Raw genomic sequence first — 56355 nt, forward strand, 5'->3', positions numbered from 1 at the left:
AGAAACGATTAAACGGCTTGAGTCCTTTAGAATTCAGAGCTCAAGCCGCTTAATACATTTTTTATTATTTCCACTGTCTACTTGACGGGGTGCAGTTCAAACTTCTCGATGGCTTTTGTCTACAATCTGAAATGCCAAGTCCTAGATGGACTTGGCATTTTTCGTGAAATGTATAGAATATCCTTTTTTTACACGTTTCCATAAGACAAGTGTATAGACAAAAAGCACCAAAATAATAAGATAACCACTTAGTGTAGAACTTTCTATATTCCCCATAAAGTTAAAGAAATTATTAAAGCCATGGAAAAGAATGGTGATGATAATTGATTGACCATCTAAAATAAGTAAGGAAAGGACAAGGCCCACTAAAAGGGCATAGATGATTTGAATAACAGTATCTTCTAGAGATTGCCCCCCTAGTAATTGTAAAGCATGTGTGACGCCAAACAGTACACTAGTAATCAATACCGCCGTAAATGCTCCTTTTGCAAGAAGCACCCTCAGCATAATCCCTCTAAATACTGTCTCTTCTATAAATGCTACAATCAGCACTTGCATCAAAAACATAAAAATGAGATCGCTAATAGATGTGACATTTAAACCTTGTGTACTTACAAAGATGATACATAAAACGAAAAATAGCGGTAAAATAGTGAAGAAATGATTCTTTTTAATGCGATGAAAGAAATACATTTGCCAGCTTTTTTTCATCGCAATATAAATGAAGAGCCCCAATGCCAGTGGAATTAACAATGCGAACTGTAACAAAGGGTTTGACGGTTGTTTAATGGAAACGAATGCTCCGTTAATAACATAGAAAAATATAATAAGAAACTCTAAACCGATTATTTTCATAATCACTTTTTGGTTCATACTGTTCATTTCCTCCTATTCATGTTTATACGGGATTTACAGAAACCCTTCTCATGCTAGCGGTAATCAATAAATAGAGGAAGACACTAAAAACTAGAACGCTTCCGAAAATCACTATTATGGACGAATGAGCTAAAAATTCAAACAGGGGAGAATACCATTCGAAGATGACCATTACGATAGGTACCAATGCAAACAGTCCGATTAAAGAATAACCACCTAATATACCTAAGCGATAAAAAACAACATTCAAGAGAAGACCAGAACAAAGACAAAAGAAAAGTAAGATAGTATCCATTGCGACTGTTTGTAAAAATGAATGGGAACTATTGAAAAATAAAATAGGATGAATGATGATAATATCTTTGACATTCAACAAAGTAGATACATACGAAATCATTTTATGTGCGCTTGCAATAATCAATGCACCAGCTAGACTCCAACTAATGAAAAAGAGTCCGACATGTAACATATATTGCTGACGACTTAATCCTAGCTTTAAAAAATAAGGTAAGGTTCTATTTAAGATCTTTGTCGCCATGGAGCTGTAAAAAATATAGACGGGGATTGAAATAGTAATGGCAAAAGAAATATATTGACCAAAGAATGCATCTAAGAAAAATGACAGTAGCACGATTGAAAATAAGATGCTCCAAAAAACTATGTTGTGCTTCTTGTAACTTTGAAATAAAATATAAAAACTACCTTTCATAGTATTCATTTACCAGACCCCACCTTCTGTTTACTTAAATAGACGAGCATATCTTGGAGTGAAATCGATTCAAGTGCTAGATTGTGCCCTTTTATAGATTGCCCGTTTGCAAAGACAACTGCTGTCATTTCTTGCATAAACATATGCTGATAGATCACTTTTAAGTCCCCAATGGCTGATGTAACATCTGTGGCACTTCCTTTTACAGCTACAATATGCTCACGCCACTCATCAACAGTTTTTTGAAGTAGAACCTCTCCCTCATGGAGAATGAAAATTTCCTCAAATAGTTCGCTAGCTTCGTCAATTAAATGCGTGGATAAAATAAATATTCGTGGATGTTCAGTTTGTTGCTCGATTAATAGATCATAAAATGTATGACGGGCTGCGACATCTAAACCAATGTAGGGTTCATCAAAGATTGTAATGGCAGCTTGGCTCGCAAAGCCTGTAATAATCCCAAGTGCAGAAACCATTCCTTTTGAAAGACTACGTACTTTATCTTTAGGATTTAATGCAAATACTTGTAGCAGTTCCTGTGCAAGCTTTTCATCCCATTTAGGGTAAAAGAAGCTATTGGCCTTTAATGTTTGAGCAATGGTCATTTCATCTTGAAAATTGCCACTTTCTGCAATAAAACAAATATCACGCAACGTAGCAGGGGCATTAAAGACATTTTCGCAGTTGACTAAAATAGTACCACTAGTAGTAGCGATAAGGCCTGATAATAAATTTAAAAAGGTCGTTTTACCAGCTCCGTTATGACCTAAAAAACCAATGATTTTGGAACCTTCTATGGTGAAAGTGACATTTTTTAACGCGTATTTATCTTTATAAGATTTTGTGACATTGTTCACTTGAATTTTCATACATTATCCTCCTTGTAATAATTTTTGTAATTCCTCATCTGTGATGCCTAATCGTCTAGCTTCTTTCTTCAATGGTTCAATATGTTGTTGAAAAAAATTCTCTTTACGCTCTGTAATTAAAATATTTCTAGCATTCGGATGAACAAACATCCCAACACCTCTTTTTTTATAAATGACACCCTTATCCACTAATTCATTCACGCCTTTCCCGGCAGTTGCTGGATTAATTTGGTACTCTTTAGCGAATTCATTGGTAGATGGAATACGATCTTCAGGCAATAGCTTTTCATCCAGAATGGCATCTTCTATCCTTTCGCGAATTTGCTGAAAAATTGGTTTTTCATTATTTAAAGAATGAATCACGATCCACCTCGCTTGTTAGTTGGTTAATTACTTGTGTAACTAACCATATAACGCAGTGGGTGTTTTGTCAATCATTTGGAAGGAATAAATTTCTATAATTAAGTGGTTTTTTCATGTTAAAAAGCCATCTCATAATTGAGAAGGCTTTTTTTGGTGAGATTTTCCGATTAAATAAGCACTAAAAGGGACAAAGGAAATGATTTTTATGAGTAACATACAGACGAGTAAACTAGCAAAAAAAAGTGAAGTGACTTGTAGCGAGGTAGTTGGAAGTAATGCGCTATATGGTGCTAAATATTCTTGAATGAGCCAGTGAATTAAAAAGATACCAAAGGAATAGCGGCTTATAATATGGATGAAGGAAAGTTTAGGCAAAATTTGAGCAAACGCTAAAATACAAATTGCTATAGCTAGCACAAATAGTATCATATCAATCCTTCTCGATGTAATTTGTTGAGCGCCTAAATAATAATTTATATATAATATGGTCGTTGCAAGAATGGCAGATAAGACTGTGAAAAATTTGTATTTAACGAAATAATAAGCGAATCTTTCATAATGACTACCAATGAGGTAAGCGAATACAAAATAAGGAAGCCAGCCCACAAAGAGCAAACGCATAAAATGATCATTCTGTATGAAATAATCTAAATTTAAATTTGCTAGTGTCATATAGACAATCCCCAGTAAGAATAGAATAGGGATAAACCATATAATGGAAATTTTATATTTTTTCACAATAAAAAAGAGTATATAGAGCTGAAAAATGGTCATGACAAACCATCCAGAAAAATCACCTAAAACAATGTGGCGATACAGGGCATCCCAAAAATTTTCGTTATAATGAAAAGCAGCATTAGCGGCATATATAATACCAGCAGCTACAAATGGTATGAAAATAAACTGAAAACGATGCCATAAAAATTGGGAAGGAAGCTGATGTTGGTAGCGGTTAGCTAATATTAAAATGGATAATAGAATGAAAGTCGGTGTGGCGAAACATAGCAATAATCTGAAAAATTGATAGTATGGCTGATCAATAAAGCCATTGATAATTTCAATATTAGTCGTAGCATGTAATAACACAATACTTAAACAAGCAATAGCCCTCAATGCATTCCACTCATACACCATTTTAATCACCCTCATTTTCAAATTGGTAGGCATCTCCTGACAGGATGTAACCTAACTAAATATATGAGCTTGGCTTTATGGATACAACCTGTCTAGCTTTCCACTGGAAAATAGTTTAGTTCGCAAAAAAATATTAAAATTCCGTAGTAAACTTTTCAAGGGCTCCATTTTTGCATATGTGTCACATAACCACTATGCATATACTGTGGCAAGAGGGGGGGAGGTGAGCTTTTATGAGAATTAACTGGAAGGTTCGTCTTCAACATATACCATTTTTACTGGGGCTATTTTCATTGTTACTCCTACTTGCACAGCAAGTAGCATCGATTTTTGGCTTTGATTTGACTGGTGCGATGAGTGACCAAATTGCATCTGTTTTAAATACTGTTCTATCGATTCTTGTATTAATGGGTGTCATTGTAGATCCAACGACTCGAGGTACAAGTGATAGTGAAAAGGCATTAATGTATCGGAGACCAAGATAAAATAAACAAAAAGTGTAATTTTACAATAAGAATAAATGTGTTATAATGTTAGAAAATTGATAAAGTGGGGAGGATGATTGAATGTCCCTTGAAATGGAACAAAGAATGGCTAGGCTTGAGAAGGAAATGGCAGGTTTACGTCAGGAGTTAAATGAATTAAAGCGAACACAAAGCAATGAAAAAATAAATACTCTTGATGCTAGACAGACAATGATCGAGCAATCAGTTCCAATAAAACCAACACCAATACCGAAGCTGGAGTCGAAGTCTACCCCAGTCAAAAAAGAACAAAAAGAGGTGCAACCACAGCCATCGATGGAGGAACGTGTTATGTGGGCACTTCCAAAAGTATTCATGGTTATTTTAGTTATGGGGGTACTTTGGGGTCTCAAACTTGTCAGTGACTATGGTTATTTATCGAATGGCGTGAAAATCATCCTTGCCTATATATTATCGGTGGGATTGGCGGCTATCGCCTATATACTGGAACGTAGAAAAGTTGGCTCACCCGCAATTACAATCTCATTATATGGTGGAGCATTTATTGTTGGTATTTTAACGACTGCAGCTAGTGCCATTTTATACGAAATCATCCATCTCACACCAGCGCTTGGCATTACGATTCTTTATATTGGCTATGGCATTGCGATAAGTTATTTTAAGAAAAATGAGGCACTAACGGTTTTTGTTGCCTTTACCTCATTATTACTACCTTATTTATTAGAATATATGGATTTTAGTGCCGTCATTATTTTACTATTTGTTATCGTATTATTTGCTATGCTGCAATTGGTCATCCAGCAACACAAGCAAAAGCTAGCCCTCTATATAGCCACCTTTTTCTCAGTGCTGGCAGTTAGTGTTGTAGCGTTTATGAATCATGATAAGCAAATTGTCTTTGGGTTTGGTTTACTTATTATTCTAGCAATCTTTTACGTAAGTTGGTGTCGATTATATAGTGCACAATCAAAATGGAAACCTCTTCATATCGGCCTCCAATTTTCCTTAGGCTCATTTAGTTTATTACTGATGAATCTTATCATTCGTTCACTCGAATATGGGGAAGCGTTGCTACTTATCTTGATTGGTTTATTTGCAGCAGTAGCATTGTATAGCTATCGACAAAAATGGCAGGAAGTATTTGATAGTGCTTTAACACTCGCATTTATTACCCTATGTAATACGATACTTATTATGAATATACCTAATAAAGTGGATGATTTACTGTATCCATTGATCGCATTTGCAGGCGTAATGATTAGCTTACGATTACGTGCAAGTATGATGAAAGTGGTCACTTCGTTTTTCTTTGTGATAACACTGTTGCTAAACTTCATCGTCCATGAACCGACACCATTTATTAGCATTGATCATTTAAGCTTGTTTATGCCAATTATTTATTTTGTAGTAATTTACATGTATGCTAGACGTCCAAAAGAAACACTATCACCTTTTGAAAAAATCATGAAGGATTTATATGTTATTGATATTTTAGCAGTGATCACCACAGGCTATTTTTTAGCTTATATTGGTAAATTAGATACCACATATTTTGCAGCATCAAATGACATACAGTATATGAGTTGTATCGCATTAGCTGCATTGTTTGCGGGATCCCTGCTAGTATCAGAGCAATTCAAAGGGCGCGCTTTAACGCCAGTCCTAGGTGTATTTTTCGTAGTATTCTCCTTAATGATAAGCACAAAACCATCTATGATGGAAAGCTTGAATATCGTGACAAGATCGGTTTATATAGCAGTCATAGTGGCCATTATCGTAGACGTACTTGTAAAGGGCCGTATCTATCGGTTGTATGAGGAACGGATGGTGAAATATGTAGACGCTATTGTTAGCTCAGGCATCGTACTCACAATGATCTCGATTTGGGGACTTGTCCATCAATTTACCTATAGTCATCTACTTGATTGGAAGCTAAGCATAGCTCTAACAACGATTACATTATTCCTTACAGCGAGCATTTCTCTATGGCTTAGTTCCATACAGCATTTAAAAACGCTTCGTACCACAGGTTTTGTTATCTTAATCATTGCGTTTATCAAGCTTATTTTCTTTGACTTGTCTGCCCTTGATTTATTAATTAGAGCTGTTCTGTTTATTACAATCGGTGGTATTGGGATGTTGTTGTCGGGTAGGTTGTTGAGGAACAGGGAATAAAAAAGAGGAGATGGTTGTCAGTAAAAGGAGCCATGAAAAATGTCAAAGCGTGATAAACGGCGCTTTGACATTTTTACTATTCAAATCTAATAAAAAGAAGGATTCAAAAGAACAATTGATTTTAAAACAAGTACTGACGAAAAAAATAAAAGCCTTATGAATTAAGAAAGATGAAAAACAGCCAAACGAAAATTCTCATTAGCTGTTTTGGTTTATACATTAATTTTCAATCATACTTGTTTCCTCAGTGGAGAAAAGATTATCATTTACATTTGGAGTAGGGTAATCTGTTATTTCTTTGTCAATGGGTACAAGGGGCTCACCGAAAATGATTTCACTGCCACCCCCTTGAACAGTGATTGTTTCAGCCATGACAATTCCTTTTATTTTTCCTGAACCTGAAACTGCTACTTCTCCATTAGGAAGGATAACATACATTCCATTTGCCGAGGCATCTCCGCCGTGTACCGTGATTTTTTTACCAGTTGAAATAATATTTCCAAAAAGTTTAGGACTTCCTTGTAGTCTTATATTAGCACTTTTATTATAAACCGAACCTTCAAGTATAAATGTTCCACCGATAGATAACTCTTTGTTACCACCGTACCATAAATTTAAAGAGGAAGTCTGTTTATCCCTGATTTTTATACTACTACTTCCATCAAGAGTTGAAATATTATTAGAAATGATATTGAGTGTTCCAGTGCCTTTTATTGATATTTGTACTTCCCCTAAATTTATAGTATCAATATATAAATTCTTTTCTCCGCTAGTGTTTCCTAAATCAATAGTTAAACTTGTGCCACCAATAGCTGATAATTTCCGCAGTTTAGTATCTTGTTCAGTTAGCAAAAGAGTGTGATTACGCTCATTGTAACCTAGATTGATTTCACCATTCTGACCTAATGTTGTATTTGCACCTGTAGGACTTAATGCGGGATAGGAAAGTAAATATGGAATATTCCCTGGGATATTAAATTTATCTCCAAAGGATTTTGGTACATAATCAACCAGATTAATATTTATTGGGGAGACAATTTGACTCACAGTATTCTTCCCACCAGATGCTTGTATATTTTCAATCTTATCAGGACTAGTAACACCTATAGTGCCATTTTCCACCCATGAAGTCCAACCATAAATAAGTTTTCCGTTTGTGGACACATTTCCTGTTATTTTTCCACTGCCAGTTAGATTGATATTTCCAGTTGAGATTGCTGAATATCCTTCTAATGGAGTTTGTACATTATTATGTTCACCATCGCCATCTCCACTGTCATCGTCTTCTGGAAACGGAAGACGAGGTTCGATTTTGATTTCTTGTGTTACTTCACGTTCTTTTGCCCCATCGATGTTGCCCTTTGAAACAATATTAATTCGATAAAGTAATGGTGTCCCATCTGCCGGTAAACTAGTGTCTACTGTAATGGTTGCCTCTTTTCCTGACGAAATGGCATGTGATTCGAGCACAGGCGGAGCATTTTTAAACGTTGTGAATTCACTATTTAGAATCATTCTGTATGCAGCCTCAGCCTCAGCCTTTGTTAAACGAAGAAGTTGAGGTTGAGCACTTTTTCTTCTCGTATTTTCATTAGTAATCCATTCAGTAATTTGCTGATAGGACCTACTTTGAATTTCAGTTAATTCTTTTTTTACTTCTAATTTCGCTAAACTCATCCCTGCCTCAGCAATATAAAACACCGCTTGATCTTTTCGCTCATAGTCTACTTGTTTTAGACTGTTAGAAGAGATACTGAGTAAAGTAATACCAAGGATTGAGATAATCACAACTAAAAATAACGCTAGCGCAAGCGCTGAACCTTGTTGATTTTTAATTTTTTTACTCATTATTTTCCTCTCCTTTGAGTAATATCTGTTGTAGCTGTTTGACCATCTTCACTTATAATTTCAATTTTGCCTCCGCGGATTGTAAAGTCGGAAATTTTATAAGCTATGACTTCTTCACTACCGTTTGAATTTCGAATAATTTGATTATTTTCCAAGCGATAAATTGATACAATTTCCTCACCTAAAAGTAATGTATGTAAATCAGTAGGAGGGATTTTTGTCTCATCAGATTCAGTGATAAGGTTATCACTCTTCCTGAAATCCTTTGTAATTACTTTTAATGCAAAGGATAAATCCTTAATTTCGCGGTTATGTGTACTTTGCTGGAGTTGTTGCTTTGTAGCAGATGTTACAATACTAATACTCAACATTGATACGATGGCAAGAATTACAACGACTGTAAGTACTTCGAATAATGTAAGACCTTTGCTATTTCGGAGCCATTTCATATTATTTTGCCCTCCCCAGAATATACACATTTTCCATTGTTGCTTTGCTATTTGTACTGTTTTCAATAACTTCTAGATGTACATAAACCGCATTTTTATAAGTGTCATCTTCAAGAAATGTTTCTACTATTAAATAGTAAGTAAAACGATCTTCTTCATGTGGTAAATATTTATAAACTTGGTTAGTCGGTAGAGAAGACAGGGACGTTCCAGGATTCTCTTCATCCAATGTAAAGCCCCCTGCTATTTCTTCATATGAAGCAGCCCCACTAGACGCATTATAAATCTCCTCCATCTTTATCTGTGCTGCATAAGTAGCATCCATAATATCATTTGACTTATGCGTTGTTTTATTTGACTGAACGAGCAAACCAAAAAATGAAATTAACACAATTCCTATTATTAAAAGAGCAGCGACAACTTCGATCAAAGACAAGCCTTTATCGTTTTTAAGGTATTTTATCAATCTAAATCCCCCTATATAAATATATTGATATATCAATAGTTTGAAATTCTGCGTGTCATCCTCATGTTTAACAACTCGTAGCAAAGGTTTAGCAGCCGTTTGAAGACTGGGAAACTCCTCCATCATTTAATGTCCGTAAAATAAATATCTTTTTACCAGGTATGTAAAATCTTCTGAATATCATAATTTTTAGTGATAAACATTTAGTTCACTTCACTTTATTCAACAAGCTATAAATTAATTATTTTGACCTAAGCAAATACTTCAATATTAGGTGGTGACTTTAAGCTAATTGATTAAGGCCTATTATAACAAATCATAGTTATATATCGAATGGAATTGAGGTTAATTATAGTATTTTATAACTAATTATTGAATTATTTCTGAACTTTTATTTAGTTTATTTAATTAAAACCGGGATAATGTTGATTTTTTGGTAGTGTTAAATTACTATGTAAGTAGCATTATTTGTATATAAATTGAAAATCAATAATCAAATAAAGGATGGTGCGAATGAAAACATACATAAAAATAATTAGCTTGTTTTTGATGATTGTTCTATTTGTAGGATTTTTTGTTCCATCATTTGTGCTAAACGGCACAGTTTTTGCTAAAGGGAGTCCTGGTTCTTCAACAATTGGTGGTATTCCAGTAGAAGGCTTTGATTCAGAAAATGTTATACAAGTTATCCGTGAGGCTGTGGAAAAATGGCAAGAAACATCTCTCATTGTGAGTGGCGGTAGCACAGAACAGGAGATTAATGCACATGATTTACAGTTTGAAATAGAACAGGTGGTTGCTCAATATATAAACCTGTCTAAAAAGCCATGGTATGCGTTTTGGCAAAAAGAAAAAGTTATACATCTCCCCATTCCGGTATTGGTAAATGATTCGGTTATCCAGGATCTTGATGCAGTAGGTATTTGGGATACCGAAAAAACATTGGAAAAATTAACTATACAAGCAAGCTATTTGAAAGAGCATGAGGTTGAAGCGGTTGTCAACGATGAAATGTTACAAGTAGACGAAAGAATTGCCTTTCAGATTGCTAATTTACCAACAGATGGTCGAGGGGTTGGAAAAATAATTCCGTTATTAAATGATGTCAACATTGTTCCAAACCAATCGATCTCCTTGCTTTCACTTTTAGGAGAACAAGCTGGTGTTGTAAATGATGCAGGTTTAGATTTTATAGCATCCGTGCTATACAGTGTAATCCTTCAAACAGATTATGAAATTCTAGAAAGACATTCTCAGCAGAGAAATCCAAGTTATTTACAACAAGGAGTAGAAGTCGATATCAATGCGTCATTAGCAAAAGACTTGCAGTTTATTAATCGATCAAATCAGCTTGGTAAATTGAAAGCGACGATTGAAGGCAATCAAGTAAAAATAGAAGTCTATGCGGCAGTAAAAGACAAGGACATCACAGTTCGTGTCAGCAAGGATAAAATCGTTATGCCGCGAATTATTTATCGCTATTCAGAAGATTTAAAGGCTGGCCAAGAACGAGTGGATCAAGAGGGGAAAGAGGGGGTACGTGTAGAAGTTTATCGTTCAATTGTAAAGAATGGGGCAACGGAAGAACAGTTAATCAGTAGAGATTACTATGCACCTCAAAATCGAATCGTTACCCGTTCGTCGCAGGAGCCTGTAACCGTTACTACGCCAACTCAACAAGCAGGAGCAGATACAGCGGACTCTGATTTGGCAATTGATTTAGACGGAAATGGCTTACCTGATGTAAAACCTTCACCACAAGAGGAAACAAAGAAAGATGATGGACCAGAAATTGTCTACGGCTACTATGATAAGGGTGGTAATTTTGTACAAACAAGCCCATAACGATTGGAGGTATGTTTATGGCAATAAAACCAGGTAGAAAACGTTTAGGTGATTTACTTGTTGAATCTGGGGTTATCACAATCGAACAGTTAGAGTACGCATTAACTACGAAGTTAAAAAATGAGAAACTGGGAGATTTCCTTATTAAAGAAAACTTCTTAACGGAACAGCAGCTCATTGAAGTACTTGAATTTCAGCTGGGTATCCCACATATTAGCCTAAATCAATTTTCAATTAGTCCCGATTTATTGCAATTAATTCCTGCCGAACTTGCTAAGCGAACCAATATTATGCCAATACGCAAAGAGAAAAATAAATTATTTATCGCCATGGAAGACCCGATGGATTATTTTGCGATTGAAGAAGTTCGTATGACGACAGGCTGTCAAATCGAGACAAGTATTGCAGCAAAAGATGATTTATATCGCACTATTACTAAATACTATGATTTGCAGGAGTCGATGGATGCTGCGATGTTAGATTTAGCAGCGACGAGCACTGAAACGCAAGAGGAGATTGAGAATGACGACTCACCTATTGTGCGTTTAGTGAATCAAATCATTGCCAATGGTGTAGCACAAAGAGCGAGTGATATTCATTTCGACCCGCAAGAAACAGAGCTACGTGTACGTTATCGGGTCGATGGAGTACTTCGCACTGAGCGATCTTTACCGAAGCATATGCAAAATGTTGTACTAGCTCGTATTAAAATTATGGGCAACTTAAATATTACTGAAAATCGTATCCCTCAAGATGGTCGTATTAAAACGAATGTTCATTTCAGACCTGTTGATATACGTTTAGCGACATTACCGACTGTCTATGGTGAAAAGGTTGTTATGAGACTTTTAGATTTAACCAATTCAGCAAATGATATTGATAAATTGGGCTTTAATAGAAGAAATGAAGCGCTCTTTAGAAAAATGATTGCCCATCCAAATGGAATCATGCTTATAACGGGACCAACAGGCTCAGGTAAATCCTCTACGTTATATGCGGCACTCTCTCATTTAAATGAAGAAGGTGTCAATATCATAACGGTTGAGGATCCTGTTGAATATCAGTTAGATGGCATCAATCAGATTCAAGTAAAGGAAGAGGTTGGCTTAACGTTTGCCCTAGGGTTACGTTCCATTTTACGACAAGATCCTGACATTGTGATGGTGGGGGAAATTCGAGATCTTGAAACAGCACAAATAGCTATTCGTGCTTCCCTAACAGGCCATTTAGTGTTGAGTACGCTCCATACAAATAGTGCAGTAGAATCTATCTCGCGTTTACATGATATGGGTATTGAACCATTTCTACTATCCTCATCACTTGTAGGTATTATGGCTCAAAGACTTGTCCGTAAAGTATGCCGTGATTGTGCTGAACCTTATGAATTTACAACTCGTGAACTTGAAATACTAGAGGAAAATGGTGTGGAGGGTGTGACGCATGGTAAAAAAGGGCGTGGCTGTCCTGCCTGTAGTAACACTGGCTATAGAGGACGTATGGCTATCCATGAAATTCTTCCTGTTGATAGACAAGTGAAGGATATGATTTTAAATCGTGTAGGTGACTTAGCGCTACGGGATTATATGAAGGAAAAAGGCTATCACACCTTATTAATAGATGGATTATTAAAGGTTGTAGCTGGTCAAACAACAACATCAGAAATATTACGTGTCGCAAGTGCAGATTAGGGGTGACAGAAATGACAGCATATTCAATTGTTGAATTATTAACACGTGCATTTGAAAAAAAGGCATCAGATCTTCATTTAACAAAAGGCATTCCACCAGTATATCGTATCCATGGGCAGCTGGAACAATATGGTGCAGACCCATTGGAAACCGAAGATTTAAAAGAAATGGTGAAAATCATTCTTCCTGTCCATAAACAGCAGGAATTTGAAGAAAGAGGAGAAACAGACTTTAACTTTTCATTGCCCGGGAAATGTCGATTTCGTGTAAATGCGTATCATCAGCGTAATGAAGTGACGATTGCAGCGCGTTTAATCGAGGCAAAAATTCCTTCTATTGAAGCGCTTAATATGCCACAAGTGTTATATAAACTTGCGGAGAAACCACAAGGCTTAATTTTAGTTACTGGTCCAACTGGCTCTGGTAAATCAACTACTTTAGCGGCAATGATTGATTATATCAACGAAACACGGTCGAAACATATTATTACGTTAGAGGATCCTATTGAATATTTGCATACGCATAAGAAATCGATTATCAATCAACGTGAAGTTGGAGTCGATACCAAGAGTTTCGCTAATGGTTTACGTGCTTCATTACGTCAGGATCCCGACATTATTTTAGTAGGGGAAATGCGAGATTATGAAACGATTTCTACGGCTATCACAGCAGCTGAAACAGGACATTTGGTGATGGCAACACTTCATACAAGTAGTGCACCTACGACGATTGACCGTATTATTGATGTCTTTCCGCCACATCAGCAAGGTCAAATTAGAGTACAGCTTGCAAATGTTTTGCAAGGCATTATTTCTCAACGTTTATTTGTACGTAAAGATGTTGAAGGGCGCATTGCTGCAACAGAAATATTAGTACAGGCATCTGCTATTTCGAATTTAATTCGTAATGAAAAAATACACCAAATTCCAAGTGTGATGCAGACAAGTAAAGCTTTAGGCATGCACACTTTAGAATCTTCGATGCAGCATTTGATTGCTACTGGCAAGATTTCGCTAGAGGATGCTCGTCCATATATGAATGCTGGTGATTATAGTTGACGGTATTTCGGTATAGTGGTCGTACTAAAACAGGTGCGCCTAAAAAAGGAATTATGGAGGCACCGAATAAAAAGGTTGCCATGGAAAAGCTTCGTGCACAGGGAATTAATGCGCGAGAACTGCAAGAATCAAATAGCATTTTACATAAAGATATTGCCTTTGGAACAAAAGTAAAGCACCAAGAGTTTGTCATTTATTGTCGGCAATATGCAACATTAATTCGTGCTGGTGTTTCTGTTGTAGAAGCGACCCATATTTTGTGTGAGCAGACACGCAGTAAGCCATTAAAGCGAGCTTTGATGCAAGTTGAAGAGGATATTCGAAGTGGGATGGCCTTTTCGGATGCAACTGGGAAGCACCCCAAAGTATTTCCATTGCTATTTGTCAATATGATGCGCGCAGGAGAGGCCACAGGTAACGTCGACGACACGCTAGATCGACTGGCAGGTACGCTTGAAAAGCAGTACAACATCAAGAAAAAAATACAATCGGCCATGACGTACCCGGCGATACTATCTCTTTTAACATTGGTGGTGGGCATGTTTTTAATGGTTTTTATTGTGCCAACCTTCATGGATGCGTTTAAAGAGATGGATTTAGAAATGCCATTAATTACAGTGATTGTCGTAGGTATCAGTGATTGGTTGATTCGATTTTGGTATGTTGTGGTTTTAGCCTTAGTAGTGCTAGTAGTGGGCGCACACTTTTTCTATAAAAATAATAAAGAATTTCATTATACAGTAAACGTTTTTTTACTTCGTATGCCAATCTTCGGCCAACTTTTGCAAAAGGATGTCATTGCCAGAATGACAAGAACATTATCAACCCTTTTCAGTAGTTCTGTCCCGATTTTACAAGCTTTAACGATTGTCGAAAAAGTTGGTGGAAATCCGGTTCTTGGAAAAGTGGTATTGGAGGCTCGGGATAATTTAGAAAAGGGTGGTACTTTATCAGAGCCGCTTGAAAAAAGCTGGCTATTTCCGCCACTTGTTACACAAATGACATCTATAGGTGAAAAAACCGGATCATTGGATTATATGCTTGAAAAGATTGCTGATTTTTATGAAGAAGAAGTAAATCGTGCCGTCGATACCATGAAATCACTTATTGAGCCTTTAATGATCGTGGTACTTGCTCTAGTTGTAGGGGTTATTGTAGCGGCGATATTTTTACCAATGTTCCAATTATATGAAAATATGTGATAGAAATTAATGTCTGTCTTCCGCTTTATGGAAATTATCTACTTGGAAGATGCTAATAATAAGAGTGGAAAGTAGGTAGCTATTCATGGTTAGGGATTAAAGGAGAGACCGGACATGGGGAATGTGCTAAAGAACGAAAAAGGCTTGACATCAATCGAACTTTTAGCAGTCATTGTTATTCTTGCTGTAGTTGCAGCAATAGCAGTTCCAGCAATAAGTAATACCATTGATAATTCACGTTATAAGGCATTAAAGGCGGATACACTCCATGTTATTCATGGCGCACAATTTTATTTTATGGAACATCAAACCGCCGATCAATGGCAAATAGTCTATGTGAAAGACTTAGTATCGGAAGGTTATTTAGATAGTGCAGGTAAAATATTGGAGGCAGACAAAGAAGGTCAGAATGCCAATGTCCAATTTATCGATGGCAACTACTATTTTAATGCACATGCAATTTATTATAACAATGGAAAGTATATTAATTTTGATAATGCAACCATCGAGCATATTGCAGATGATAATCGCAAAGGCAATCAAGGATATGGTGGCATATGTATTGGGCGAGATTGTGTAGATTCGCCGTAATTTTCAGAAGCTCGTGTTAACACACTTCATATAAAACTATTGAGGAGGAAACACTATGTTTAAAAAATGGAAAAATAATAAACTATTGAAAAATGAAAAAGGTTTAACATTGGTGGAACTATTAGCTGTCATTGTTATCCTGGCAATTATTGCAGCCATTGCTGTACCAGCAATTGGGAATATTATTAATAAGTCGAAGGACCGTGCGATTTTAGCTGAAGCGTCAAATATCCTTGCTGGGGCGAAGATTGCTTATATTGATGGGGCTTGTGGAGAAAGTGATAATGTATGTAGTGCTGAGGAATTAAAAGATTTTGTAGATGGCATTGAGTTAGCGACTAACGATCAAGTAGAGTATAACGAAAAAGAATGGAAAATAACGTACTCCAGATTAGGTGCCATAAAATTAGATGATTTTAAAGATAATATTACTTCCAATACTATTACAGAAGCTAATTTAAATAAAAACCTAACAAAAGCAGGCGGTACACCAAAGACAAATCCAACAACGCCATAATCGGTCCTCCCAACTTAAACAGAAACGCATAATTTCTTGCGTTTCTGTTTGGGAAATGGATGACTAATTATCATTTGTACTGAATAGCAAAAGGAGGTCTTTTCACATGTTTAAGAGAAAGAGAAAGTCGCATGTTTCGATTGAACTAAAGGATTATGTGCTGCGTGCGATTGTGGCGAAAGGACCGGAACCTCATCAGTGGCAAGGTTATGAATATCCTTTAGCAGCTGGCATCGTTGAAAATGGAACAATTGTAGATGAAGTTGCTCTTTTTGAGATCATAAAGGAGCAAGTTGTGAGATGGACAGGGAAGAAACAGCCTGTCCGTATGTTTGTGCCAGATACGACTGTGTTATTAAAAAATTTTGAGCATCCTAAAGATGTGAAGCCTCAGGAATTACGTGGATATGCAGAAATGGAGCTTGGCCACTCCATACATTTACCATTTCAGGATCCGCTAATTGATGTTTATGATGCCGATGAGGAGGATGGCAAGGCAATATTATTTGCTGCCCCTTCTGAGGAAATTACGAAAATGGTAGGTATGCTGTTAGATGTTTCGTTAGATCCTGAAGCGGCTGATATTCGTGCATTATGCAATATTCGGTTATTGGAGTACATGTCGTTATTAATGCCCGATAAAACGTATCTAATAGCCGAATGGTCCATCAACGAACTCTCGATTAGTATTTTTTCCAATGGGCAAATTGAGTTTTTACGTTACCAATCAATTGAAACAGATATGACACAATGGCATGGCAGAAAAGATGATGAGTTTAGCTATCAGTTTATCTATGAGGGTGAAACAGAAGTTTATCAAATGGTTGTTATGGATCAAGTTTTAGAGATTGATCGCATGATGAATTTCTTTAAATTTTCTTTACATAAAGGAGAAAAGACAGTGGATGAAATCATCATGCTTGGTGATAATCCATTGCTGAAATCAATAGGGACCTTGATAGCCTCTAATTTAGAAACACCGTTAATGGTTGTCGATAGCACAAAAATCGAAAAGTCCTTTCCTAATTTTAAGAAAGACTATTCAACATTGCTCGGCTTAGCGTTAAAGGAGGTTCATTAATGGTTCCGGATATAAACCTCTTACCACAACTTGAGAAGAAAACAGCCTCTCCTAAGCTTTTTTATAGTTTGTTGATGGTCCTAGTTGCTCTTATTGTGGCTTACTTACTTTTTTTATTTTTTACTTCAAAAAGTAATTTGACACATTTAGCCGCAGAGGAACAAACATTAACGACACAGCTTGAACAATTGCAGCAGGAATTAGATACAAGACAAACTATCGATCAAGGGTCAATAGAGAAATCTGTGTCCTTTATTCAAAGTGTGTCCTACCCAGTAACACCATTGATTGATGAAAGCAAAACTTTACTACCTACTAATGCTTATTTACGTAGCTATATTTTCGGCGAAAATACGGTGAATATTGAAGCGGATTTTGAAACAATGGCTGATATTTCAAAATATGTGGAGCGACTTTTAATGAGCAGTTATTTTACAGATGCACAAATTAATACTGTATCTAATTTTGATATAGAACTGGGTGTACAAAGGGAGTTAACGCCTGAACAAAAGTTTAAAGAAGTACCACGCTATTCAGTGTCCATTACAGCGACCATTGATTTTATGTATTTAGCTGGAGGGCGGCGCTCATGAATAAATTAACGAGTAGTAAAAATTCTTCTATTATCCTATTAATTGCATTGATAACGGCTGTTTTATTTGCCCTCTATTATTATTTATTATTACCAAAATTGGATGAAGTTAAAGCGAAAGAAAACCATATATCACAAGTGCAGCAAGAGGTTACTCGTATAAACGAAAAACTTGCTCAATTAGACAAAGAACAGGGGCAGCCTACTATTAATATTTTATCATTACGGCAAAAGCTACCTGCCACAAGAGCAGTTGAAAAAATTCTTTTAGATTTAGCAGAGATCGAGGAAGTAGCAGGCACACGCATAGAGAGTTTAACTGTACAAAATGATGAGGCAGCTGTTAGGCAATCAGAAGAACTTAATATGGTGGAACAAGCTGAAGCTGAGGTCAATGGTGGACAAGATACCGATAAACCTAGCACACCTATTTCTTCTCTTTCAAAAGATTCTTTACCAGCGAATTTAAAGCTCATTACGTTTATATTAGAAGTTGGTGCCCTTGATTTCAATTCTCTTGAAAGTTTTTTACAAGAGCTAGAGCAATTAGAACGTGTGATGAAGACAGATGCAATCGAAATTAAGTTACCTGGGGAACAGGATCAACTAGAAAAGAATGCGGATCTTACTTTAATGGCTACCGTTCAAGTAACGACGTTCTATTACGAAGAAGAACAATAATTACATGAATAGGCGCTCCATACTTATTGTATGGGCGCCTATTGGTTTAGGAGGACATGAATATGGAAATGGCTTATACAATTATCATTTTTCTATTTGGGCTTGTCTTTGGCTCTTTTTATAATGTGGTTGGATTACGCGTGCCGCGGAAAGAGTCTATTGTACACCCGCCTTCACATTGTACCAACTGTCAGAGGCGATTAACGGTACTTGATTTAGTGCCGGTACTGTCTTATCTATTTTTAAGAGGAAAATGTCGGGGCTGTGGTTTTAAAATTTCTTGGGTTTATCCCGCAATAGAATTATTGACGGGTTTATTATTTGCCTTTGCTTATTGGGAGCTAGGCTGGAGCATAGAATATATAGTAGCTTTATTGTTCATCTCATTATTGGTCATTATAGTTGTTTCAGATTTTGCTTATATGTTGATTCCAAATAAGATTCTTCTATTCTTTTTGCCTCTTTTCGTCATAGGACGAGTACTATCACCATTAACGCCTTGGTGGGACAGTCTTGTGGGTGCACTTGTTGGTTTTGGCATATTATATAGTATTGCAGTTTTATCGAAAGGTGGTATGGGTGGAGGCGATATTAAATTATTTTTTTTAATTGGTCTCGTTCTCGGTACTATTCATACGCTGTTAACGTTATTTTTAGCGGCTGTTATTGGCATGATTGTTGGAATGATTGTCTTGTCTAAACGTAAGCAGGGTCGAAAAACACCCATACCCTTTGGTCCATCCATTGCATTAGCCGCTATTATTGTTTATTTCTATGGTGATCCGCTCATCAATTGGTATTTAGGTTTTTGGTAATTGTTTAATCTTCAATTATGTGGAGGGAATCAAGTGAAGCCGATTATTGGAATTACAGCCTTTGTAGAAGATGATTTGTCAGCTCATTTAAATGCTGCTTACAGCAAAAGTATCATTGAGGCGGGAGGGATCCCACTCATTATTCCGTTAGGTGTAGAGGAAGACGCTGCACAAATATTAGCCCTTACAGATGGTTTATTGTTATCGGGAGGCTACGATGTCCATCCTTTTCTATTTGGGGCAGAGCCTTCACCAAAGCTTGGAAAGATTCATCCTGCTAGGGATACCGTTGAGTTAGCATTAATTGAAGCCGCTTTTGTACGGAAAATGCCTCTTTTCGGAATTTGTCGGGGAATTCAAATATTAAATGTTGCGTTAGGTGGTACGTTATATCAAGATATTGATAGTGATCATTATAGTACGAAGTTGATCAAACATATGCAACAATCTAGCAGGTCTGTAACTACCCATTATGTACAGATTATTGCTGAGAATTTATTAGCCATTATTCTGGAACAAGAGAAGATTGCCGTAAATTCTTTTCATCATCAGTCGGTGAATGTGTTAGCGGAGAAATTAAAAGTAGTAGCTAAATCAAGTGATGGCATTATCGAAGCAGTGGTTCATGAAGAATTGCCATTCTGCTTGGCTGTTCAGTGGCATCCTGAGGAATTAGCTATAGCGGGAGATCCACATGCACAAAAGCTATTTGCAGCCTTTATTGAAGCGAGCTTGAAATTTAAGAAAGAGGTTTAGAGAGGTCATTGTACAAAGAATCCAATAGTTTGTGGATTCTTTTTTTGCGTAAAAAAGAGGATATATGCTCAGTAAGGAACACAATCCTCAAACTCTCATTTAATGATTAATGCACACGGCGATAAAGACCTACAACTTGTCCTAATATGGAAACTTGATCGACGATAATAGGTTCCATTGATGAATTTTCAGGCTGTAAACGGAAATGACTTTTTTCCTTAAAGAAGCGTTTTACAGTTGCTTCATCTTCAGCTGTCATGGCTACAACAATATCCCCATTATTGGCCGTTGACTTTTGCTTCACGATGACTAAATCCCCATCTAAAATGCCTGCTTCAATCATAGATTCACCCATAATTTCTAACATGAATAGTTGATCCTCGCTTGTGCCATATGTATCTGGCAGTGGGAAATATTCTTCAATGTTTTCAATGGCTGTAATAGGAGAACCAGCTGTTACTTTCCCTACAAGTGGTACATGGATGACATGTTGCTTTTGGATGGATTCTTCAGGCTCTAGAATTTCAATTGCACGTGGTTTTGTAGGATCTCGACGAATAAAGCCCTTTTGTTCTAATCGAGCCAAATGACCATGAACAGTTGAACTTGAAGCAAGTCCAACTGCTTCCCCGATTTCACGTACTGATGGTGGATATCCTTTAGCCCGCACCTCTTCCTTAATGAACGCTAAAATGTCCTCTTGTCTTTTCGATACTTTTTTCATGATTGCTCACCTCTTTTTTCTAATATCATTCATCTTATTTGATAGTATAACAGAATGCGAACACGTATGCAAACATAGGTTCGAAAAGTGTTTGACAAAAACGTTTGTTCGCTTTATTATGAGAACATACATTCCGAACAAACATTCTAAAAAGGGGTTATAACTATGACATGGTTAAAGAAAAATACACATATCACTATTTTATTAGGAGCTTGTCTACTATTCGCAGGTTACCTTTACATCACTGATCCAGGGGATGTTAATTACGCTGAAATTCAAATCGAACATGGGGATAGCTTGTGGTCGTTAGCAGAACAATACCGTGGTAAAATGAGTAAAGATGATTGGATTAAGCTGGTCAAATCAGAAAATGAATTAGCAGATATTAAAATCGTGGCTGGAAAATCTCTAGTTATTCCAGTTTTGAGTGATCAAGCCAATCCCATCAAAACCATTGAAGTTGCGAGATATGAACAATGAAAAATAACCAATTGACGGCTGTTGTCTATTGCCGTGTAAGTACTGAAAAAGAAACGCAAAGCTCCTCATTAGAGCGCCAACAAGAAGAGTTAGTGCGCTATGCTAGCGAGCAAGGCTATGAAGTAAAGGGTGTTTTTAAAGATAAGCATAGCGGTTATGACGTAGAACGCGATGGCTTACTGGAAATGCTTGATTTTATCAAAGAGAAGGGAATAAAAGCCCTTTTCGTACAAGATGAAACTCGTTTAGGACGTGGAAACGCAAGGATGGCTGTTTTGCACTTATTACAAAAATCAGCAACAGATGTTTTTTCAATGCGTGATGCAGGGCCAGTCCAATTAAATGAAATGGACACGATGCTGCTTGAGATTTTAGCGATTGTAGAGGAATATCAGCGTAGAATCCATAATGCAAAAATCCGCCGAGGTATGCGACGTGCTGTTGAAAATGGCTATCGTCCTGAAAATAACTTATCGAATCGCGGTAATCCGCTTGGGCAGGAACGGAAGGAATTGCCTGTAGATGAAATCGTGAAGCTACGCAATCGGGGTTTTACCTTTGAAGAGATTTCCATTACGCTTAGAGGGTTAGGATTTGAAGTAAGTAAGGCGACTGTTCATCGCCGATTCCAAGAACATCAAGAAAGATTGGCAGGCAAATAAAGGAGCCCGCTAATCTTTTTCTTTTTTAAAAGTAGCTTTCGATGACAACATTATTTGGTAATTGAAAAGGGTTATCTTTATTAATTCTGTCATAAAACATAATCCCATTTAAATGATCGATTTCATGTTGTACTACGATAGAACCATAACCTTTTAATGGCACAACAAATTCTTGTCCATCTAAATCATTGGCTTTTACTTTAATTCGTTCATATCTCGGTACAAAACCATGAACAGGTCGATTTACAGATAGACAACCTTCTCCCTCAGGCAAATAGATCATATTTAAAGAATGACTGATGATTTTAGGATTGATGAAAACCATTTCTTTTCTCTGCTCATGATCCTCAAAAAGTACAGCAAACATTCTTTTATCTACGCCAATTTGATTTGCAGATAAACCACTACCAGGCCGAAGCTTATATTTTTTTGCTAGATTCGGATCTTGGCTGTTCTTCAAATATTGAAGCATAGATAATAATGTATGTTGGTCCTCTAAGGAAACTGGTATGGCAACTTCTTGCGTTTGTTTTCGTAATAAAATCGAGTGCTCCTTTACAAAATCTTTCATGGTAATCGTATAATCAGGATGAAACTTAGCCATAGGTATACCCCTCATCAAAAAGACTATTTAGAGCTTTGTAGATGATAAAAGTAAATTCAAGGGTCGGATCATAGTTATTATTTTCTATATAATGGATCGTCTGTCTAACAACATAACATTCCTTAGCAAGTGCTGCTTGAGTTATCCCTAACTTATTCATATTATTTTGATCATGTTTTTCAGTATTTACCCCTTTGTTTTGCCCAAAAGGTAATAAACATTATTTAATGATCTTTCATAGAAATCATATTCGCTAAATTGGGGGTAAAGTGATAATGCTGTTTTCTTCATTCTACTTTTGTCTCACTTTTCTGATATAAATTGTTCCAATCCTCCTGTAAGACTGCATAATAGTATTCGTCCCACCATTCTTCTCCATGCGGTATACACTTTTTAAAAAAACCTTCACGTCGCATTCCGATCTTTTCCATGACTCTATATGAAGCAATATTTTCGGGCTGACAAGTTGCAATAATTCGATGAAGCTTCTTTTCCCGAAATCCATAGTCTAGTACAGCACGAGCAGCTTCAGAAGCAAAGCCCTGATTTTGATATATTGGATTCAACACCCAACCGATTTCATAAGTATGCTCACCGAAATAAGGATGGAAAACAATATGGCCAATCACTTGTTGGTGACTATTTAAAACTATTGCGAAATGTTTAGCTTTATCATCGCTATTTTCTGTAATAAACTTTTTCACCTGCTCTTCATTGAAAACACCCTCAGGCATATAATGCATGACTTCTTTATCTGATGTATAGCTATAAACAGCTTGCCAGTCCTGCTCTTGAAATTTTCGTATGAGTAATCGCTTGGTTGTCACTTTCACATTTACTTCCTCCCACAGATAGTTAAATTTTCCCTTCTATATAATACTTATACACTTCAAACATCTGGAAGTCATGTGTTTTTTCTATTTCAAAAGCCTGAATAAGGGTTGGTATAACTGCATTTAATGGGAAACCGTGCTATACTTTGCATACTGTAGTATAAGATAGGTACTGAAAGGTGTGTAACAATGTTATCAAAAGAAAAAATTAACCGTATAAATGAACTTTCTGCTAAAGCAAAAAGCGGACAACTAACAGGTGAAGAGGCGAAGGAGCGAACAGCGCTTCGCAAGGAGTACTTAGATACATTTAGAGCAACGATGCGTGATACGATTGAAAACGTAAAAGTGGTAGATGCAGAAGGTAATGATGTAACGCCAGAGAAGGTAAGACAAGCGAAAAAAAATAAATTTCTAAATTAATGTGACACAATTCAATTAAGTATGTATGAAATTGCAAATAGTATAACAAAAGCATTGTTTTCTAAAGCAATGTTGACTAAACTGTAGAAGAACAATTATAGGACGAGAAAGGATGTCACAATATAATGACTCAACATGCGGATCTATTAGCAATTAATGCTATCCGAACTTTGTCAATCGATGCTATTGAAAAAGCAAATTCTGGTCACCCAGGTTTACCAATGGGGGCAGCGCCAATGGCCTATACGCTTTGGACAAAACAATTACGCCATAATCCAGCAAATCCTAAATGGTATAATCGTGATCGTTTTGTATTATCAGCTGGTCATGGTTCCATGCTTCTATACAGCCTACTTCATCTTGGAGGCTATGGTTTACCAATGGAAGAAATTCAAAACTTCCGCCAATGGGATTCATTAACACCAGGACATCCTGAATATGGTCATACTGTAGGTGTAGAGGCAACAACTGGTCCTTTAGGACAAGGTATTGCCATGACTGTAGGTATGGCAATGGCTGAGCGCCATTTAGCAGCTACCTACAATAAACAAGGTCATGACATCGTTGACCACTATACATTTGCGCTATGTGGTGATGGTGACTTAATGGAAGGCGTAGCAGCAGAGGCTATTTCATTAGCTGGTCACTTAAAACTTGAAAAATTAATCGTACTCTACGATTCAAATGATATTTCTTTAGATGGTGACTTAGAAAAGTCATTCTCAGAAAACGTTCAAAAACGTTTCGAATCTTATGGTTGGAACTATTTAAAAGTTGCAGCTGGTACAGATGTTGATGAGATTAATGCAGCTATTGAAGAAGCGAAAAAATCAACTGGCAAGCCAACATTAATTGAAGTGAAAACAGTGATTGGTTTCGGTTCTCCAAATAAATCTGGTAAAGCAGATTCTCATGGTGCGCCACTTGGTACTGATGAAGTGGTATTAACGAAAGCTTCTTATGAGTGGGCACACGAGCCATTCCAAATTCCATCTGAAGTATACGATACTTTTAATGCTGCCGCAGAAGTGCAAGGAGCACAGTCTGAAGAAGCTTGGAATGCGAAATTTATTGCTTATAAGCAAGAATTCCCAGAGTTAGCTGCTCAATTTGAAAAAGCTATGAATGGTGAATTACCTGCGGACTTCGCTTCTGAATTGCCAGTATATGAGTCAGGTAAATCTGTTGCAACTCGTTCTTCTTCTGGTGATGCTATTAATGCCATTGCTAAGAAAACACCATCATTCTTCGGTGGTTCAGCTGACCTTGCTGGCTCCAATAAAACAACGATGAAGGGTGCAGGTGATTTCTCTGCAGACGATTATGCTGGTCGCAACATCTGGTTTGGTGTTCGTGAATTTGCAATGGGTGCTGCTTTGAATGGTATGGCTCTTCACGGTGGTTTAAATGTATTTGGTGGTACATTCTTTGTATTCTCAGATTATGTACGTCCAGCAGTTCGTCTTTCAGCATTAATGGGTCTTCCTGTAACGTATGTATTTACACATGACTCTATTGCAGTAGGGGAAGATGGTCCAACACATGAACCAATCGAACACCTAGCATCATTACGTGCAATGCCAAACTTATCTGTTGTACGTCCTGCAGATGCAAATGAATCAGCAGTTGCATGGGAGCTTGCCGTTTCATCAGAAAAAACGCCAACAGTATTAGTTTTATCTCGTCAAAACTTACCTGTTCTTGACGCTTCTATTGAAACAGTGCGTGAGGGCGTAACAAAGGGTGCTTATACAGTATCTCCTGCTACAAAAGAAATAGCAGATGCTATTTTAATTGCAACAGGGTCTGAGGTTTCACTTGCTGTTGAAGCACAAAAGGCTTTAAAAGCAGAAGGTTTGGATGTAGCTGTAGTTTCAATGCCATCTATGGACCGCTTTGAAAAACAAGACGCTGCTTACAAAGAATCAGTGCTACCAAAAGCTGTGACAAAGCGTCTAGCGATTGAAATGGGTGCATCATTCGGCTGGCATAAATACACTGGCTTTGAAGGTGATGTGCTTGCAATCGATAAGTTCGGCGCATCAGCACCGGGTGAAGTAGTAATGGAAAAATACGGATTCACAGTAGAAAATGTAGTCGCAAAAGTGAAAGCACTTTAAGTTGATTAATAAAATACCGCAACACTCTGCTTACTTATCAAGTTGCTGAGCGTTGCGGTACTTTTTTATAGTTTTTCATAATAACCATCCATAATGTTAAGCATTGGATAATACATATAACAATAAAAAGAATGAAATCCTTTGCACTACCTCCCAGATTTAGTTCATCAGCAATAATGCCTGAGAACCAGAGAAGCTGAGCAGATACAATTACTGTTAAGCTTGAAAAAAGGGCACACAACCAAATGGGTATCTTTTTGATAAAGATCATAATAAATAGAAAAATAGAGAACAAGAGCAGTACGAAAAAAATAGGATCAAGTAAGGAAAAAACATTATTTGTGACAAAGTGTTGATAAGTAAAACGATTGTTCATGTAAGATCTCCTTTTTACAATTATTAACGTATATAATAAAAAAAGGTTCTTTTTCAATCGTATAAAAGAATGGTGAGTATATAAAGAACTATAGCGTTGTGTTGTTTGATTTGGATGGAACACTATCTGACCCGAAAATAGGCATAACGAAATCAGTACATTACGCATTGCAAAAGGCTGGCATCATAGAGAGTGAATTAAATGAGCTTGAGACTTTAGGACCGCCGTTAGCAGTATCTTTTCGTGAAATTTATGGCTTTAATGATGCACAGATAGAGCAAGCAATAATAGATTATCGGGAACGTTTCACAGAAAAAGTGATGTTTGAAAATAAACTGTACCACCATATTCCAGCGTTGTTAGCAAATTTAAGGCAAAGGGGATACTTACTTGCCATTGCCACATCAAAGCCAACAGTATTTGCTGAACAAATATTGCAATACTTTCAGATAGAAACATTTTTCGACCTAGTAGTAGGCAGTCATTTAGATGGTTCCCGTTCTGCTAAAGGGAAGATTATGAAGAAATGCACTGCATTTTTTTATCCAAGAACATTTGAACCTGACTTTCACCTTTTGCGACATCCAGAACTACAACTGGATTCATAAATTATCTCCTCCTTATAAAGTGGATTGACCAGTAACCTCTATCTACCTTGTCATTCATATCTTCGCCTGTTATACGCCAACCAGCCTAATCATGTGTTAACAAGTAGAGGGCGAACAGTTTAGTTGGCGGGATCAAGTCCCACGGGCAGGTCCGTTCTACTCCGGATACTATCAATCTATAAATTGAATAAAAAATAGTCAACCAGATTTTCCGGTTGACCTTTTAAAACGACGGCGCAGGATAGTTGAAGAATAAAATGTAATTTACATTAATTATACGAAGTCAAATCAAGTGGGAGATGTCGAATTTAAACTTAATAACACCTATAATTTATGATGTAATTATAACTATTAACTATTTAGAAAGGAGAAGTTAAAATTGATCTAAAATACAACGACCAGCTGGCATGAAATAAAGCTTTACCGTCATTATGTTTCCACCTCTCCATTTAGTTTCGAATAAAACAATACGAAAGTTTTCATTGTTTCAACGATTCACTGCGGAGATGGCCATTACGGCCATCTCCAGACGTACGAATCCAATAGCCTCTGCAGATGCATACGCTATTCTTGCCATACGCTCATAGGGTCCCATGGCTTGATTCGATCTCCATATTTCTCGGATAAAAAAGCTTTCATGTCTTCCAGTTTTGTAGGAACCTCATTCCAATTTGGAAGAGATGGCAACCCCCGTTTGCTTTTTAAGAGGATATCCACCGTAATATACAAACGTTCTGGCTGAATCCAATGAAGGAAGCGAGAAATATTGATTTCCTTAGTCAAGGACAAGGAATCAATCTCGTCATTGTAATGCTTGTTGAACTCACTGATCAAGTTCAGGAGGTAGTCTCTCTGTTCCTTCACGAAGTCCAGGCCGCATATGGCGCCATGTCCTGGAACAACGATTTCAGGTTTAATGTCATCGATAATGCGATCAAGTACTTTAATCCAGTTGAGGGTTCCTTCTTCACTGTATGCCGTACAACCGTTAAACACGACATCGCCGGCGAACAGCACTTTTTCTTTTGGCATCCACAACAGCAAGTCACTGTCAGAGTGGGCCGGAGCCACATTGTAAATCATAACTTCAGTTTCGCCAAGACGTATGTTGATATCGTCCTTTATCTCAATATTCGGATGCACCCATTCTACGCCCTCCAGGTCGAATCCTTCAAATTCCGCTGCAAAAAACTTCTCGCCTTGAGTCGATTCCGGAGAATTCTTCCCTCTTTTGATGACGCTATCCATCCATGCGATATTTTCGGTAAGACGCTCCCTGGCCGCTTGCTTGTGCATAATAATACAGGCTTCTTCAAACACTTTGTTCCCCCAGGTATGGTCGCTGTTATAGTGCGAGTTCACCACATAGGCGGGAGAGCCGCCATTGCTTACTTCCTTAAAAGCATCTCGCATTTCTCGCGCATGGAACAAATCGAAGAACGTGTCATACACCAGACCTTCACCTTTGTTGATAAACCCGGCATTGGCCCAACTGATACCACGATACGGCGAAATACCGGCAAAGACGCCATCTGCGACTTCAAAAAATTTAACCCGAGGTTTTTGGATAATACTTCTATACTTCATAATAATTCTCCTTTGCGTATATGTTTTTTTGTTAGTCACACTGACTACATCTTTATTATAGAGAATGGAAAATAAAAAGCAAGCGAGCACTTGCGTGCATTCACTCTGTGTAATATGATAATAACTGAACAACATCACACTACATGGATGGAGGCGCTATAAACATGAAACTGGTAACCTTTCACATCAAAACTTCGAAGGAACCTTTGTTTGGGCTTGTCATTAACGAGATATTTGTCGTGTCTTTTGCCGCAATCATGAAAAAGCAGGGGACATTCGTTGACAGTCTACAAAGTATGGACAGCTATTTACAACATTTGCCGGCAAGCCATGCTGCCGCTAAGGAACAGATGCAATATGCTGTTAGACAGCCGCATCAATTCAATGAAAATGAAATCTGTCCAATTGCAGCGGTAAAACTGTTGCCGCCGATTCTGAACCCGGCTGCGCTTATTGATTTCGGGTTGACGCCAAGACATCTGAGAAATGCTGGCGTAAATCTGCTGCAAAGAGAATACACAGGGGCGGAAAGAGAAGAGTTCAAACGAAAAATTGCCTAAAAATTTCAGCAGGAACCGAATAAAGTAACTTTCAGTTATTACAAGTGTAACCATAATGCATTGATTGGCGATGGGGCTACAATTCATTGGCCATCGTACTCTTCTTACCTGGATATCGAACCGGAGCTGGCCTTTGTTACAGGGAAAGGGAACTGCATTGCTGGTTATGTTATTTTTAACGACAGTACTGCTCGCGATGTGCAGTGGCCTGATTTTCAGGCGTTGACCGGACCAACGCGGTGCAAAGATTTTGATTACAGCAAAGGAATAGGACCATTTCTGGTTACACCGGATGAAATTGATAACCCGCTGGCACTGGATGTGGATGTACGCATCGGAGAGAGACTGCACTGGAAGGGAAGCACATCCGAGTATTCCGCGCACCCTGCAAAAGTGATGGAGGAGGTTCTCAAAGTTTTCACGCCGCTCCCAGGTACGATTAAAGGAATGGGGACGATACAAGATTGCTGCGCAATGGAGACCGAACAATGGCTGTTACCCGCTGACCGAATCCAGATTACGTTGGATAAATTAGGAACGCTCACGCAATTGGTGCCTGATCATGTCAAGATTACGGAAGCAAGTCGCTGGGAAAAAAGAAGCGATTTACCTTAAATAAACGTTTACGAAGATGATGAATCCCGAACCCTATTGCATATGTATAACTTGTAGTATAATAGGTTTAACATATGCAAAAGGAGTAATACAATGCATACTTCAGACAGAATCATTGAAGCCGCGACACGGCTCATAAAAAAGAATGGCTATCGGGGAGTAAGCACCAAAGCCATTGCAGCGGAAGCTACAGTCAATGAATCTACTATTTTCCGGCATTTTGGAAGCAAGCAAGGCATACTAGAAGCCATCATTGAAAGGCATTCGGATATCCCGCAATTTGAGAAGCTGTTAATGGAGGAAGCGACCGATAATCCGGAAGTTGATCTGCTGAATGTAAGCCAGCAGTACCGCTTGTTTTTCCATAAAAATGCGGATATTATTTTGATTGGCATCCGCGAAAAAGGAATATTTCCTGAATTAGACAGAGTGCTGGCCGAGCCGCCGGTGAAGCTGCACTCTTTGCTGGTTGAATATTTTGAACGATTGCAGAAGAAAAAAATCATAGCCAGACAGGATGCGCGTCTTGCCGCCATGTCTTTTCTCTCGACGTGCTACGGCTTTCAGATGAGCGAGCTGATTCACCAGCAATATCAGTCCCAACTCGTCACCGAGGAAGAGTTCTACAAGTACATTGTCTCATCGTTTGTTAAAGGAATATTGTCTCAGTCATAAAAAGCCTGTAGTCTGCAAACATTGCCGATGCAGGCTTTTTCAGCATATGAACAACGATGCAGTCGCATTCAATAATGCTCTACGAGCCAGCGGTGGTGGCGCAATCTTAGTATTGAAGAAAAAAGAACTGCACTGTATAAGTATATTAATAGCCAAGAGTATCCACAGCTTAAATTAAGTGATGTAACTAAACAAATTGGATTTAAAAGCAATGAATCATTAAGATCGGTTTTTCCAGATGAATGTCGATTAATAAGCGCCAGATATAAAGTGTATAAAACAAAAGAAAAATTAGAACAAGTAAAAAAAGTAAAACAGCAAATTAGTGATTGTGTTTTTAAAGCTTTTGAAGAAGGAAAAGTCCTTAATAAGGGTTACATTCAAAGCAAAGTTAAAATAGGGAGGCAATTAATGAATCCTGAAATTAGGGATTACGTAAAGAAAATTCTAGAAGTTAGTCATAAAGACTTTCAATAAAAATATTAAAAAAATGTATAATGGTACCGGTTTTGATGCGAATTATTCTTAGTAAATCACTTGTGGGATATATACCGAAAGGAAAGCGAACTCTAAAACCTGAAAGAATAGAACAATTAGCACAAATAATGAACACAACTACTAAAAAACTTATGCAACCAGAAGTTGTAAAGAAAGATAAACTAACAGTAAATATAAGAGGGGAATTAACTAATCGTCGCTCTCGTAGAGAGCTCGATTCTTTACTGTTTGCAATTAATGATTACACTGGACTAAAAGTGCAGATGAGAGAACGTGGACAGAAAGAACGCAGTAGAATTAATAGCTGAAGCATTTACTACGGGAACATCCTACATATATAGTTGATCATGTAAATGATCTTCTAAAATATCTCTAAAATGATGAAAAAACTGCATAGGAACATGCAGTTTTTTATGTAGAGTTTATTTAGCAAGACCGTTCTGGAATGCATAGACAACGGCTTGAGTGCGATCCTGAACTTCAAGCTTTGCTAGAATATTGCTGACATGAGTTTTCACCGTTTTTAAGGCAATATATAGCTCGTCGGCGATTTCCTGATTGGCTTTGCCCTTTGCCATTAGCAATAATACTTCCATCTCACGATCAGTAAGTTGCTCGTAAAGTGCTGTACTATTACCATGGCGCATACGGTGCATCATTTTTGAAGTGACTTCTGGCTCCAAAACGGTTTCGCCACTCATTGTTTTACGAATTGCATCTGCAATTTGTTTAGCATTTGATGTTTTTAAGATATAACTGACTGCACCTGCCTCTAAAGCAGGGTAGACTTTGTCATCATCTAAAAAACTAGTTACCATCATGATTTTTGCCTCAGGCCATACTGCTAAAATTTCTGCTGTTGCCTCAGCACCAGTCATAATGGGCATGACATTATCCATTAAAATAATATCTGGTCTTAGGGCAAGGGCACGCTCAACAGCTTCTTGCCCGTTTTCAGCCTCACCGACAACAGTTATATCTGGCTGAGCGGATAAGTATGCTGAAACACCGATTCGCACCATTTCATGATCATCCACTATGAGCACTTGAATCATCGTCATTAACCTCCTCCTTATGTAGTGGAATTTTAACCTCTACAATTGTTCCTTCTTCAGGCACTGACACAATTTTGTATGTGCAGCCAATTTCAACTGCTCGTTCAGCAATATTTTGCAAGCCGTACGAAGTAGATTTATCTGCCTCAACATCAAAGCCTAAACCATTATCTTGAATTCGTAAAATGGCTAAGTCATCGCGTGCAACAAGCAACAATTCTACTTCACTTGCTTTAGCATGTCGAAGTGTATTGGAGAGAGCCTCCTGGGCAATGCGGAAAAGATGATCTTCTTCTGCTTTAGTTAATGCCATTTCTTCTAGCTCATATTCAATATGGAAGTAAACTTTTTGCTGAAGCTCAATAATTAATTCCTCTAAGCCTTGCGCAAGCGTTTTATTGCGGAGTGCAACAGGTCGTAAGTGTAACAGTAATGCACGCATTTCGAGCTGTGCTTGTTGAACAATTTTTTCCACTTGTTTTAGGCTAGTCGCATTTTCGTCATTTTCAGTCAAAGCCGAGAGCAACATGGAGGCAGCAAACAATTGCTGTGACACAGAATCATGTAATTCTCTAGCTAGTCGTTGACGTTCCGCAATGATTCGCTCTTGAATAATCTTGTCATGAGCTTCTGCACGTTCATTGGACAAGCGCTGTAAACTTTTACGTTGTGTATCTATTAATTCACTTGTTTGAACAAGTGCTTTTTTTAATGGTTTCGGAAGGGCTTGCTTTTTAGGAAGTACAAAATCAGGCTCGATTAATTGCTTTACAATACGCGTTGCTTGAACCTCTCTGGCACGAGCGGTCATACTGATCCAGCTGGCAAAGAGGAAGCTCAGAGCAAAAAGGCTGACAATAATAATCCCGCCAAGAGGAAAATTATTATAATTCTGTAGCCATAAAGGCTCCCATGTTTTCTTGTCAGGATTTCCCCATACGCCAACAAGTAACCCGAATGTAGCACTCATTAAAATGAAAAATAAGGTAAATAATCTTGAGATAAAGGCAATCATTTACGTAGCACCTCCAAATCTCCAAGCCATGTTGCAACATGAATAATTAATATGCGTTTTGCATCCTCAGGATTTCCATCAGAGAAGCTAACACTTTCGTTTAATATACGTTGTGGGCCAACATGTAAGCAGCTAAGCTCACCAAATAGTGTAGTATAGTGTAAACGGAATGGTATTTCATAGGGAACATAGATTTGAACTTTACCGATACCTTGTCGAATAGTAATAAGACTAGTGCCAGCCGGTAAAATCGTTTGAGTCGTATCAATTGTAATATCTCCGGCAAGACGCTGAATTTGCACATCTTGCCATTTGTATGCCTCTGTAGGTGCGGGCATTGTACCAATTAAATCATTTTTAGTGGTAGATAGTTTTTTAAAAAGCTCTGCACCAACTACTTTTGGTTCATTTTCTCGTTGTAAGTATTGATAAAGCATATATAAGAGCATAACAACGATGAATAAACGAAGGCTCCACATCGTGAATAAAGCAATCGCAATGAAAAAAATACCAGTCCATTTAAAAAAGCGAACTTTCTTAGAAAAACTTAAATAAAGAAGTACTGCCCCAATCAATAAACAGAAGGCGCCACCATTATTAAAAATTGTAAGCTCCACAAAGACGAGTAAAAAGAAGCATAGTACCCAAAATGTGAGCTTATTTGTTGTGAAATTTTGCAAGAGGGTCACCCTTCTTTCTAAAAATTGATGTGAGAAGCCGAACTTCTCTAACTAGTTACAGCTTTAGTAATTTTCAAGCATTTTTTTTAATGTGTCATTTATTAAAGTGAAATCAAGTTTGTTTGGATAGTGGGCAGAATATTGCAATGTAATAAACTCCTTGCCATTTGGCGCATCTAAAATCTCGTAATATTGCTTTGATAATTCATAATTTGTCTGTTTATCATATTTTCCCTGAATAATGTATACAGGAATATCAATACTTTGTACAGTTTCAAAAAAATTAGTAAGAATAATTTCCTTTTTTAATTGTTTGCTTTTGATAAGACTAAATTGGGGTCCAGAAATAAATGCTTTATAAATATCTTGCAAAGAATAATCCGGAGAAGTAAAAGCCCCTTTAATTAAATCAAAAAGATTAACCTTTTCTATGGTATCATCAAAATAATTCATTCCTTTATATTGATTGATCAGATGGCTAAATTGATCTTCATTTTCTTCAAGATATGGTCCCTTACCTAAATTCTTCAAAATTCTGAGAGTTTTCTCATCGTTAATAGCTTGGGCTTCCTTTCTTATCCAATCATAACCAAGTTCCTGCCCCTTTATCGTATTCGTCAATTGTGAAATGCCTAAATAAGCATGAAACTTTTCAGGATACTGAGCTATTAAGTGTGTACCAATTACTGTTCCAAATGATTGACCAATGACAAAGATCTTTTCTTGTTGGTATTGTACTCTGATATAATCGACGATACGATTAGCATCTTCGGTGAATTGAGTTAGGTTCATTGTTTGCATTGATAAGTTTTTATTATAACTTTTACCAGAACCACGTTGATCATAAAATACAGCTACGCAGTTCTCAGTTATTTCTGGAAACAATGTTCTAGCACTTACACCATAAGGAAACGGTGCACCGGGACCACCGTGGAGGAATAAACAAAACGGTTTTTCTTTATCTTGCCCTTCCACTAATATAAATTGTTTATCCCCATTGACTGTTATTTCTTTTAACTCACTAATACCTCCATTTTCTATAATGGCAGCACTTTGTTGTTTTATTTGCTGTTGCACTATGAAACGATAACTTAATAAACTAAGTGTAAGTATTATAAGAAAAATTAAAGCAAATAGGCATATTTTAATCATATGATGGAACCACTTTCTATTTTTCATCTTAGTAAATTCCTTTATCCAGTAATGAAAAGAAACTATTATACCAAAGGATATGAAGGATGAAGTATGTGAAAAATCTGATGCATAGAAAACTTTCATACTGATGAATTGACATCCTTCTGTTTTTCTTCAAAGAAATGGGATGCTTCCTTAGAGGCATCCCTTATTTCTTTATATTATACCATGTTATTTATTTTCAATTAGTAGTGGTGAGCTGTCTTCTGCTGCTTTTTTTTCTAATTCAGCGAATCTTGCTTCAAATGTAGTGACTTCATGGTCTTTGTCGATTTGGTAAGCCAATTTGTCAATATAAGCTTCTAGATCTTCGAAATTTGCTTCATTGTTTTTGGCAATCATACCGTCCATTTGATGGTGGGCACGTGTTACATTTTCTTTGCCCATTAACTGTAATTGACGAACTTTCATGTCTTTAATTTTGTGTTTCATTGTTTCGAATTTACGCTCTAGCTCGAAGTATTCGCGTGTACTTGCTTCAATACTCGCTTGTAATGTATGGTTGCGGACTGTGTAAGCTGTGACTTCATCCGTGGCGAAATCAATTAAATCTTGCTCACCACTAGTTTGAGCTAACGTCAGTTGGGATTCACGTTTAGCCAGTAATTCAGCGTTTTGCTTATATTCTTGCTCTAGTTTTTCTTTTAATTGCCCTTGTCGCTCAAGTAATTTACCTGTTTGTTCTGTTTGTTTTTCTGCTTCGCGAATGTATTGATTTAACATCGCAATTGGATTTTTTTGTTCCTTTTTATCAAATAATTGATGTAAGTCTGCCTCTACTGTATATCTAAAACGTTGAAATAAATTCATTTAAGTTCGCTCCTTTTATTTTGTTAAATTTGACCATTCTTTTTCAAAGTTTGTAAACGGATCTTCTTCTTTTTTCCCTTCGATTGTAGGGATTTTTACATCTTCGCCATTCCATTTTTTATAGATGACGTAGATAATAGCGATTGCTGCAAGACCAATCATTGCAGGAATGTTGGATACCGCTGATAGGACACCGATTAGTCCAACTGTAAACCAGAAGATTTTACCGAATGTTGACTTGCTTCCCATGTAGAAATGCATCCCCAGTGCTACAAATAATCCAGAGAATAGTAAGCCTGCCAATGGTCCAATTAAGGCAAGTGCAACACATGCTGCAATGACGCCTCCAGTTAATAGAAGAAATTTTTTCATATGTTTTAGCTCCTTTCGTTTGTACCTTTATGTTACCTATTTACAACATTGTCTAAAACGGACTCGAAATTGATTTTCTACTAGGTCTTGAGGCTGAGAACTATCTAGGCTGCAACAAAAAGTGGGTTTTTGACGTGCTTAAAGAGTGCATATTGCTTGTTTTCGATGAAAAATATCGGTTCTATTCTAGCGCTAAATATTATCTGCCATAAAGTAGTTTTTAGAACCTAAACTAGAAGCTTTTCGACAAAAATAGAAGATGAATCCTTCCTTCGTTTGACAAATTAACATGATGGGATGAGCTATACTTATTAAAAAGAAACTGAGCGAAGGAGGATTTCTGGTGAGAACCTATTCCATATATAAGATAAAAGAAGAGCATTTAACGTTTATTTTTGGCAGAGAACGAAAGTTATTAGAGATGATGCAAGGCTGTGAAGACGCCAATGAGAAATCCTTAAAAGAGCTTGCGTATATATGTGAAGCAGTTCGTTTTGATGAAATTGCAGCAATGTTGGAGCATCAACTTGATTCCAAATATGCACATTTAGAAAGAGCTCGTAATGCTTTGTTTTTAGAACATCCGATAAAGGGTAAGATGGCTATTTATTTGGTCGATCGTAAGATTTGTGTTTATTGTGAAGGTTCGCGAATGCTAGATTTAGATTTATTTCAGATGCTTGCTAAAATGAGTGAACGATTCATTGCTTTTAATAAACAAGATAATGAGTGTGGGTGGTTGAAACCGATGAAGTATACAATGCACTAGGAAATTTCACTACAATATATAGTAACACGCTGTCATTTGGTGTATAATGGAGCGTGGAGAGTTTTTCTCGGTATATTGTAGTGGAGGAGGTTGGTTGTATGCCTACATGGGGCTGGATTATTATCGTAATTATCGCATTAGCAGCGGGAGCGGCACTTGGTTTCTATTTCGCTCGTCAAGCTATGATGAAATATTTAAAAGAAAACCCACCTATTAATGAGCAAATGATTCGTATGATGATGGCACAAATGGGTCGTACGCCGTCTGAAAAGCAAGTACGTCAAATGATGGCACAAATGAATAAATTCCAAAAATAATTGGAATTTTTAAGGAGCAGCTGGTTAAGGTAACTGGTTGCTTTTTTCATGGAATCATGAAAGGGGATGTCTCAATCATTTTTGAGACATCCCTTTATCTTTAGTTGTGAGAAACGTTTAACCAGCTCATTGTACTATGTTCAAATGCTGCTCCATTTTGAACTACTTAAAGATACACTTTTTCTCGTGTTACAAGCCCATTTCCTTCTCATATAACGCTTATGAGGTTAGCTGTCGGATTCGAGCCATTTAGTAGCCCTACCTAAAAAGGATTCATCTCGTGGATTTTATTGACAACCGTAAAAATGTGGTTTCCCCTATCAACTGGATTCAGCGATTTAGAAATTTGAAACTGACTAAGAGATTACAATCCGACTATACATAAGTAAATCCATATAATTCCTTAACAAAAGGGTGTAAAGATTTTTTACAACAGTAAAGGAACGAAAATAATTTTTTCAAATGAAGGAAACTCTAATAGTTAAAAATTCTCTATAAAAATATAAAAAATCTAGCAATTTAAAATATTTGCACTAATTTTGATAAAACTAGCTATAATAAGTAGTATTGATAGAAAAGGAGCTGTTAGAAATGGAGCGCGAAAAGACAAATGTTGAAAGTTTTGATTTAGACCATACCAAAGTAAAAGCCCCATATGTTCGTTTAGCGGGAGTTAAAACAGGGAAAAACGGCGATGAAGTGTACAAATACGATATTCGCTTTAAGCAACCTAACAAAGAGCATATGGAAATGCCTGCTTTGCATTCATTAGAACATTTATCTGCTGATATCATTCGTAATTACTCTGATCATATTGTTGATTTCAGTCCGATGGGTTGCCAAACAGGCTTCTATGTATCACTTATTAACCATAATGAATATGAGGACCTATTAACAATATTAGAAAAAACATTTACTGATGTAACAAAGGCAACAGCAGTGCCTGCATGCAATGAGGTACAATGTGGATGGGCTGCGAGCCATAGCTTAAAAGGAGCACAAGTATTAGCGAAAGAATTTTTAGAGAAACGAGATGAATGGCATATCGTTTTTGAAGAATAAATCTATTAGAAAAACCTTGCTTCAAACATGTCAGCAAGGTTTTTTTATTTGTGTTAAAAATGGAATGGAATGACATTGGAAGAGGACGAATCTCGATTTATTTTTTGGTAAATAAAACTTTCTAAAAAATCATGAATTAAATCTTCATATTCATCCATATTTTCATTAAAGGATTGGGCATGTGCACCTGTATCAAAAAGCTTTAATTTTTTGGGACCTACTTTTTTATTGTATAAATCTAGGGACATGGACGCAGGAATAAATGTATCTGTTATACTATGGATAAAAAGCACAGGTTTTTCAATATGGGTCACTGCTTCAGCGGGTGTCACACTTTTGAAAGAGTAGCCGTCCCGGAGGCGAACAAAGAAATCGGCAAAACGAATGGGGATAATAGAGCCATATTTAAATTCTGTTTTAGCAATTTGCTTGAGCAGCATGGAAAAATCGGAGAACGCACAATCTGAAATATAAAAATCAGCACCATCTTCTACCGTACCCGCATAAAGTAACATTGTTGCCGCACCCATGGATTCACCATGGATACCAAGTAGAGCATCTTCACCAATCATGGCTTTCACTGTCTTGACCACAGCGTCAAGATCATTTTTTTCGTAGTAGCCATAGCTGGTTGTTTTGCCACCAGATTCCCCATGACGACGATGGTCAAAGATGACTGAATTATAGCCAAGCCTTTCAAATAGTCGAGCATATTTTACGGAATTTATTTTATTTTCGGTAACGCCGTGACATATGATGATGGTGTTATTGGTTTGCAGGGGCTGAAACATAATTCCACGAAGCGTATAGCCATTAGGAGAATCAATATTGAGTTCACATTTCAGGTTTTGATTGTACCAAGCTTCGTCAAAGCGTTTTGCTGTCGTTTCACGTTCACGAATAAATTCTGGATCCTTTTGCTGAATATACATTAATTTATTGGAAAGCGCAAAGCCGAACAGACCAGTAGCTGCAGCGGCAAGCGTTGTTGTAATACCTGAGAATAAAAGCATCTTCTTCTTCATCATAAAACACCTCCACATGCTGTTTCTTATTTGTAATGTTCCCAACTAAGATTGTTTAAAACACGTCAACATTTTACAATAACTTTGGCAAAACTGCGATTATTTCTATTATCGAAAATCGTCAAAATATTTGTTAAAATATACATATCTGCTAGTAGCATATGCAGCAGTGTTGATTTTTGAACGGGGAAAAGGGGAGAATGGACATGACAAATGAGGTAGTAATTGTGAGTGCTGTTCGTACAGCTATCGGCTCATTTCAGGGGACACTAAAAGACGTACCGGCCACAACTTTAGGTAGCATTGTCATTAAGGACGCATTAGCGCGTGCAGGCGTAACAGGGGAACAAGTCGATGAGGTTATTATGGGGAACGTATTATCTGCTGGACTTGGACAGAATCCAGCTCGTCAGGCAGCAATAAAGGCTGGTTTACCACATGAAGTGTCAGCACTAACAATTAATAAAGTATGTGGATCGGGTTTAAAGGCTGTGCATTTAGCAACGCAGGCAATTTTAGCTGGTGACGCCGATATTATCGTGGCGGGTGGCTTTGAAAATATGAGCCAGGCGCCTTATGTTTTAAAAAATGCGCGTGAAGGCTTCCGAATGGGCGATCAAAAGGTAGTGGATACAATGATTCATGATGGTCTATGGTGTGCTTTTAATGATTATCATATGGGGATTACAGCAGAAAACTTATGTGATATGTATGAAATTTCACGAGAAGAGCAAGATGCATTTTCAGCTCGCTCGCAACAACGTACAGAGGCGGCAATTGAAGCTGGTAAATTTGTAGATGAAATTGTCGCAGTAGAGATTCCACAACGTAAGGGAGAGCCTATTTTGTTCGACAAGGATGAATTTCCTCGAGCAGGCGTGACAGAGGAATCTCTAGCCAAACTACGTCCAGCATTTAAAAAGGATGGCTCAGTAACAGCGGCTAACGCATCTGGCATTAACGATGGTGCTGCAGCGGTTGTTGTGATGTCAAAGGAAAAAGCACAAGAACTTGGTATTCAACCAATGGCTATTGTAACAGCTAATGCAAGCGCAGGTGTAGATCCTGCAATTATGGGAACTGGTCCAGTTAAAGCAATCCAAAAAGCCCTAACAAAGGCAGCTGTAACCTTAGATGAAATAGATTTAATTGAAGCAAATGAAGCATTTGCAGCACAATCGATAGCTGTAGATCGTGAATTAAGCTTTAATCATGATAAACTAAATGTTAACGGGGGCGCGATTGCTCTTGGTCATCCGATTGGTGCAAGTGGTGCTCGTATTTTAGTCACGCTGCTACATGAGATGGAAAAGCGTGATGCAAAAATGGGCTTAGCAACATTATGTATTGGTGGTGGTCAAGGCGTAGCCACAGTTGTGAAGCGTCCTTGATGTCAATAAGAAGGTGAATGAAATGGGAAAGAAACGAAAACAACAGCAACATGAAAACAATAGCATGGCAGCAAGTTTGCCAAAGCATGAGACAGTCACATTAGCGGACCAACTAGGTGGCGATGTTCTAGCTAAATTAAAAGCCGCTAAGCAAGATTTAACAGTGAAAGAACAGGCTGCAGAAGAAGAACGTCAAGCAAAACTAGCTTTTGAACGCAAACAACGAGAAAAAAATAAATCGTTTGAAGAATTGTTGAATGAGTATGGGAATAAAGGCACTAAATATTAAATGGGAAACAGTGAATTCACGTATGTGGATTCACTGTTTTTTAGATATCCTATAAAATGTCCTTTATTAGTCGATATTATAAAGGAAAGAGATCATAAAATGGGGGACGCTGCCAATAACATATACCTTATTGTAGTTTAGCTAATGATTAAATTATGATAGGAGAACAAAGTTGTTTGAATTACACACTGAAAGATTAAGATTAATTCCTTTAAATGCTAAGTATCTAAAATTACTAATAGAGCATGAGAAAGAGTTAGCAAATGAACTGTCATTAAGTAAACTAGAGAGGATTTTTGATGCTGAGCTTAAACAGGCTTTGAATTATAGACGCTCAAAAGTTTTAGAAGATGAAGAAAACTATATTTGGTATACAAATTGGTTGATCGTATTAAAAGAACAAAATTGCGCTATTGGTGGTATTATGCTTAAAGGGATGCCAAACGACAGGCAGGAAGTAGTGATTGGTTATTATACTTTTCCAAGTTTTCAGGGACGTGGTTATATGACTGAAACAATTATAACGATGAAAAACTGGTTACATAGCCAACCAAACGTTGAGTATATTATTGCGGATACTGAAAAGGATAATATTGCTTCCCACCGAGTTTTAGAAAAAGCAGGAGCTACCTTGTATAAAGAAACAGAGTCGCTCTATTTTTGGAAATTGTTATAATAAATATTTATAAAAGACAAAAGGCTAAAAAAGCGCTTTTTGTCTTTTATTTTTGAACAATTTCCTTAGGATTACGACAGAACCAACAAAAACAATGGCTCCTACTGTATCAACAAGTACATCTTGACCGCTCATCGTGCGACCAGGTGTAAAGCTTTGACGAAATTCATCAAGCATAGCGATAATAGCCGTTCCTCCAATGGCAACACTTCCTGCAAAACGGCGTTTTCCCCACGCAAAGTACAGACCAAGCGCAATGCACCCAAAACCGATAAAATGTATTAGTTTACGAATTAAAAATTCGACAAATGGAAAATACCCACGCTCTTCAATTGATACAACTGTGTTCCAATATGGGATTTTTAAAACGGATAGTTGTTGTTCAAAAGGTTTATTAGCTAATAGATCTTTTAGTTCTGGTAATATACTTTGTTGCTCGTAGGTCATGCTAGAGGAAATCACTAGCACAACTAGACAGGCGATGAAGATAATCCACTTTTTCATCGGTGTTCCAGATACTGTTCATTTTTCGTTAAAGTATGTGCTGCCTTAAAATCTGTTATTTTAGCTATTTTTTCATAGGCAGAAAGGGTTTGAGCTAGTTGTTCTTGTGAGCTAGCTCCAATCACTGTAGAAGCGATAGTAGACTCTTTTAAATTAAATGCTAAAGCTAGTGAATGTAAATCATTATAATGTGATGCTAAACTTGTTATCGTTGTTGTTAACTCTTCTGCTGTATAGGTGTTAAAACCATTTACTCGCTGTAACCGTTGCTGCCAACTATTCGTCAATAAGCCCTTTGCTACTGTGCCACGTGTTACAACAGAAGCGCCTTCCTTCGCGATATATTCAAACCACTCTTCGGGACGGCGATCTAAGGCACTATATTGCATCATGACACTTTTTGCCGAGCTGGCAGGTAAAAAACGTTGCAACACATTTGGACGAATGGAGGAAATGCCATATTCACGAATAAGACCGTCTTTTTTCAAGCCCTCAAAAGTGTCAATGATGCCATCCCAGTCATCCTCTATTGTACCTCCATGTAGTTGATAAACATCAATGTAATCCGTTCCTAAACGTCGCAAGCTAGCATGAATCGCTTCTTTTATATGGGACGGAGAAGCATCCCAATACCAGCCTTCAACACCTTCAGTCCAGCGATTACCTACTTTTGTTGCTAAAATAACATCTTGACGACGTTTCCCTAATGTCACGCCGATAATTTCCTCATTTGCCCCAAAATCATATAAATCTGCTGTATCAATATAATTTATGCCTGCATCTAATGCCATATCGACAATAGCAGCTGCTTCTTTTTTATCTGTAGAAAGTGACATGCCTCCTAAACTAATTTCAGAAATAAATAATTCACTTGTGCCAAGCTGTCTTTTTTTCATACAAACGACCTCCTTCGATTTCTCTACTTGTAATGGTACAATGAACATATCTGAAGGACAAGTGAGGTAATCGTCTATGAAAAAGTTTGAGGAAAAAACGACAAAAACGACACCAATCTATGACGGAAAAATAGTAAAACTCCAGGTTGATGAAGTAATTTTACCAAATGGACAGGTTGCAAAGCGTGAAATTATCAAGCATCCAGGAGCGGTTGCGGTCGTTGCCGTTACAGCTGAGGGCAAATTAGTGTTAGTAGAGCAATATCGTAAGGCGCTTGAACGTTCTATTGTTGAAATTCCTGCAGGGAAAATTGAATCTGGTGAGGAACCAATGATGACAGCACGCCGTGAATTAGAAGAGGAAACAGGCTACGGAGCGCACAGCCTTACATTTTTACAAACTTTTGCAACGTCCCCTGGATTTGCAGATGAGGTCATTCATCTATATGTAGCAAAGGAATTATATAAAATCGAAAATAAAGCAGCGTTAGATGAGGATGAGTTTGTCGAACTATTAGAAGTTTCGTTGGAAGAGGCACAATCAATGGTGGCAGATCAACGTATATTTGATGCTAAAACAGCATTTGCCGTACTTTGGCTTGCTACAAATTTAGAAAATAATCTTTAGCATAATAGAGACGGACGAGCATAAGCTGTACAAACCTTGATAGAAAAGGAGCATGTTTATGTCTCGTACGGTGTCTATATTTTATCACGCTTCCATCATTGCAGTTAGTTTTGTTTGCGGCGTTATTTTCTTTCATATTATTGGTGGACCGAAAGCGGAACCATTTATTTTATTTATAGAACCTCGTTTAGCAGATGGGGACAGGCAATCGATTTTTCGTTTAGTGCTTCCTGTCGCTATTTCCATAGGTCTTGTATTACTACTAGCAACACATAGTGTATTAAAAATTTTAGTGCGTGTGACGGTAGCCATGCGTGCGACTTTTTTTGGCTTTAGTTCAGTTTTTTTATTACAAAAACTTGAAGCTTTTTGGCTTTATACGATTTGGTGGTTTCCATTTCAGCTTATCTATTGTATATTGTTGCTAGTCCTATGCAATTTACTTGTACCTGCTTGGTCAAAGCGAAAAATCGGGAAACAAGTATCTGGTCGGACAATTTTGTTGAATTTTATCACATTTTTCATCATAATAGTTGCTGAGTTTATTGTTATTTCTTATGTGTTAAAATGATGGATTTAGTAGACAACAATTGTGATCAGATAAAAAAGTAGAAGCATGTTAGAAATCTATTCACTATCTTGTAATAGGATTTACTCCTTTGGTATAATGGAAAGAGTTTAGGGGGGCGTCACATGGAGAGCCGAATTGATCGTATAAAAAAACAGCTGCATAGTGCTAGTTACAAGCTGACGCCGCAGCGAGAAGCAACAGTTGCTGTCTTGCTTGAGCACGAAGAAGACCACCTAAGTGCTGAAGATGTATATCTTTTAGTAAAAGAAAAAGCACCAGAAATTGGTCTAGCTACTGTTTATAGAACGTTAGAATTATTAACTGAGCTCAAAATTGTCGACAAAATCAACTTTGGCGATGGTGTATCGCGCTATGACCTACGCCAAGAGGGAGCTGCCCATTTCCACCATCATCTAGTTTGTATTGAATGTGGAGCTGTTGATGAAATTCAAGAAGATTTACTTGAAGATGTGGAAGCCGTTGTTGAAAAGCGTTGGAACTTTATCATAAAGGATCACCGACTAACTTTCCACGGCATTTGCTGGCGCTGTCATGATAAAAACGACGAATCGAATGAAGAAAAATAACAAAAAGCTGTCTGTTTTAATCTTTGGTATAGATTGAATCGGGCAGTTTTTTGTTTTTTTATGAAATAGAAGATCCGTATTATGGTTGATTTATGTCGAATGGAGGGTGCTTTAGCACATTTCTAATAGCCATGCTAAAATAGAGAATAATTGACAGTGAGGGGGCGTTGTGATGAATGAATTTCAATTTGCAGTAGAGGACTATATCCATTTTATCCAAGTGGAACGGCAGTTATCTGTTAATACATTAGCATCCTATCGCCGAGATTTAGAAAGCTATGTGAATTTTTTGCAGGAAGCAGAGGGCATGGCTAATTTTAGCCGTGTAGAACGAACGACCATACTACGACATTTAGAGCAACTACGTGCACAAGGGAAGACAAGCCGTACCATTGCTCGCCATATCTCCTCCATTCGTAGTTTTCACCAATTTTTACTACGAGAAAAGCGTGCTGAATCAGATCCAACGGTACATCTAGAAATGCCAACAATTGAGCAAAAGTTACCGAATATCTTATCTATAGAAGAAATAGAAGCTTTACTGACTGCACCGAATCGAAGTAAGCCACAAGGTGTTCGTGATCTAGCGATGTTGGAGTTATTATATGGTTCTGGTATGCGGATTAGTGAGCTTATAGCTTTGGATTTAGCCGATATTCATTTAACAATGGGCTTTGTACGTGTTTTTGGGAAGGGTGGAAAAGAGCGGATCATACCACTAGGCAAAAGTGCGCTATCAGCCATAAATGCCTATTTAAACAATGCTCGGGGTCAATTGCAGGGAAAATATCCAAAAACTGATGCGTTTTTTATCAATCAAAGAGGGAAACGTTTAACAAGACAAGGTTGTTGGAAATTAATGAAGGAGCATGCTTTGAAGGCAGGCATCCAACATGAGTTAACACCACACACATTACGTCACTCTTTTGCTACTCATTTGGTCGAAAATGGGGCAGATTTACGTGCTGTACAAGAGATGCTAGGTCATGCTGATATTTCCACAACGCAAATTTATACACATATTAGTAAAACGAGATTATCAGAAGTATATAAGCAATTCCATCCCCGCGCTTAAAAGTTTCAGAAATTTTTTTCGGTCGGATGTCTGACCTTTATTTTTCGCATTTTTTTGGTAAAATAGAGTCATGAGATTGGAGGCAATAATAATGAATAAACCTTTTAACAAAATCCATGTCGTTGTAATGGACTCTGTCGGAATTGGTGAAGCGCCAGATGCTGCAAGCTTTGGCGATGTAGGAGCACATACATTAGGACACATCGCTGAAAAAATGAATGGGCTTACAATGCCGGTGATGGAGTCATTTGGTTTGGCGAATATCGAACCGCTGCAGGGTATACAAGCGACAAATGAGCCAAAAGCATACTATGGCAAAATGCAAGAAGCATCTGTAGGGAAAGATACGATGACAGGGCACTGGGAAATTATGGGCTTGAATATTGATAAGCCATTTAAGGTGTATCCTGAAGGATTTCCCGTAGAGTTGATTGCTGAGTTAGAAAAACGTACGGGTCGTAAAGTACTTTGCAATCAACCAGCAAGTGGAACACAAGTAATTGAGGACTTCGGTAAAGAGCATATGGAAACTGGTGCAATTATTGTCTATACATCAGCTGATCCAGTTTTACAAATTGCTGCACATGAGGAAATTATTCCATTAGATGAATTATATAAAATCTGTGAAATCGCACGTGAATTAACATTACAGCCAGAATATTTAGTAGGACGCGTGATTGCACGTCCGTTTGTTGGTACGCCAGGAAACTTCACACGTACTTCAAATCGACATGACTATGCGCTGAAGCCATTTGGTCGTACGACGATGAATGTCTTGAAGGACGCAGGCTTAGATGTGATCGCAATCGGTAAAATCTCCGATATTTTTAATGGCGAAGGTGTCACAGATGCAGTACGTACTAAAAATAATACGGATGGCATGGACAAATTTGCTGAAGGTGTCTGCCGTGACTTCCGTGGTATAAGCTTCTTAAATTTAGTAGACTTTGATGCCAATTTTGGACATCGTCGTGATCCATTGGGTTATGGGCAAGCCTTACAAGAATTTGATGCACGACTACCAGAAATTACAAATGCAATGTCAGAAGATGATTTATTAATTATTACTGCAGACCACGGAAATGATCCAACCTTCCACGGCACAGATCATACACGTGAATATGTACCGTTAATTGTCTATTCTCCACGATTTAATGGTGGAGTTGAACTAGCACTTCGTGAAACTTTTGCAGATATTGCAGCTACAGTGGCTGAAAACTTTCAAGTGGAAGCACCAGCATTCGGCAAAAGTTTCTTACAAGAATTGAAATAAGGGGGTTTTTCGAATGAATATGGTGCAATTGTTTGAAAAGAAAAAACAAGGATTAGAGCTCACACAAGCAGAAATTCAGTATTTTGTTGATGGCTATACAACAGGTTCGATCCCTGATTATCAAGCAAGTTCACTCTTAATGGCGATTCGTCTATTAGGAATGTCTGATGAAGAAACGTTTTATTTAACAAAAGCAATGATTGAATCAGGAGATGTCATTGATTTAACTTCTATTGAAGGCTTTAAAATTGATAAACACTCGACAGGCGGTGTTGGTGATAAGGTAACACTTGTAGTTACTCCAATTATTGCGTCTCTAGGGATTCCAGTAGCTAAGTTTAGTGGAAAAGGTCTAGGAATTACAGGGGGAACAATCGATAAATTAGAGTCAATCCAAGGCTTCAAAACAGAGCTTTCCTCACAAGAATTCATTGATAATGTTAATCGACATAAAATTGCAGTTGCTGGACAAACAGGAAATCTTGTACCAGCCGACAAGAAGTTGTATGCATTAAGAGATGTGACAGGTACTGTCGATTCAATCCCATTAATTGCTGCATCTATTATGAGCAAAAAAATTGCCAGTGGCGCGGATGGTATTGTCCTTGATGTTAAATGTGGTTCAGGTGCGTTTATGAAGACGCAAGAAGAAGCTCAACGATTAGCTGATACAATGACAGCTATTGGGGAAAAACTTGGACGTAGAGTGGTTGCCCATATAAGTGATATGGATAATCCTTTAGGTAAAATGATTGGTAATAAGCTTGAGGTTTTGGAGGCCTATGCACTATTAAGTGGACGTATGGAAGAAACACATGAGGATTTGCTAGATGAATGTGTAGTCATTGCTTCTTTAATGTATCAAGTTGCCGCAGGTGTTGATGAAGCTGAAGCAACTGCCGCTGTTAAGCGTGTGCTGACAGATGGTTCTGCAGCTGCGAAGTTTGAGGAGTTTATTGTTGCACAAGGTGGGGATGTGTCTGATATCGTCCAAACGGAAACTGCTTATAAAGTTGCGGTGACGGCGGTGACGGAAGGATCAGTGGAAACGATAAATGCACTATTAGTTGGTGAAGCGAGTGTCGGTCTAGGCGCTGGGCGTTTAACGAAGGAATCCGCGCTTGATTATGACGCAGGCATTCAGCTAATTGCTAAAAAAGGCGATCGTGTAAACAATGGGGATACTATTGCTTATTTATATTCCAATACCCAAATCGCTGAAGAAACGATTCACAAAGTACAACAAGCTTATACAATTGCATAAAGATTCATTTGCGAGAGCTCTCACATTAAGAGGGCTCTCGCTTTTTTGTCGTTCGAAAACTAAACCTATGAAATGCTTACATTTTCGTAGAAATTTCATACTGAGATAACGGCATCTTGTTTAAAAAATGTTCATTTATCCCATACTGCACATAAACCTAAAAAGCTATGAGTATGTCGATTTGACACTATTTCAGAAGACTTTGCACTAGTTCTGTCAGCCACAAGGATTCACCGTCTTAAATGTGGAATTGCACGAGGAGGAGGCGATGTTCATGCATTTTCAATTAGAAATGGTCACAAGAGAGACAGTCGTAATACGTTTATTTGGGGAGCTCGATCATCATGCAGTAGAGCAAATTCGAGCGAAAATATCTGCAGCAATTTTTCAAGGTACTGTGTCGACCATCATTTGGAACTTAGAAGGGCTATCTTTTATGGATAGTTCGGGTGTAGGCTTGGTGCTTGGTCGTATGCGTGAATTAGAGGCAGTTGCTGGGCGAACTATTTTATTGAATCCATCGCCAACAATGCGAAAAGTTTTTCAATTTTCAGGTCTAGGGCCATGGATGATGGATGGAACAGAGGAACAAGCGATTGATCGCGTAAGGGGGATTGTAAATGGATAACCAAATGACATTAACTTTTTTAGCACTTAGTGAAAATGAAGCCTTAGCACGTGTAGCAGTCACGGGCTTTATCGCACAATTAGACCCAACTATTGATGAGCTATCTGAATTTAAAACAGTTGTCTCAGAAGCGGTTTCCAATGCCATTATTCATGGTTATGAGGAGAATGGCAAGGGTGTTGTTACTGTTCACGCTAAGCGTGAGGATGACATTGTAACGGTGTCTGTGATGGATAAAGGGGTAGGAATCGAAGACGTAAGTCAAGCGATGGAGCCATTATTTACAACAAAAAGTGCAATGGAGCGATCCGGTATGGGCTTTACGATTATGGATAGCTTTTCTGATCAGCTAACAGTCATGTCTAAGTGGCAAGAAGGCACAACTGTAACATTTATGAAGAAATTTTACACAGTTCGCACAGCGGTAATGTGAGGGTATCGAGGTGAAGCCCTTAGAACAGTCGTCCGAAAAACTATTGTCTCAGGAGGAAATGCGTGATTTAATAGCACGCGCGCAGCAGGGCGATCACGAGGCTCGTAAACGAATGGTAGAAGGCAATACGAGGCTTGTGTGGTCCATTGTTCAACGTTTTACAACGAGAGGTGTTGAGCTCGAGGATTTATTCCAGATTGGCTGCATAGGACTCATGAAGTCCGTGGATAAATTCGATTTAACTTATGACGTTAAATTTTCAACCTATGCAGTCCCTATGATTATTGGTGAAATTCAACGTTTTTTAAGGGATGATGGCATGGTGAAGGTGAGTCGCTCTATTCGTGAGCTGAATTTTAAAATCCGACATGCTACAGATGAATTTATTAAAAAAAATGAACACCCACCAACTATTCAGGAATTAGCTCAGGTGCTTGGTGTGACAACCGAGGAAATTGTGACAGCATCGGATGCATTAAGAGATCCAGCATCTCTACATGAGCAATTGTATGAAAGTGAAGGGGATTCCATTACATTGATGGATCAAATGAAGGATGAAAAATCCGAGCAGCCATTTGATTATATCCCGCTTAAAGAAGTGCTTACAAGGCTTGAACCAAGGGAACAGTCTATCATTTATTTACGATATTTTTCAGATTGTACGCAAACTGAGATTGCAAATAGGTTAGGCATATCACAGGTGCAAGTATCCCGTTTGGAGAAAAAAATTCTTGCTCAATTAAAAAGTTGGATGGCTACAAGCGCAACTGTAGAGCAAGAAGCAATAAAAAAAGACATCTAAGAAAATGGTGACAGCATGACAAATAAATTATTTAGCAACTTAGAAGCAGCCGAAGATTTTCTTAAGGAGCAATTTGGTGACGGCGAATCATTTGACGTTGGAATTAAGCATTTATTTGTCAAAGATTTGCCGGTTCTTTGCGCCTATATTAGTGGACTTGTGGATGGAGAAGCCCTAACACAATTACTTTCAAGCATGCTCCCAGATGAGGACTATGAAATTGATGTGGAGGATGAGAAGGAGTATTTCGAGTCTTATTTTAACTTTCACGGACGTTCAGAGGAAACCGAGCGTAAAGCTTATTTATTAGCCATTTTAAGCGGGCAAGTGACCTTTATTACTAAAAGTGGCTATTGCTACGTTGCCGAGCTCAGAAACTATCCAGGACGTTCCCCTGAGGAGCCCGACAATGAAAAGGTAATACGTGGCTCAAGGGATGGTTTTACAGAAGGAATATCTCAAAATACGGCTTTAATTCGTAGGCGGATTCGCAATAGTAATTTACGTTTCGAGCTACATAAAATATCCAAAATCGGCCAAACCGACGTCGCCATAGCGTATATGAAGGACGTTGCCAATGAAGATATGCTCGAAAAATTACGACAGCGCCTTGACCAGATTAACCACGATGGTTTGACAATGGCTGATAAATCATTAGAAGAATGGCTGTTTAAGCAAAAATTCCATCCAGTTCCGTTTGTTCGTTACACGGAAAGGCCAGATATTGCTGCAGCACATTTACTGGAAGGGCATATCGCCATAATGGTAGATACTTCACCGTCTGTTATTCTTGTGCCAATTACGATTTTCCATTTACTACAGCATGCGGAGGAATATAGACAGGCGCCACTAGTTGGTACATTTGTACGTTTTATGCGGTATTTCGGCGCCATTATGGGTTTACTTTTATTACCTTTGTGGTATGTATTTGCAACAAATGAATCATTGCTTCCAGATGCTCTTTCTTTTTTAGGGACTCAGGAGAAATCGCATGTACCCTTATTACTGCAAATACTTATTGCAGATATTGGTATTGAATTTTTGAGGATGGCCGCCATTCATACTCCGACACCATTGTCTACTGCGATGGGCTTGGTTGCGGGGGTAATTATTGGTCAAATTGCGATCGATGTGGGACTATTCTCAGCAGAGGTTGTACTGTATACAGCGGTTGCAGCTATTCTCATCTTTATTATCCCGTCCTATGAGCTAAGTATCTCCATAAAAATATTTAGGCTGTTCTTATTGATTATGGTAGGTATTTGGGGCGTTAATGGTTTATTCATTGGCATATTCTTAGTGTTTACGTATTTATGTTCATTACGACCAATGCAGGCACCATATTTTTGGCCGCTTGTTCCATTCTTCCCAATGGCGATGCTACGTGTCCTTATTCGTTTCCCAATGACGGCAGATGCATTAAGACCTTATGTAGTCGCTTCCAAACAGCGAAAAAGATCATAGGAGCCGTTGCACTCGTTTTTTTCATGTGATAAAGTTCACATATAGTATTTTGTGATTTTTGCAAAAATTATTTTCATTCAGCAAAAGGGAGGTTTTATACATAGGCCTCTTGAAGCTGGATGAAATTAATTTTTGATGGGATACCTCTATTTCCAATGGTAGATCCTATCATATTTCGGTAAAAGTGACAGAATGGAACGAAGTGAAAAGGGAGAGATGCACATGCATTTATATGGAACACAAGCGATTTCTGAGGATGGTCATTTAACAATAGGACAGGTAGACACACTGGAGCTTGCCAAAGAGTATGGTACGCCACTTTTTGTGTATGATATGGCACTTATTCGGAAGCGTGCTCGGAGCTTTATCGATACGTTTAAAAAACTAGGCGTAAAAGCAGAAGTAGCTTATGCTTCAAAAGCATTTGCATGTGTAGCTGTGTATCAATTAGCAGCAGAAGAAAATTTATCATTGGATGTTGTATCAGGTGGAGAATTATTTACAGCTGTAAAAGCAGGATTTCCAGCAGAGCGCATTCATTTCCATGGCAATAATAAAAGCATTTCAGAATTAGAGCTAGCTTTTGACTCCAAAATCGGTTGTATTGTTGTAGATAATTTCTATGAAATTCAGCTTTTAAAAGAAATATCTGAACACCGTCAACAAAAAATGCGGATCTTACTACGTGTTACACCAGGAGTTGAAGCGCATACGCATGATTTCATTACGACAGGTCAAGCAGATTCAAAATTTGGCTTTGACTTAAACAATGGTCAAGCGGATGAGGCATTCCAACAAACATTTAACCATGAATTCCTAGAGCTTCTGGGCTTACATTGTCACATTGGCTCACAAATTTTTGACACTGCTGGCTTTGCATTGGCAGGAGAAAAATTGATTGACAAAATTTCTGATTGGAACAAGGCTCACGGATTTACATGTACTGTGTTAAACTTAGGTGGGGGCTTTGGTATTCGTTATACTGAAGAAGATGCACCGCTTGAACCACAAGTATATGTAGAGGATATGATTACAGTTGTAAAAAATAAAGCAACTGTGCTTGGACTAAAAATGCCAGAAATTTGGATTGAACCAGGTCGATCACTTGTAGGTGATGCAGGAACATCTCTTTATACAATCGGATCACAGAAAACAGTACCAGATGTGCGAAAATATATTGCTGTTGATGGAGGGATGAGTGATAACATCCGCCCAGCATTGTACGACGCTAAGTATGAGGCTGTCATTGCAGGTAAAGTGAATGAGCCGAAGAATGAAATCTATACAGTTGCTGGTAAATTATGTGAATCTGGCGATAAATTAATTATTGATGCTAAACTACAAGATGCAGCTTCAGGTGATATTTTAGCCATTTTCTGTACAGGTGCATATGGTTATTCAATGGCGAGTAACTATAACCGTGTTCCTAGACCTGCTGTTGTATTTGTAGAGAATGGACAGCATCAACTAGCTATTCGCCGCGAAAGTTATGAAGATATTGTGCAAAACGATCTCCCGCTAACTTTAAAAAAGGGTGAGTAAATTTGAGGAAGAATAAATGGGTATTACTAGCGTCCATTTCAACTTTTATTTTGTTGTGGGGCGTTGTCTATTGGGTGTTGGCGTCTAAAGGAATTCTCGGACCTGGTTCGTAAGACAGAAATTGGCTTGCGGTAAAAGTACAAATCGTGTAGGATAGTCAAAGATTATGTACAGCTAGAAAAAGAGGGAATAGACAAATATGTTAATTCGATATAAAAAAGCTTTAGAGAAAATAGCAATGGGGCTACTTTCGTTTATGCCGAACGAAAAAGACGTAAAAAAGCTTACAGAGACCATCCACTCCTATGAAAATGATGATAATTGGGTTTTATACTTATGGAAAAAGAATGATGAATATGTTGGCATTGTTGGGCTTGTAACAGATGAGCATAATACTGCTACTATCCAACATGTATCTGTTATCCCTTCCTATAGGGGTGAAGGTGTTGCCAAAGAAATGCTTCAGGAAGTAGCAGACCTTGGCCACTATGAAAATGTACGTGCAACTGATGAAACACGTCAATTCGTTCAAAAATGTATTAATTGCATCGATAAAAAAGCAGACGATTAACAACGTCTGCTTTTTCTTTGTTTGCTTTCTTGTCGCTCAGCAAGTATATGTGAACGATCTCGTAGCATATGTTTATGAAGAAGATAGTTTGAGTTATAGTGTGGTAAAATTCGTATGCGCGCTACAACTAATTCCAGCAAATTGGGTGAAAGGGTGAGCTGGAATGCATGAAAGGACTTGCCTGCTTTAATAGCAGCGAGCGTATTTTTGATTTCTGTCAGGAGTTGATAATAACTAATTTCGTGGAAAAAGATATGTCCCTCATTTTGTTGAAAATTATGAAATGCTTTTTCTAAAATTCGTATAGCGCCAGTATCATTACCACGCCGCCAATGATATAAGCCTGTTGCGAGCTGAACATAGCCAACCAATGGGTGCATTTTATCACCAGGCGCAATTTCCTTCCAATACTCCTCAAGCACTTCATGGCATTCGAAAAAATCCTGATTGCCGTTAAAATAAGCGCAGTAATCGATAAATAAAGTATGATGCTGTGGATGCATTTTGAACTCCTTTCCACTATACTAAAAGAACATAGAATCTCAGGGTGGTAAAATAATGTCTTATGAAGTAAAATTAGATGCCTTTTCAGGGCCTCTTGATCTATTATTGCATTTAATTCACAGATTGGAAATTGATATCTATGATATTCCAATGGCTGAAATTACACAACAATATATCGACCATATACATGCTATGCAAGTACTGGAGTTAAATGAAGCAAGTGAATATTTAGTAATGGCCGCAACGCTGCTGGCGATTAAAAGCCGTATGCTTTTACCTATTCATGAGGGTGAAATGGAAGATGCCGAATTGGAGGTAGATGGCCCAGACCCACGTGAAGAACTGGTGCAACGATTAATCGAATATAAGAAATACAAAGAAGCGGCTAGTAATCTACAAGAGCTTGAAACCGATCGAGCGCAGGTATTTACAAGGCCGCCAGCAGATTTAACCGTTTTAGCGTCAGATGAACAAATGGCTTTATTTGATTTGAATGTGAATATCTATGATATGCTTGGAGCATTTCAAAAATTGATGCGCCGAAAAAAATTAAAGAAGCCTCTAAAAACGACCATTACGAGGCAAGAACGGTCAGTGAAAGATCAAATGCGGTCTGTTGTTGATTCTTTACGAATAACAGGTGGACGTGCATCATTTTTCGAGCTTTTTCCCTATGAAGATAAGCCGACTCTTATTCTGACGTTTGTATCCCTTCTTGAATTGATGAAACGTCAGGTAGTCATCGTAGAGCAAGATGGTAACTTTGAAGAATTAATGGTTACCTTACAGAAGGAGGTATGGGAAGATGACGAAAACATTGATGTTACAGAGTAGAATTGAAGCCTTATTGTTCGTTGTCGGAGATGATGGCTTAACAATTAAACAACTTTCTCAGCTGCTAGGTGAACAAGATGAGATTATCGTACAGGCGATGGATGCATTGAAAAATGCCTATGAGGAAGATATTGCTAGAGGAATAACTGTGAAAGAAATGGCAGGCGTTTATCAGCTTATTACCAAATCAGATTTAGCAGATATTATTCAAAGATTAGTAGAAAATCCAACTGCTCAATCATTATCCCAAGCTTCTCTGGAAGTATTAGCGATTGTAGCGTATAAACAACCAATTACCCGTGTAGCTATAGAAGATTTACGCGGTGTAAAATGTGAAAGACCCATTCAGACATTAGTGTCAAGAGGACTGATTAAAGAAATAGGACGTTCAGAGGGAACTGGACGTGCTATCCTATATGGAACAACTAAAGAATTTTTACATTATTTTGGTTTAAACAGTGTAGAAGAAATGCCACCTCTTCCTGAGGAGGAGCTTGCAGAAACTGAACAAGAAACTGATTTATTTATGACTAAATTCCAAGAAGCGTTTAATGGAGCAAAGTAATGTATAAGAATAATGCATAACGACCAATATAAATCTATACTTTCCTATCATATTGAATAAGGAGTGGCTCGTTGCTTCGGTTATTTCGATTAATAATGTTGATGATCATTGTGCTAATGGTAGTACTTCCGCAAACAAGCTTTGCGAGAGGAGGAAGTGGCTACGCGGTCTTAGATGGAGAAACTGGTCGTGTGTTAATAGGTTCTAATAGTGATGAACGACTGCCGATTGCTAGCTTAACGAAGATTTGGACGGCACTAGTAGCCATTGAAAATAGTGAATTGCAAGATGAAGTCGTCATTTCACCGAAAGCTGCTATGGCTGAAGGGAGTTCTATTTATTTGCAGGCAGGCGAAACGGTGACAGTAGAAACGTTATTATATGGTTTAATGCTGCGTTCTGGCAATGATGCTGCCACAGCTTTAGCAGAACATGTGGGAGGTTCTGTAGAGGGCTTTGTCAAATTAATGAATGAAAGAGCGGTAATTGCGGGTCTTACCAATACGGTTTTTATGAACCCTTCTGGCTTACATCATGAGGAGCATTTATCTTCAGCTAGAGATACTGCTGAGATGCTAAGGACGGCCTTGCAAA

At 37.8% G+C, this 56355-nt stretch carries 66 protein-coding genes, 1 pseudogene and 1 riboswitch (1 of these 68 only partly in view); of the genes and pseudogenes, 43 read left to right on the plus strand and 24 right to left on the minus strand.

Features of this window, described 5'->3' with window-relative positions:
- Nucleotides 1-141 precede the first annotated feature (141 nt).
- The 5 genes from AO843_RS16720 to AO843_RS16740 all read right to left on the minus strand — a co-directional run bounded on the left by AO843_RS16720 (nucleotide 142) and on the right by AO843_RS16740 (nucleotide 3951).
- Nucleotides 142-873, minus strand: coding sequence for a CPBP family intramembrane glutamic endopeptidase (locus tag AO843_RS16720; protein WP_054612230.1), 732 nt, complete (start codon nucleotides 871-873; stop codon nucleotides 142-144).
- A 25-nt stretch (nucleotides 874-898) separates the two neighbouring features.
- Complete coding sequence (locus AO843_RS16725; RefSeq protein WP_054612231.1) at nucleotides 899-1594, minus strand: hypothetical protein; 696 nt, start codon at nucleotides 1592-1594, stop codon at nucleotides 899-901.
- Entirely contained in the window at nucleotides 1591-2454 is an 864-nt protein-coding gene (locus tag AO843_RS16730; protein ID WP_054612232.1) for an ABC transporter ATP-binding protein, read from the minus strand. Before AO843_RS16730 ends, AO843_RS16725 begins: the two co-directional genes overlap by 4 nt.
- A gap of 3 nt (nucleotides 2455-2457) precedes the next feature.
- Complete coding sequence (locus AO843_RS16735; protein ID WP_054612233.1) at nucleotides 2458-2817, minus strand: GntR family transcriptional regulator; 360 nt, start codon at nucleotides 2815-2817, stop codon at nucleotides 2458-2460.
- A 129-nt stretch (nucleotides 2818-2946) separates the two neighbouring features.
- Complete coding sequence (locus AO843_RS16740) at nucleotides 2947-3951, minus strand: acyltransferase family protein (protein ID WP_231630184.1); 1005 nt, start codon at nucleotides 3949-3951, stop codon at nucleotides 2947-2949.
- 233 nt (nucleotides 3952-4184) lie between these two features.
- Here AO843_RS16740 and AO843_RS16745 point away from each other — a divergent pair, with 233 nt between their 5' ends.
- Together AO843_RS16745 and AO843_RS16750 are read left to right on the plus strand one after the other, a co-directional pair.
- Nucleotides 4185-4436: a phage holin gene (locus tag AO843_RS16745; protein ID WP_054612235.1), complete on the plus strand. Its 252-nt coding sequence runs from the start codon at nucleotides 4185-4187 to the stop codon at nucleotides 4434-4436.
- Between the two features lie 81 nt (nucleotides 4437-4517).
- Complete coding sequence (locus AO843_RS16750; RefSeq protein ID WP_054612236.1) at nucleotides 4518-6611, plus strand: DUF2339 domain-containing protein; 2094 nt, start codon at nucleotides 4518-4520, stop codon at nucleotides 6609-6611.
- Between the two features lie 219 nt (nucleotides 6612-6830).
- On the opposite strand, the gene AO843_RS16755 is transcribed toward AO843_RS16750, so the two are convergent.
- From AO843_RS16755 to AO843_RS16765, 3 genes are read right to left on the minus strand one after another with little or no spacing between them, the layout of a single operon-like run.
- Nucleotides 6831-8459, minus strand: coding sequence for a pilus assembly PilX N-terminal domain-containing protein (locus AO843_RS16755; protein WP_054612237.1), 1629 nt, complete (start codon nucleotides 8457-8459; stop codon nucleotides 6831-6833).
- Complete coding sequence (locus AO843_RS16760; protein ID WP_054612238.1) at nucleotides 8459-8908, minus strand: PulJ/GspJ family protein; 450 nt, start codon at nucleotides 8906-8908, stop codon at nucleotides 8459-8461. Before AO843_RS16760 ends, AO843_RS16755 begins: the two co-directional genes overlap by 1 nt.
- Nucleotide 8909: 1 nt before the next feature.
- A complete protein-coding gene (locus AO843_RS16765; RefSeq protein WP_054612303.1) occupies nucleotides 8910-9374 on the minus strand; it encodes a type IV pilus modification PilV family protein in 465 nt (154 codons plus the stop codon).
- A gap of 513 nt (nucleotides 9375-9887) precedes the next feature.
- Between AO843_RS16765 and AO843_RS16770 the strand changes: the two genes are divergently transcribed.
- The 11 genes from AO843_RS16770 to AO843_RS16820 all read left to right on the plus strand — a co-directional run bounded on the left by AO843_RS16770 (nucleotide 9888) and on the right by AO843_RS16820 (nucleotide 20200).
- Nucleotides 9888-11219: a G5 domain-containing protein gene (locus tag AO843_RS16770; protein ID WP_054612239.1), complete on the plus strand. Its 1332-nt coding sequence runs from the start codon at nucleotides 9888-9890 to the stop codon at nucleotides 11217-11219.
- Nucleotides 11220-11236: 17 nt separating this feature from the next.
- Nucleotides 11237-12907 (plus strand): GspE/PulE family protein, encoded by a 1671-nt coding sequence (locus tag AO843_RS16775; protein WP_054612240.1) that lies wholly within the window; start codon nucleotides 11237-11239, stop codon nucleotides 12905-12907.
- 11 nt (nucleotides 12908-12918) lie between these two features.
- Entirely contained in the window at nucleotides 12919-13965 is a 1047-nt protein-coding gene (locus AO843_RS16780) for a type IV pilus twitching motility protein PilT (RefSeq protein ID WP_054612241.1), read from the plus strand.
- A complete protein-coding gene (locus AO843_RS16785; RefSeq protein WP_082389504.1) occupies nucleotides 13962-15167 on the plus strand; it encodes a type II secretion system F family protein in 1206 nt (401 codons plus the stop codon). Before AO843_RS16780 ends, AO843_RS16785 begins: the two co-directional genes overlap by 4 nt.
- A gap of 114 nt (nucleotides 15168-15281) precedes the next feature.
- The gene (locus AO843_RS16790) at nucleotides 15282-15758 is read left to right on the plus strand and encodes a hypothetical protein (protein ID WP_054612242.1); all 477 of its coding nucleotides are present in this window, start codon (nucleotides 15282-15284) and stop codon (nucleotides 15756-15758) included.
- A gap of 55 nt (nucleotides 15759-15813) precedes the next feature.
- The gene (locus AO843_RS16795; protein WP_054612243.1) at nucleotides 15814-16275 is read left to right on the plus strand and encodes a prepilin-type N-terminal cleavage/methylation domain-containing protein; all 462 of its coding nucleotides are present in this window, start codon (nucleotides 15814-15816) and stop codon (nucleotides 16273-16275) included.
- Between the two features lie 106 nt (nucleotides 16276-16381).
- Complete coding sequence (pilM, locus tag AO843_RS16800; RefSeq protein ID WP_054612244.1) at nucleotides 16382-17356, plus strand: type IV pilus biogenesis protein PilM; 975 nt, start codon at nucleotides 16382-16384, stop codon at nucleotides 17354-17356.
- Nucleotides 17356-17949: a PilN domain-containing protein gene (locus AO843_RS16805; RefSeq protein WP_054612245.1), complete on the plus strand. Its 594-nt coding sequence runs from the start codon at nucleotides 17356-17358 to the stop codon at nucleotides 17947-17949. The genes pilM and AO843_RS16805 overlap by 1 nt, the downstream gene beginning before the upstream one ends.
- Nucleotides 17946-18629, plus strand: coding sequence for a hypothetical protein (locus AO843_RS16810; RefSeq protein WP_054612246.1), 684 nt, complete (start codon nucleotides 17946-17948; stop codon nucleotides 18627-18629). The genes AO843_RS16805 and AO843_RS16810 overlap by 4 nt, the downstream gene beginning before the upstream one ends.
- A 62-nt stretch (nucleotides 18630-18691) precedes the next feature.
- The gene (locus AO843_RS16815; RefSeq protein WP_054612247.1) at nucleotides 18692-19444 is read left to right on the plus strand and encodes a prepilin peptidase; all 753 of its coding nucleotides are present in this window, start codon (nucleotides 18692-18694) and stop codon (nucleotides 19442-19444) included.
- Between the two features lie 33 nt (nucleotides 19445-19477).
- A complete protein-coding gene (locus AO843_RS16820) occupies nucleotides 19478-20200 on the plus strand; it encodes a gamma-glutamyl-gamma-aminobutyrate hydrolase family protein (RefSeq protein WP_054612248.1) in 723 nt (240 codons plus the stop codon).
- A gap of 106 nt (nucleotides 20201-20306) precedes the next feature.
- Here the strand turns inward: AO843_RS16820 and lexA are convergent, their stop codons facing one another.
- A complete protein-coding gene (gene lexA, locus AO843_RS16825; RefSeq protein ID WP_054612249.1) occupies nucleotides 20307-20924 on the minus strand; it encodes a transcriptional repressor LexA in 618 nt (205 codons plus the stop codon).
- 165 nt (nucleotides 20925-21089) lie between these two features.
- On the opposite strand from lexA, the gene AO843_RS16830 reads away from it, so the two are divergent.
- Both AO843_RS16830 and AO843_RS16835 read left to right on the plus strand, forming a co-directional pair.
- Nucleotides 21090-21404: a cell division suppressor protein YneA gene (locus tag AO843_RS16830; protein WP_054612250.1), complete on the plus strand. Its 315-nt coding sequence runs from the start codon at nucleotides 21090-21092 to the stop codon at nucleotides 21402-21404.
- On the plus strand, nucleotides 21401-22066 hold the full coding sequence (locus AO843_RS16835; RefSeq protein WP_054612251.1) for a YneB family resolvase-like protein: 666 nt from the start codon (nucleotides 21401-21403) through the stop codon (nucleotides 22064-22066). Before AO843_RS16830 ends, AO843_RS16835 begins: the two co-directional genes overlap by 4 nt.
- A gap of 25 nt (nucleotides 22067-22091) precedes the next feature.
- Here the strand turns inward: AO843_RS16835 and def are convergent, their stop codons facing one another.
- The 3 genes from def to AO843_RS16850 form a co-directional block, all read right to left on the minus strand.
- Nucleotides 22092-22670: a peptide deformylase gene (gene def / locus AO843_RS16840; RefSeq protein ID WP_054612252.1), complete on the minus strand. Its 579-nt coding sequence runs from the start codon at nucleotides 22668-22670 to the stop codon at nucleotides 22092-22094.
- On the minus strand, nucleotides 22663-22830 hold the full coding sequence (locus AO843_RS16845; protein ID WP_054612253.1) for a helix-turn-helix transcriptional regulator: 168 nt from the start codon (nucleotides 22828-22830) through the stop codon (nucleotides 22663-22665). The genes def and AO843_RS16845 overlap by 8 nt, the downstream gene beginning before the upstream one ends.
- Nucleotides 22831-22957: 127 nt before the next feature.
- Complete coding sequence (locus AO843_RS16850; RefSeq protein WP_054612254.1) at nucleotides 22958-23503, minus strand: GNAT family N-acetyltransferase; 546 nt, start codon at nucleotides 23501-23503, stop codon at nucleotides 22958-22960.
- Between the two features lie 189 nt (nucleotides 23504-23692).
- Between AO843_RS16850 and AO843_RS16855 the strand changes: the two genes are divergently transcribed.
- Both AO843_RS16855 and tkt read left to right on the plus strand, forming a co-directional pair.
- Nucleotides 23693-23926, plus strand: a complete 234-nt coding sequence (locus tag AO843_RS16855) for a DUF896 domain-containing protein (protein ID WP_054612255.1) — start codon at nucleotides 23693-23695, stop codon at nucleotides 23924-23926.
- A gap of 125 nt (nucleotides 23927-24051) precedes the next feature.
- Nucleotides 24052-26046 (plus strand): transketolase, encoded by a 1995-nt coding sequence (gene tkt, locus AO843_RS16860; protein ID WP_054612256.1) that lies wholly within the window; start codon nucleotides 24052-24054, stop codon nucleotides 26044-26046.
- A 37-nt stretch (nucleotides 26047-26083) separates the two neighbouring features.
- Here the strand turns inward: tkt and AO843_RS16865 are convergent, their stop codons facing one another.
- Complete coding sequence (locus AO843_RS16865) at nucleotides 26084-26422, minus strand: hypothetical protein (protein WP_054612257.1); 339 nt, start codon at nucleotides 26420-26422, stop codon at nucleotides 26084-26086.
- Between the two features lie 98 nt (nucleotides 26423-26520).
- Here AO843_RS16865 and AO843_RS16870 point away from each other — a divergent pair, with 98 nt between their 5' ends.
- Nucleotides 26521-27030, plus strand: coding sequence for an HAD hydrolase-like protein (locus tag AO843_RS16870; protein WP_231630185.1), 510 nt, complete (start codon nucleotides 26521-26523; stop codon nucleotides 27028-27030).
- A gap of 564 nt (nucleotides 27031-27594) precedes the next feature.
- On the opposite strand, the gene AO843_RS16875 is transcribed toward AO843_RS16870, so the two are convergent.
- Complete coding sequence (locus AO843_RS16875; RefSeq protein WP_054612258.1) at nucleotides 27595-28617, minus strand: MBL fold metallo-hydrolase; 1023 nt, start codon at nucleotides 28615-28617, stop codon at nucleotides 27595-27597.
- A 164-nt stretch (nucleotides 28618-28781) separates the two neighbouring features.
- On the opposite strand from AO843_RS16875, the gene AO843_RS25195 reads away from it, so the two are divergent.
- From AO843_RS25195 to AO843_RS16890, 4 genes and pseudogenes are all read left to right on the plus strand, one after another.
- Nucleotides 28782-29177 carry a hypothetical protein gene (locus AO843_RS25195; protein WP_231630186.1) on the plus strand — a complete coding sequence of 132 codons (396 nt, stop codon included), beginning with the start codon at nucleotides 28782-28784 and terminating at the stop codon, nucleotides 29175-29177.
- Between the two features lie 39 nt (nucleotides 29178-29216).
- Nucleotides 29217-29792: pseudogene (locus AO843_RS25200) on the plus strand (fumarylacetoacetate hydrolase family protein); the annotation flags it as partial.
- A gap of 93 nt (nucleotides 29793-29885) precedes the next feature.
- Nucleotides 29886-30467, plus strand: coding sequence for a TetR/AcrR family transcriptional regulator (locus tag AO843_RS16885; protein ID WP_054612259.1), 582 nt, complete (start codon nucleotides 29886-29888; stop codon nucleotides 30465-30467).
- Nucleotides 30468-30737: 270 nt separating this feature from the next.
- Nucleotides 30738-30944 (plus strand): hypothetical protein, encoded by a 207-nt coding sequence (locus AO843_RS16890; protein WP_054612260.1) that lies wholly within the window; start codon nucleotides 30738-30740, stop codon nucleotides 30942-30944.
- Nucleotides 30945-31387: 443 nt separating this feature from the next.
- On the opposite strand, the gene AO843_RS16900 is transcribed toward AO843_RS16890, so the two are convergent.
- The 6 genes from AO843_RS16900 to AO843_RS16925 all read right to left on the minus strand — a co-directional run bounded on the left by AO843_RS16900 (nucleotide 31388) and on the right by AO843_RS16925 (nucleotide 36091).
- Nucleotides 31388-32020, minus strand: a complete 633-nt coding sequence (locus tag AO843_RS16900) for a response regulator transcription factor (RefSeq protein WP_054612262.1) — start codon at nucleotides 32018-32020, stop codon at nucleotides 31388-31390.
- Nucleotides 31995-33035, minus strand: a complete 1041-nt coding sequence (locus AO843_RS16905) for a sensor histidine kinase (RefSeq protein WP_054612263.1) — start codon at nucleotides 33033-33035, stop codon at nucleotides 31995-31997. Before AO843_RS16905 ends, AO843_RS16900 begins: the two co-directional genes overlap by 26 nt.
- Nucleotides 33032-33715, minus strand: coding sequence for a cell wall-active antibiotics response protein LiaF (gene liaF / locus AO843_RS16910; RefSeq protein WP_054612264.1), 684 nt, complete (start codon nucleotides 33713-33715; stop codon nucleotides 33032-33034). The genes AO843_RS16905 and liaF overlap by 4 nt, the downstream gene beginning before the upstream one ends.
- Before the next feature lie 63 nt (nucleotides 33716-33778).
- Nucleotides 33779-34894, minus strand: coding sequence for an alpha/beta fold hydrolase (locus AO843_RS16915; protein ID WP_054612265.1), 1116 nt, complete (start codon nucleotides 34892-34894; stop codon nucleotides 33779-33781).
- Nucleotides 34895-35080: 186 nt separating this feature from the next.
- Entirely contained in the window at nucleotides 35081-35719 is a 639-nt protein-coding gene (locus AO843_RS16920) for a PspA/IM30 family protein (protein WP_054612266.1), read from the minus strand.
- A gap of 15 nt (nucleotides 35720-35734) precedes the next feature.
- Nucleotides 35735-36091 (minus strand): lmo0954 family membrane protein, encoded by a 357-nt coding sequence (locus AO843_RS16925; RefSeq protein WP_054612267.1) that lies wholly within the window; start codon nucleotides 36089-36091, stop codon nucleotides 35735-35737.
- A 343-nt stretch (nucleotides 36092-36434) separates the two neighbouring features.
- Between AO843_RS16925 and sirA the strand changes: the two genes are divergently transcribed.
- The 3 genes from sirA to AO843_RS16940 all read left to right on the plus strand — a co-directional run bounded on the left by sirA (nucleotide 36435) and on the right by AO843_RS16940 (nucleotide 38239).
- Complete coding sequence (sirA, locus tag AO843_RS16930; protein ID WP_054612268.1) at nucleotides 36435-36860, plus strand: sporulation inhibitor of replication protein SirA; 426 nt, start codon at nucleotides 36435-36437, stop codon at nucleotides 36858-36860.
- A 98-nt stretch (nucleotides 36861-36958) separates the two neighbouring features.
- Nucleotides 36959-37177, plus strand: coding sequence for a YneF family protein (locus AO843_RS16935; protein WP_004232154.1), 219 nt, complete (start codon nucleotides 36959-36961; stop codon nucleotides 37175-37177).
- Between the two features lie 200 nt (nucleotides 37178-37377).
- A riboswitch (cyclic di-AMP (ydaO/yuaA leader) is annotated at nucleotides 37378-37523 on the minus strand.
- Between the two features lie 245 nt (nucleotides 37524-37768).
- Nucleotides 37769-38239, plus strand: coding sequence for an S-ribosylhomocysteine lyase (locus AO843_RS16940; protein ID WP_054612269.1), 471 nt, complete (start codon nucleotides 37769-37771; stop codon nucleotides 38237-38239).
- 53 nt (nucleotides 38240-38292) lie between these two features.
- Here AO843_RS16940 and AO843_RS16945 read toward each other — a convergent pair whose 3' ends face one another.
- Nucleotides 38293-39264: an alpha/beta hydrolase gene (locus AO843_RS16945; protein WP_054612305.1), complete on the minus strand. Its 972-nt coding sequence runs from the start codon at nucleotides 39262-39264 to the stop codon at nucleotides 38293-38295.
- Nucleotides 39265-39470: 206 nt separating this feature from the next.
- Here AO843_RS16945 and AO843_RS16950 point away from each other — a divergent pair, with 206 nt between their 5' ends.
- From AO843_RS16950 to AO843_RS16960, 3 genes are all read left to right on the plus strand, one after another.
- Complete coding sequence (locus tag AO843_RS16950) at nucleotides 39471-40655, plus strand: acetyl-CoA C-acetyltransferase (protein ID WP_369814433.1); 1185 nt, start codon at nucleotides 39471-39473, stop codon at nucleotides 40653-40655.
- A gap of 22 nt (nucleotides 40656-40677) precedes the next feature.
- Complete coding sequence (locus AO843_RS16955) at nucleotides 40678-40944, plus strand: YqkE family protein (protein WP_054612271.1); 267 nt, start codon at nucleotides 40678-40680, stop codon at nucleotides 40942-40944.
- Nucleotides 40945-41116: 172 nt separating this feature from the next.
- The gene (locus AO843_RS16960; protein ID WP_054612272.1) at nucleotides 41117-41620 is read left to right on the plus strand and encodes a GNAT family N-acetyltransferase; all 504 of its coding nucleotides are present in this window, start codon (nucleotides 41117-41119) and stop codon (nucleotides 41618-41620) included.
- Between the two features lie 24 nt (nucleotides 41621-41644).
- On the opposite strand, the gene AO843_RS16965 is transcribed toward AO843_RS16960, so the two are convergent.
- Both AO843_RS16965 and AO843_RS16970 read right to left on the minus strand, forming a co-directional pair.
- Nucleotides 41645-42124: a VanZ family protein gene (locus AO843_RS16965; protein ID WP_054612273.1), complete on the minus strand. Its 480-nt coding sequence runs from the start codon at nucleotides 42122-42124 to the stop codon at nucleotides 41645-41647.
- Nucleotides 42121-43020 (minus strand): aldo/keto reductase, encoded by a 900-nt coding sequence (locus AO843_RS16970; protein ID WP_054612274.1) that lies wholly within the window; start codon nucleotides 43018-43020, stop codon nucleotides 42121-42123. The genes AO843_RS16965 and AO843_RS16970 overlap by 4 nt, the downstream gene beginning before the upstream one ends.
- Nucleotides 43021-43096: 76 nt before the next feature.
- Between AO843_RS16970 and AO843_RS16975 the strand changes: the two genes are divergently transcribed.
- The 12 genes from AO843_RS16975 (at nucleotide 43097) to AO843_RS17030 (ending at nucleotide 53858) form a co-directional block, all read left to right on the plus strand.
- Nucleotides 43097-43648, plus strand: coding sequence for an NUDIX domain-containing protein (locus AO843_RS16975; protein WP_054612275.1), 552 nt, complete (start codon nucleotides 43097-43099; stop codon nucleotides 43646-43648).
- A 58-nt stretch (nucleotides 43649-43706) separates the two neighbouring features.
- Nucleotides 43707-44219: a hypothetical protein gene (locus AO843_RS16980; RefSeq protein WP_054612276.1), complete on the plus strand. Its 513-nt coding sequence runs from the start codon at nucleotides 43707-43709 to the stop codon at nucleotides 44217-44219.
- Between the two features lie 122 nt (nucleotides 44220-44341).
- Nucleotides 44342-44806 carry a ferric iron uptake transcriptional regulator gene (locus tag AO843_RS16985; RefSeq protein WP_004232171.1) on the plus strand — a complete coding sequence of 155 codons (465 nt, stop codon included), beginning with the start codon at nucleotides 44342-44344 and terminating at the stop codon, nucleotides 44804-44806.
- Nucleotides 44807-44978: 172 nt separating this feature from the next.
- Complete coding sequence (gene xerD / locus AO843_RS16990) at nucleotides 44979-45881, plus strand: site-specific tyrosine recombinase XerD (RefSeq protein ID WP_054612277.1); 903 nt, start codon at nucleotides 44979-44981, stop codon at nucleotides 45879-45881.
- A 91-nt stretch (nucleotides 45882-45972) separates the two neighbouring features.
- Nucleotides 45973-47154, plus strand: a complete 1182-nt coding sequence (gene deoB, locus AO843_RS16995) for a phosphopentomutase (RefSeq protein ID WP_054612278.1) — start codon at nucleotides 45973-45975, stop codon at nucleotides 47152-47154.
- 13 nt (nucleotides 47155-47167) lie between these two features.
- Nucleotides 47168-48418 (plus strand): thymidine phosphorylase, encoded by a 1251-nt coding sequence (locus AO843_RS17000; RefSeq protein WP_054612279.1) that lies wholly within the window; start codon nucleotides 47168-47170, stop codon nucleotides 48416-48418.
- Between the two features lie 274 nt (nucleotides 48419-48692).
- Complete coding sequence (gene spoIIAA, locus AO843_RS17005) at nucleotides 48693-49046, plus strand: anti-sigma F factor antagonist (RefSeq protein WP_054612280.1); 354 nt, start codon at nucleotides 48693-48695, stop codon at nucleotides 49044-49046.
- Nucleotides 49039-49479, plus strand: a complete 441-nt coding sequence (spoIIAB, locus tag AO843_RS17010; protein ID WP_054612281.1) for an anti-sigma F factor — start codon at nucleotides 49039-49041, stop codon at nucleotides 49477-49479. Before spoIIAA ends, spoIIAB begins: the two co-directional genes overlap by 8 nt.
- Before the next feature lie 58 nt (nucleotides 49480-49537).
- Nucleotides 49538-50281, plus strand: a complete 744-nt coding sequence (sigF, locus tag AO843_RS17015; protein WP_283778184.1) for an RNA polymerase sporulation sigma factor SigF — start codon at nucleotides 49538-49540, stop codon at nucleotides 50279-50281.
- A 15-nt stretch (nucleotides 50282-50296) separates the two neighbouring features.
- Complete coding sequence (locus AO843_RS17020; RefSeq protein WP_054612283.1) at nucleotides 50297-51745, plus strand: spore germination protein; 1449 nt, start codon at nucleotides 50297-50299, stop codon at nucleotides 51743-51745.
- Between the two features lie 222 nt (nucleotides 51746-51967).
- Nucleotides 51968-53287 (plus strand): diaminopimelate decarboxylase, encoded by a 1320-nt coding sequence (gene lysA / locus AO843_RS17025; RefSeq protein WP_054612284.1) that lies wholly within the window; start codon nucleotides 51968-51970, stop codon nucleotides 53285-53287.
- Between the two features lie 199 nt (nucleotides 53288-53486).
- Nucleotides 53487-53858, plus strand: coding sequence for a GNAT family N-acetyltransferase (locus tag AO843_RS17030; protein WP_054612285.1), 372 nt, complete (start codon nucleotides 53487-53489; stop codon nucleotides 53856-53858).
- Here the strand turns inward: AO843_RS17030 and AO843_RS17035 are convergent.
- Nucleotides 53855-54361 (minus strand): DUF309 domain-containing protein, encoded by a 507-nt coding sequence (locus AO843_RS17035; protein WP_054612286.1) that lies wholly within the window; start codon nucleotides 54359-54361, stop codon nucleotides 53855-53857. The genes AO843_RS17030 and AO843_RS17035 overlap by 4 nt on opposite strands.
- 55 nt (nucleotides 54362-54416) lie before the next feature.
- Between AO843_RS17035 and AO843_RS17040 the strand changes: the two genes are divergently transcribed.
- The 3 genes from AO843_RS17040 to AO843_RS17050 form a co-directional block, all read left to right on the plus strand.
- A complete protein-coding gene (locus AO843_RS17040) occupies nucleotides 54417-55196 on the plus strand; it encodes a segregation/condensation protein A (RefSeq protein ID WP_054612287.1) in 780 nt (259 codons plus the stop codon).
- Nucleotides 55168-55761, plus strand: coding sequence for an SMC-Scp complex subunit ScpB (scpB, locus tag AO843_RS17045; RefSeq protein WP_054612288.1), 594 nt, complete (start codon nucleotides 55168-55170; stop codon nucleotides 55759-55761). The genes AO843_RS17040 and scpB overlap by 29 nt, the downstream gene beginning before the upstream one ends.
- A gap of 95 nt (nucleotides 55762-55856) precedes the next feature.
- Nucleotides 55857-56355: the 5' portion of a D-alanyl-D-alanine carboxypeptidase family protein gene (locus AO843_RS17050; protein WP_197278946.1), read on the plus strand. Its footprint extends 548 nt past the window's final position; only the first 499 of its 1047 coding nucleotides appear in the window; the start codon lies at nucleotides 55857-55859; its stop codon lies beyond the right edge, outside the window.

It is taken from the genome of Lysinibacillus sp. ZYM-1 (genome assembly GCF_001308875.1).
Taxonomy (GTDB): Bacteria; Bacillota; Bacilli; order Bacillales_A; family Planococcaceae; genus Lysinibacillus.

Excerpts from the sequence above, each read along its gene's own strand:
- AO843_RS16720 (WP_054612230.1), bottom strand. The coding sequence starts at position 873 with ATGAACCAAAAAGTGATTATGAAAATAATCGGTTTAGAGTTTCTTATT.
- AO843_RS16725 (WP_054612231.1), bottom strand. The coding sequence starts at position 1,594 with ATGAATACTATGAAAGGTAGTTTTTATATTTTATTTCAAAGTTACAAG.
- AO843_RS16730 (WP_054612232.1), bottom strand. The coding sequence starts at position 2,454 with ATGAAAATTCAAGTGAACAATGTCACAAAATCTTATAAAGATAAATAC.
- AO843_RS16740 (WP_231630184.1), bottom strand. The coding sequence starts at position 3,951 with ATGGTGTATGAGTGGAATGCATTGAGGGCTATTGCTTGTTTAAGTATT.
- AO843_RS16745 (WP_054612235.1), top strand. The coding sequence starts at position 4,185 with ATGAGAATTAACTGGAAGGTTCGTCTTCAACATATACCATTTTTACTG.
- AO843_RS16750 (WP_054612236.1), top strand. The coding sequence starts at position 4,518 with ATGTCCCTTGAAATGGAACAAAGAATGGCTAGGCTTGAGAAGGAAATG.
- AO843_RS16755 (WP_054612237.1), bottom strand. The coding sequence starts at position 8,459 with ATGAGTAAAAAAATTAAAAATCAACAAGGTTCAGCGCTTGCGCTAGCG.
- AO843_RS16760 (WP_054612238.1), bottom strand. The coding sequence starts at position 8,908 with ATGAAATGGCTCCGAAATAGCAAAGGTCTTACATTATTCGAAGTACTT.
- AO843_RS16770 (WP_054612239.1), top strand. The coding sequence starts at position 9,888 with ATGAAAACATACATAAAAATAATTAGCTTGTTTTTGATGATTGTTCTA.
- AO843_RS16775 (WP_054612240.1), top strand. The coding sequence starts at position 11,237 with ATGGCAATAAAACCAGGTAGAAAACGTTTAGGTGATTTACTTGTTGAA.
- AO843_RS16780 (WP_054612241.1), top strand. The coding sequence starts at position 12,919 with ATGACAGCATATTCAATTGTTGAATTATTAACACGTGCATTTGAAAAA.
- AO843_RS16790 (WP_054612242.1), top strand. The coding sequence starts at position 15,282 with ATGGGGAATGTGCTAAAGAACGAAAAAGGCTTGACATCAATCGAACTT.
- AO843_RS16795 (WP_054612243.1), top strand. The coding sequence starts at position 15,814 with ATGTTTAAAAAATGGAAAAATAATAAACTATTGAAAAATGAAAAAGGT.
- pilM (WP_054612244.1), top strand. The coding sequence starts at position 16,382 with ATGTTTAAGAGAAAGAGAAAGTCGCATGTTTCGATTGAACTAAAGGAT.
- AO843_RS16805 (WP_054612245.1), top strand. The coding sequence starts at position 17,356 with ATGGTTCCGGATATAAACCTCTTACCACAACTTGAGAAGAAAACAGCC.
- AO843_RS16810 (WP_054612246.1), top strand. The coding sequence starts at position 17,946 with ATGAATAAATTAACGAGTAGTAAAAATTCTTCTATTATCCTATTAATT.
- AO843_RS16815 (WP_054612247.1), top strand. The coding sequence starts at position 18,692 with ATGGAAATGGCTTATACAATTATCATTTTTCTATTTGGGCTTGTCTTT.
- lexA (WP_054612249.1), bottom strand. The coding sequence starts at position 20,924 with ATGAAAAAAGTATCGAAAAGACAAGAGGACATTTTAGCGTTCATTAAG.
- AO843_RS16830 (WP_054612250.1), top strand. The coding sequence starts at position 21,090 with ATGACATGGTTAAAGAAAAATACACATATCACTATTTTATTAGGAGCT.
- AO843_RS16835 (WP_054612251.1), top strand. The coding sequence starts at position 21,401 with ATGAAAAATAACCAATTGACGGCTGTTGTCTATTGCCGTGTAAGTACT.
- def (WP_054612252.1), bottom strand. The coding sequence starts at position 22,670 with ATGGCTAAGTTTCATCCTGATTATACGATTACCATGAAAGATTTTGTA.
- AO843_RS16845 (WP_054612253.1), bottom strand. The coding sequence starts at position 22,830 with ATGAATAAGTTAGGGATAACTCAAGCAGCACTTGCTAAGGAATGTTAT.
- AO843_RS16855 (WP_054612255.1), top strand. The coding sequence starts at position 23,693 with ATGTTATCAAAAGAAAAAATTAACCGTATAAATGAACTTTCTGCTAAA.
- tkt (WP_054612256.1), top strand. The coding sequence starts at position 24,052 with ATGACTCAACATGCGGATCTATTAGCAATTAATGCTATCCGAACTTTG.
- AO843_RS16865 (WP_054612257.1), bottom strand. The coding sequence starts at position 26,422 with ATGAACAATCGTTTTACTTATCAACACTTTGTCACAAATAATGTTTTT.
- AO843_RS16875 (WP_054612258.1), bottom strand. The coding sequence starts at position 28,617 with ATGAAGTATAGAAGTATTATCCAAAAACCTCGGGTTAAATTTTTTGAA.
- AO843_RS25195 (WP_231630186.1), top strand. The coding sequence starts at position 28,782 with ATGAAACTGGTAACCTTTCACATCAAAACTTCGAAGGAACCTTTGTTT.
- AO843_RS16885 (WP_054612259.1), top strand. The coding sequence starts at position 29,886 with ATGCATACTTCAGACAGAATCATTGAAGCCGCGACACGGCTCATAAAA.
- AO843_RS16900 (WP_054612262.1), bottom strand. The coding sequence starts at position 32,020 with ATGATTCAAGTGCTCATAGTGGATGATCATGAAATGGTGCGAATCGGT.
- AO843_RS16905 (WP_054612263.1), bottom strand. The coding sequence starts at position 33,035 with ATGATTGCCTTTATCTCAAGATTATTTACCTTATTTTTCATTTTAATG.
- AO843_RS16915 (WP_054612265.1), bottom strand. The coding sequence starts at position 34,894 with ATGAAAAATAGAAAGTGGTTCCATCATATGATTAAAATATGCCTATTT.
- AO843_RS16920 (WP_054612266.1), bottom strand. The coding sequence starts at position 35,719 with ATGAATTTATTTCAACGTTTTAGATATACAGTAGAGGCAGACTTACAT.
- AO843_RS16925 (WP_054612267.1), bottom strand. The coding sequence starts at position 36,091 with ATGAAAAAATTTCTTCTATTAACTGGAGGCGTCATTGCAGCATGTGTT.
- AO843_RS16935 (WP_004232154.1), top strand. The coding sequence starts at position 36,959 with ATGCCTACATGGGGCTGGATTATTATCGTAATTATCGCATTAGCAGCG.
- AO843_RS16940 (WP_054612269.1), top strand. The coding sequence starts at position 37,769 with ATGGAGCGCGAAAAGACAAATGTTGAAAGTTTTGATTTAGACCATACC.
- AO843_RS16945 (WP_054612305.1), bottom strand. The coding sequence starts at position 39,264 with ATGAAGAAGAAGATGCTTTTATTCTCAGGTATTACAACAACGCTTGCC.
- AO843_RS16950 (WP_369814433.1), top strand. The coding sequence starts at position 39,471 with ATGACAAATGAGGTAGTAATTGTGAGTGCTGTTCGTACAGCTATCGGC.
- AO843_RS16955 (WP_054612271.1), top strand. The coding sequence starts at position 40,678 with ATGGGAAAGAAACGAAAACAACAGCAACATGAAAACAATAGCATGGCA.
- AO843_RS16965 (WP_054612273.1), bottom strand. The coding sequence starts at position 42,124 with ATGAAAAAGTGGATTATCTTCATCGCCTGTCTAGTTGTGCTAGTGATT.
- AO843_RS16970 (WP_054612274.1), bottom strand. The coding sequence starts at position 43,020 with ATGAAAAAAAGACAGCTTGGCACAAGTGAATTATTTATTTCTGAAATT.
- AO843_RS16975 (WP_054612275.1), top strand. The coding sequence starts at position 43,097 with ATGAAAAAGTTTGAGGAAAAAACGACAAAAACGACACCAATCTATGAC.
- AO843_RS16980 (WP_054612276.1), top strand. The coding sequence starts at position 43,707 with ATGTCTCGTACGGTGTCTATATTTTATCACGCTTCCATCATTGCAGTT.
- AO843_RS16985 (WP_004232171.1), top strand. The coding sequence starts at position 44,342 with ATGGAGAGCCGAATTGATCGTATAAAAAAACAGCTGCATAGTGCTAGT.
- xerD (WP_054612277.1), top strand. The coding sequence starts at position 44,979 with ATGAATGAATTTCAATTTGCAGTAGAGGACTATATCCATTTTATCCAA.
- deoB (WP_054612278.1), top strand. The coding sequence starts at position 45,973 with ATGAATAAACCTTTTAACAAAATCCATGTCGTTGTAATGGACTCTGTC.
- AO843_RS17000 (WP_054612279.1), top strand. The coding sequence starts at position 47,168 with ATGAATATGGTGCAATTGTTTGAAAAGAAAAAACAAGGATTAGAGCTC.
- spoIIAA (WP_054612280.1), top strand. The coding sequence starts at position 48,693 with ATGCATTTTCAATTAGAAATGGTCACAAGAGAGACAGTCGTAATACGT.
- spoIIAB (WP_054612281.1), top strand. The coding sequence starts at position 49,039 with ATGGATAACCAAATGACATTAACTTTTTTAGCACTTAGTGAAAATGAA.
- sigF (WP_283778184.1), top strand. The coding sequence starts at position 49,538 with ATGCGTGATTTAATAGCACGCGCGCAGCAGGGCGATCACGAGGCTCGT.
- AO843_RS17020 (WP_054612283.1), top strand. The coding sequence starts at position 50,297 with ATGACAAATAAATTATTTAGCAACTTAGAAGCAGCCGAAGATTTTCTT.
- lysA (WP_054612284.1), top strand. The coding sequence starts at position 51,968 with ATGCATTTATATGGAACACAAGCGATTTCTGAGGATGGTCATTTAACA.
- AO843_RS17030 (WP_054612285.1), top strand. The coding sequence starts at position 53,487 with ATGTTAATTCGATATAAAAAAGCTTTAGAGAAAATAGCAATGGGGCTA.
- AO843_RS17035 (WP_054612286.1), bottom strand. The coding sequence starts at position 54,361 with ATGCATCCACAGCATCATACTTTATTTATCGATTACTGCGCTTATTTT.
- AO843_RS17040 (WP_054612287.1), top strand. The coding sequence starts at position 54,417 with ATGTCTTATGAAGTAAAATTAGATGCCTTTTCAGGGCCTCTTGATCTA.
- scpB (WP_054612288.1), top strand. The coding sequence starts at position 55,168 with ATGACGAAAACATTGATGTTACAGAGTAGAATTGAAGCCTTATTGTTC.